Origin of the sequence: Streptomyces sp. NPDC002698 (assembly GCF_042888945.1) — a bacterium.
In the GTDB taxonomy this organism is placed as follows: Bacteria; Actinomycetota; Actinomycetes; order Streptomycetales; family Streptomycetaceae; genus Streptomyces.
Window position 1 is genome coordinate 1 of sequence record NZ_JBIAQM010000033.1, and the last position, 57671, is coordinate 57671.

Genomic DNA, 57671 nt, shown 5'->3' on the forward strand with positions numbered 1-57671 from the left:
CCGCCTGGGGGGGGGGGGGCGGCGGCCCCCCCCCCCCCCCCCCCCCCCCCCCCCCCCCCCCCCCCCAACACCCCCCCCCCCCCCCCCCCCCCCCCCCCCCCCACCTCTCAGCCCTGCTCGGCCCACCATTCCTTGAGCGCTGCCACCGCGGCGTCATGCTCCATCGGCCCGTTCTCCAGCCGCAGCTCCAGCAGGAACTTGTAGGCCTGGCCGATCGCGGGGCCGGGTCCGATTCCCAGGACCCCCATGATCTCGTTGCCGTCGAGGTCGGGCCGGATCGCGTCGAGCTCTTCCTGCTCCTTGAGCTGGGCGATGCGCTCCTCCAGCCCGTCGTAGGCACGGGAGAGAGCGGTCGCCTTGCGCTTGTTGCGCGTGGTGCAGTCGGAACGGGTCAGCTTGTGGAGGCGGTCGAGGAGCGGGCCCGCGTCACGCACATAGCGGCGGACGGCGGAGTCCGTCCACTCGCCGGTGCCGTACCCGTGGAAGCGCAGATGCAGTTCGACCAGGCGTGAGACGTCCTTGACGAGGTCGTTCGAGTATTTGAGCGCCGTCATCCGCTTCTTGGTCATCTTGGCGCCCACCATCTCGTGATGGTGGAAGGAGACCCGACCGTCCTGCTCGAAGCGGCGCGTCCGCGGCTTGCCGATGTCGTGGAGCAGGGCTGCGAGCCTGAGCGTCAGATCGGGCCCGCTCTCCTCCAGCGCCATCGCCTGTTCCAGAACGATCAGCGTGTGCTCGTAGACGTCCTTGTGCCGGTGATGCTCGTCCCTCTCCAGCCGCAGGGCGGGAAGCTCGGGAAGCACGTGCCCGGCGAGCCCGGTGTCCACGAGCAGCGTCAGGCCCTTGCGCGGGTGGGCGGACTGGATCAGCTTGTTCAGTTCCTCCCGTACCCGCTCCGCGGAGACGATCTCGATACGCCCGGCCATGTCCGTCATGGCGGCGACCACCTCGGGCGCCACCTCGAAGTCGAGCTGCGCGGCGAACCGCGCGGCGCGCATCATCCGCAGCGGGTCGTCGGAGAAGGACGCTTCCGGGGTGCCCGGGGTACGCAGAACACGAGCCGCGAGGTCGTCCAGACCGCCGTACGGGTCGATGAACTCCTTCTCCGGCAGCGCGACCGCCATCGCGTTCACCGTGAAGTCGCGACGCACGAGGTCTTCCTCGATGGAGTCGCCGTAGGAGACCTCCGGCTTGCGCGAGGTCCGGTCGTACGCCTCGGAGCGGTACGTCGTGATCTCGATCTGGAACGACTGCTCCGCATCGTCCACGCGGGCGTCCTTCTGCGCACCCACCGTGCCGAAGGCGATCCCGACCTCCCACAGGGCGTCCGCCCAGGGCCGGACGATCTTCAGTACGTCCTCGGGCCGGGCGTCCGTCGTGAAGTCCAGGTCATTGCCGAGCCGGCCGAGGAGCGCGTCCCGGACCGAGCCGCCGACCAGGGCGAGCGAGAACCCGGCCTCCTGGAAACGGCGGGCGAGCTCGTCGGCGACAGGGGACACCCGCAGCAGTTCACTCACCGCGCGGCGCTGCACCTGGCTCAGGGCACTGGAATTGTCTTCGTTGGCGTTCGGCACAACAGAAAAGGGTACGTGGCCGAGGCGCCGGGAAGCGCCTGGATAAATCCCACACCTGTGCCCCACATTTTTTCGCGGGCAGAATACGCGTACATACAGGGCAGTCGGCGCTCATCCCTGATCTTGTGGACCACTCCGCGGCACTTACGCTCAGCGCACCTCGTTACCATGCGTGGACGCACATTCCGACGACCACTGACGACGACGAGGGACGGGCGAGCGCGTGGCCGAGGCGGCAGACTTCCAAGGGACGAGTCCCTCACCTGCCCGCCGGTGGCTCCGGCGCAGCGGTGCACTGCTGGCCGGGGCGCCGCTGCTGGCCGGGCTGCTCCAGCTGCCCTTGAGCACGCCCTCCCAGGCCGCGGAGAAGGCTTCCGCCGCCGCTGCCACAGGGTCCGTGGCCACCGCCTCGGGATCGTCCGGCCCCGTGGACGTCAGCCTCGACTCGCTGGCCCCCAGTGCTCCCACCGAGGGTGACACGGTCACGGTCTCGGGCTCGGTCACCAACACGGGCAAGCAGACGGTCACCGACGCCCACGTGGGCATCCGGGTGGGACCGTCCCTGAACACCCGCTCCGCCATCGACACGGCCGCGAAGCGCACCAGCTTCCAGCCGGGCCTCGACACGCCGGAGGTCGGGGGCAAGTACGTCGCCAACGTCACCAAGCTCGCCGCGGGCAGCTCGCAGCACTTCAGCATCTCGGTCCCGGTCAAGGATCTCGATCTCGGCTCCGAGGGCGTCTACCAGCTCGGTGTGTCGCTCACGGGCCGGACCACCGCTCAGCCGTGGGACCAGGTCCTCGGTATCGAGCGGACGTTCCTGCCCTGGCAGCCCGAGGCGGCGGACACGAAGACGAGGACGACGTACCTCTGGCCGCTCGTCTCCACCGTCCACCTCACGGCGGAGACGGGTTCGGACGCCCAGCAGACGCCCGTCTTCAAGAACGACGACCTGGCCAAGGAGATCTCCCCGGGCGGCCGCCTGGACCAGCTCCTGTCGCTGGGCAGCGAGCTCGATGTCACCTGGGTCCTCGACCCGGACCTGCTGGCCTCCGTCGACGCGATGAGGGGCGGTTACCGGATCCAGCAGGAGAACGGCACGACCATCGCCGGGCGGAACCAGGCGGTGGCCAACGCCTGGCTCGACAAGCTGGAGAAGGCGGTCCAGGGCCGGAGCATCGTGGCCCTGCCCTTCGCCGACCCCGACCTCGCGTCGCTGGCCCACCGCGGCAAGGACGTCACCGGTTCCCTGAGCCACCTCAAGGACGCCACCGATGTGGCGGCCGACACGGTGGAGACGATCGTCCACGTGAAGCCGAGCACGGAGTTCGCCTGGCCGGCCGACGGTGCGGTGGACCCGTCGATCATCAAGGTGGCCACGTCGGCCGGCGCGGACAAGGTGATCGCCCGCAGCGACAGCCTGCGCGAGACCGGCGGCCTGTCCTACACGCCCAGCGCCGCCCGCCCCATCGGCGGCGGAACCACGGCGGTGGTCGCGGACGAGCGGCTGTCGACCGCGTTCCAGGGCGACATGCTGAAGGCGGACGCCTCGACGCTCGCCGTCCAGAAGTTCCTCGCGCAGAGCCTGATGATCAACCTTCAGGAGCCGAAGAACGAGCGCAGCATCGTCGTCGCTCCGCAGCGCATGCCCACGGCGAGCCAGGCGCAGTCCATGGCCGAGGCACTGCGGGCGCTCCAGCAGGGAAACTGGTCACAGTCCCAGGGGCTGACCGAGGCCGCCAAGGCCAAGCCGGACCCCGGCGCCACCACGAAGGTGCCCTCCGCGTCCTCGTACCCGTCGGCTCTGCGCAAGCGGGAGCTGCCGCGCTCGGCGTTCGAGAGGATCCAGGCGACCCAGGCCAAGCTCGACAAGTTCCGGATGATCCTGACCGACGAGTCCCGTGTGGTCACGCCGTTCGGACGGGCCATAGAGCGGGGGATGTCGGCGTCCTGGCGCGGTCGGACCACGGAGGCGGCGGCCTTCCGGCGGGGTGTGGAGACCTACCTCGACGGGCTCATGGGCCTGGTGCATCTCATCCAGAAGTCGGACGCGAAGCTGTCCGGGCGCAGCGCCACGATCCCCGTGACCGTCCAGAACAACCTCGTGCAGGGTGTCGGCCATCTGATGCTGCGTCTCACCTCGCAGCAGCCCACCCGCCTCGAGATCGGCGATGACCCGTACGACGAGCAGCCGATCCAGGTCGCGGGCGAGCACAGCCAGTCGGTCAAGTTCACGACGTCCACCAAGGCCAACGGCCCGGTGCAGGTCGTCGCCCAGCTCTACACGGAGGACGGGCAGCCGTACGGAGACCCGGTTCCCTTCGAGGTGAAGGTCACCGAGATCACCTCCACGGTGATGCTCGTCATCGGCGGCGGCGTCCTGCTTCTCGTGCTCGCCGGTTTCCGGATGTACACGCAGCGTAAGCGCGCGGCGGCCCGGAAGGCCGAGGAGGACACGGCGAACGGTCCTGAAGCGGGGGGCGACAGCGAGCTCGCCGAGGGCACCGTGGACACTGACTCCACCGAAGACTCCGAGGCCGGTCCCGAACGGGCTTCCGGCCCGGAGTCCGGGGCAGACGCCCCGGAGCAGCCGAGTGACCCGACACCGGACACCGCACCGGAAAGCGCCGACCCGTCCGGCACGGGTGAGAGAGTGGACCGTTGAGCGATGTCGTGGCCGGTGGGCCCGGGGACGATGAGGTGGGGTAACCATGAACGCGCCGTACGACGGTGACCGCGGCCAGGGCGCGGGATCCTCGGGCTACCCCGAGGACTACCCGGACCGGGCCGCGGACCGCTCCGGCCACCCCGAGGGCACGCCTGAGAACACTCAGATGCCCCAGGGTTCTCCCGCCGACATGTACCTCCAGGACGCCTACGACCAGGATCCGTACCGGGCTCAGGACCTCTCGGCCCAGGACCCGGTGTCGGAGGCGCTGTACGACCGTGCCGCGCACCCTCCGCCGGCGCCCGGAACGTACGCCCCCCAGCAGCCGCTGTACGCTCAGCCGCCCGCGTCGCAGTACGCGCCCGACCCGCGGCTGTGGGCCCAGACGCCTCCCCCGGAGCCGTCCGGGCCGACGCGTCACCTGCCCTACGGCGACGACGCCCGGACCACCCAGTACGTGGGCGTGGACGATCTGGTCACCCAGGCCGGCGAGGAACAGCCTGAGCCCGACGCCTTCGCTCATCTCTTCCGCGATCAGCAGCGGGGTGGCGTCCGTCCTGGCTACGCCCCCTCCGCTTCCCCCGCGGTCCCGGCACCGGCTCCCGAGCCGGCTCCGGCCGCCGCTCAGCCGCCCGCGGCCGCTCCGGCGAAGTCCGGCGGCCGTGCCTCCGGTCTGCTGAAGTCGAGCGCGGTGATGGCGGCGGGCACGCTGGTGTCCCGTCTCACCGGCTTCGTACGAACCATGATCATCACCGCCGCTCTGGGCGCGGCGACACTCGGTGACGCCTGGACGGTCGCCTACACCCTGCCGACGATGATCTACATCCTCACCGTCGGCGGCGGCCTCAACTCGGTCTTCGTACCCCAGCTGGTGCGCTCCATGAAGGAGGACGACGACGGGGGCGAGGCGTACGCCAACCGCCTGCTGACCCTCGTCATGGTCGCCCTCGGTGTGATCGTCACGGCCGCGGTCTTCATCGCGCCGCTGCTGGTCAAGCTGATGTCGTCGCCCATCGCGAGCGACCCCGCGGCCAACAACGTGGCCGTCACGTTCGCCCGCTACTGCCTGCCCACGATCTTCTTCATGGGTGTGCACGTGGTCATGGGCCAGATCCTCAACGCCCGCGGGAAGTTCGGCGCGATGATGTGGACCCCGGTCCTGAACAACATCGTCATGATCTTCACGTTCGGCATGTTCCTCTGGGTCTACGGCACCGCCCGGCACTCCGGGATGTCGGTGACCAACATCCCGCCGGACGGCATCCGCCTGCTGGGCATCGGCACCCTGCTCGGCCTGGTCGTCCAGGCCACGGCGATGGTTCCGTATCTGCGCGAGGCCGGCTTCCGGTTCCGTCCGCGCTTCGACTGGCGGGGCCACGGCCTCGGCAAGGCCATCAAGCTCGCCAAGTGGACCGTGCTCTTCGTTCTCGCCAACCAGGCCGGCGTCCTCGTCGTCACGCAGCTGGCCACGGCGGCGGGCAAGGCCTCGGGCAAGAGCGGCGCGGGCATCATGGCCTACGCGAACGCCCAGCTCATCTGGGGCATGCCGCAGGCGATCATCACGGTCTCCGTCATGGCGGCCATGCTTCCGCGGATCTCACGAGCGGCCCACGACGGAGACCCGGGAGCCGTCCGTGACGACATCTCGCAGGGTCTGCGGACCTCGGCCGTCGCGATCGTCCCGGTGGCCTTCATGTTCGTCGCCCTGGGCATCCCCATGTGCACCCTGCTCTTCGGCTCCAGCGGCCTGGAGTCCGCCCAGTCCCAGGGCTACGTCCTCATGGCCTTCGCCCTCGGCCTGATCCCGTTCTCGGTGCAGTACGTGATCCTGCGCGGCTTCTACGCCTACGAGGACACCCGCACGCCGTTCTACAACACGGTCATCGTGGCCGCCGTCAACGCGGCCGCCTCGGCCGTCTGTTACATGGTCCTGCCCGCGCAGTGGGCGGTCGTCGGCATGGCCGGCGCCTACGGACTGGCGTACGCGGTGGGCGTCGGTGTGGCCTGGCAGCGACTGCGCAGGCGGCTGGGCGGCGACCTGGACGGTGCCCGCGTGCTGCGCACGTACGCCCGTCTGTGCCTGGCCTCCGTCCCTGGCGCCGTGGTGGGCGGCACCGTAGGCTTCGCGATCACCCGAGTCCTCGGGTACGGCGTGTTCGGTTCGATCGCGGCGCTCGTCTTCGGATCGGTCGCCCTGCTCGGTGTCTTCTACGTCGCGGCGCGCAAGATGCGCATCGAAGAACTCAACTCAATGGTCGGAATGGTCCGCGGGCGCCTGGGGCGCTGAGGCGGGGGTACGCGCACAACCATCGTCCGTCGCCGTGTGTCGTGCATAGCGCCGGACTGTGGGCACAATTGGTTTCTGCGTCGGACAGCACGCAATGGATGGGGAGGCAGGGACGACGGTGGCGGAACGGAGCACGGCTGCCGTCGACGTGGCAGACAACAGCGGTGACGAACCGCTGACCGCCAAGGCGGACCAGACCACGTCCGACGGGGTGGCCTTCAACCGGGAGCGGGAAACGGACAGCGAAGAGGCACAGGGGAGCGGCGGGACCGAAGGTCCCGGAAAGGCCTCACCGCCCGAACTGCACAGTGGTCACAAACTCGCCAGGCGCTACCGCCTCGAAGAGTGCGTCACCCGACTGGACGGTTTCAGCAGTTGGCGCGCGATGGACGAGAAGCTCCGTCGCGCCGTCGGGGTGCACCTGCTGCCCGCCGATCATCCGCGTGCCCGCTCCGTACTGGCGGCGGCCCGTTCCTCCGCCCTGCTGGGCGATCCCCGGTTCGTCCAGGTCCTGGACGCGGTCGAGGAGAACGATCTCGTCTACGTGGTGCACGAGTGGCTGCCGGACGCCACGGAACTCACGGCTCTCCTCGCCTCGGGACCCCTCGAGGTGCACGAGGCCTACCAGATGGTCAGTCAGGTCTCGGGGGCCATGGCCGCCGCACACCGCGAGGGCCTCGCCCATCTCAAGCTGACCCCGGGCGCCGTGCTGCGCACGTCCACCGGCCAGTGGCGCATCCGCGGGCTCGCCGTGAACGCGGCACTGCGCGGCATCAGTTCGGACACCCCGCAGCGCACCGACACGGAAGCGATCGGCGCACTCCTGTACGCCGCCCTCACCCAGCGCTGGCCGTACGAGAGCGATGCCTACGGCCTGTCAGGGCTGCCCAAGGGTGTCGGTCTCATCGCACCCGACCAGGTGCGTGCCGGGGTCCACCGGGGCCTGTCGGAGCTCGCCATGCGCGCGCTCGCCAACGACGGTGCGACCGCCTCCCGCCACGAGTCCCCGTGCACCACGCCGGAGGAGCTCGTGAAGGCGATCGGCGAGATGCCCCGCATCCGCCCGCCGGAGCCCGCTTTCACCGCACCGCCCGAGTACCAGCGCACGACGTACCAGCAGGGCACGTACGGGCGTCAGTCGCCGCGTCCGGGCGCCACCCAGCCCTTGCCCACTCCGCCGCCCCCGCTGCAGAGCCGTACCGGAACGGCCCTGAAGTGGGCCGTGTCGGCCCTCCTCATCGCCGCACTGGGCCTGGGCAGTTGGCAGCTCGCGGACGCGCTGATGGACCACGGCAAGCCCGACGACACCAAGCAGACCCAGACGACGGACGGCAACGAGAAGGACGGCACCAAGCCCAAGCCGGCCAAGCCGATCGCGATCAGGAATGCGCAGGAGTACGTCGCGAAGGGCGACGCCCAGGCACCCGAGGACGTACGCAACACGTACGACGGCGACAGCACCACGTACTGGCGGAGCAGAAGCTTCCTGGACGGCCCGGAAATGAAGCCGTCCTTCAAGCCCGGCGTCGGCATCGTCTACGACCTCGGCTCGCAGAAGACCGTGTCCGCGGCCTCGATAGGGCTCCGCTACGCCGGTGATCACACCACGATCACCCTCTACGCGACGGACTCCACGGGTTCCTCGACGCCGGTGGAGTCGATGACGAAGATCGGGACCATCACGACGAGCGGCACCACGGCGAAGATCACGATCACCAAGAAGACACCGTCCCAGTACGTACTGCTCTGGATCACGGCGATGCCGTACGCGTCCGGTGACCAGTACAGCGGCGCCGGCTACAAGCAGGCCATTACGGACGTGAAGTTCACCGGCTGACGCTTGTCGACGGAGGGGAGGGGGGTCCGATGGCCGATGAAGCCGCACAGGGCGAAGCAAGCGATCAGGACCTCCTGGCCCGCCACGTCGAGGGTGATCCAGACGCCTTCGGTGAGCTTGTACGGCGCCACCGCGACCGCTTGTGGGCGGTGGCCCTCCGGACGCTGGGAGACCGCGAGGAGGCCGCTGACGCGGTCCAGGACGCGCTCGTCTCGGCCTATCGGGCCGCCCACACCTTCCGGGGCCAGTCGGCCGTCACGACCTGGCTGCACCGCATCACGGTGAACGCCTGCCTGGACCGAGCCCGCAAGGCCGCTTCCAGGAAGACGTCCCCCGTCGATGACACCCAGCGCCTGGAGCAGCTTCTCGAACCGCACGAGTCCGCCGCCGCTCCGGCCGAACGCAACGACCTCCACCGCGAGCTCATAGCCGCCCTGGGCACGCTCCCCGCCGACCAGCGCGCCGCTCTCGTCCTGGTGGACATGCAGGCCTACCCCGTGGCGGAGGCGGCCCGCATCCTCGATGTGCCGACCGGCACGGTGAAGAGCCGCTGTGCACGCGGCAGAGCCAGACTGCTTCCCCTTCTCGCCCATCTCCGCAAGGAGAACCCGGGAGACGAGGAGACGAAGAAGTCGGGCGGCGGACGGAACCGGACGCAGAGGACATCCGTCCCACCCGCAGCGGGACCTCACGCGTCGGGTCCCCACGACGCGGGGCCAAGCGATTCAGCTGCTGTGAAGGGCGGAGGTGGGCGGGCGTGACATCCACGACGGACAAGGCCGAGCACCCGGACGTCGCGGAAATCTCCGACCTCACCGAGGGTCTGCTCCCGCCTGCCCGTACCGAGGACGTGCGACAACACCTCGACGGGTGCGCGCTCTGCACGGACGTGTACGACTCCCTGGAGGAGATCCGCGGCCTTCTCGGCACCCTGCCGGGCCCCTCGCGCATGCCCGACGATGTCGCCGAACGCATCGATGCCGCCCTGGCCGCGGAAGCCCTGCTGAGCGCCACGGCTCCCGATGAGGCGCCCGACGCCGAAGCCACCCGTGCTCATGTTTCACGTGAAACGTCGACTGCCACCAGCCCTTCAGGACATCCCCGTGGGGTCACCGGCCCCGGTCGCTCCCACCGAGCACGTCGTGGCCGCCGCAGGACCGCCCTCCTCGGCACCGCTTTCGCGGCCGCGGCGCTGGGGCTCGGCGCGATCCTCATTCAGTCCCTGGACGGCGACGGCTCCGGCAAGACCTCCCAGACGGCAACCCAGCACGAGTCGGGGTCACGGACCGCCTTCTCCGAGCAGACCCTGAAGGGCGAGGTCTCGGACCTTCTCGCGAAGAACAAGAAGTCGGGTGACGGCTCGGCCAGTGCCAAGCCCTGGGGTGCCGAATCACAGGGCACCGGAACCGACTCGGGCGGCGTGCAGACCTTGATCACCCCCACACCCGCGGTTCCCCAGTGTGTCGAGCAGGGGACCGGAGACCCCGGGGTGCTCCTCGCCGCCGAGGAGGGCTCGTTCCAGGAGAAGAAGGTCTATCTCCTCGTGGTGTCCGATGCCTCCGACACCTCGAAGGTCACGGCCTACATCGTCGACGCCTCCTGTGAGAAACAGTCCTCTCCGTCGCCCGGCAAGCTCCTGCTGACCCGGTCGTACGCGCGTTCCTGACCCACTCGTTGCCGGCTCTCCGGGACATCGGCCACGACTGTCCCGAGCGTCCCATCAGCACGCCCTGCCGCGGTGAAGCACAGAGGTCTGTCGCCCCGACACCCCTTGGCATCTCCGTCCGACCCCCGGTCTCCGTGTGCCCTGACACAGCGGGAATTGAAGCCCCTTAGGATCCGTTGGGTGGGGTGAGAGTACTGACAGATGCTCCCACCGGTACGCAGCAGTCTCCAGAGACGAGGAATCAAGCCGTGAGCGACGTCCGTAACGTGATCATCATCGGGTCTGGGCCCGCCGGCTACACGGCGGCGCTCTACACCGCGCGCGCGTCGCTGAAGCCGCTGGTCTTCGAAGGCGCCGTCACCGCGGGCGGTGCGCTGATGAACACCACCGAGGTCGAGAACTTCCCCGGCTTCCAGGACGGCATCATGGGCCCCGAGCTCATGGACAACATGCGCGCCCAGGCCGAGCGCTTCGGCGCCGAGCTGGTCCCGGACGATGTCGTCGCCGTCGACCTGTCGGGCGAGATCAAGACGGTCACGGACACCGCCGGCACGGTGCACCGTGCCAAGGCCGTGATCGTCACGACGGGCTCGCAGCACCGCAAGCTCGGTCTCCCCAACGAGGACACCCTCTCCGGGCGTGGCGTCTCCTGGTGCGCGACCTGTGACGGCTTCTTCTTCAAGGACCACGACATCGCCGTCATCGGCGGTGGCGACACCGCGATGGAGGAGGCCACCTTCCTCTCGCGCTTCGCCAAGTCCGTCACCATCGTTCACCGCCGGGACAGCCTCCGTGCCTCCAAGGCGATGCAGGAGCGTGCCTTCGCGGACCCGAAGATCAAGTTCATCTGGGACAGCGAGGTCGCCGAGATCAAGGGCGACCCGAAGCTGGCCGGTCTGACGCTGCGCAACCTCAAGACCGGCGAGACCTCGGAGCTCCCGGTGACCGGTCTGTTCATCGCGATCGGTCACGACCCGCGCACCGAGCTCTTCAAGGGCCAGCTCGACCTGGACGGCGAGGGCTACCTGAAGGTCGCCGCGCCTTCGACCCGCACCAACCTGACCGGGGTCTTCGGCGCCGGTGACGTCGTCGACCACACCTACCGCCAGGCGATCACCGCAGCCGGTACCGGCTGCTCCGCCGCCCTCGACGCCGAGCGCTACCTCGCGGCCCTTGCGGACAGCGAGACCGCGGCCGCCACCGTCTGATCACCCCAGCTCTCCCCACCGCACCAACAAGTTAAGGAGCCCGCCGTGGCCGGCACCCTCAAGAACGTGACCGACGACTCCTTCGAACAGGATGTCCTCAAGAGCGACAAGCCCGTCCTGGTGGACTTCTGGGCCGCCTGGTGCGGTCCCTGCCGCCAGATCGCCCCGTCGCTCGAGGCCATCGCCGCCGAGCACGGCGACAAGATCGAGATCGTCAAGCTCAACATCGACGAGAACCCGGCGACGGCCGCCAAGTACGGCGTCATGTCGATCCCGACCCTGAACGTCTACCAGGGTGGCGAGGTCGCCAAGACCATCGTCGGAGCGAAGCCGAAGGCCGCGATCGTGCGCGACCTGGAGGACTTCATCTCCGAGTAATCGGCGACGGTGCCGTACACGCGCCGTGTGTTTCACGTGAAACACGAATGGGCCAGCCCACTCGGGCTGGCCCATTCGTGTTCCCGGGGGATGCCGGGTGCTGAGCCGAGGATGCCGGGCCGACGCAAGGACGCGTCGGTCCCGGAACACGAAGGGTGCAGGCGGCCGCCCATCACAAAGGACGGAGCGCAGGCTCCTTCTGCACGGCGCCGAGAAGCCGGTCCAGCGCCAGCTCCACGTCTTCCTTCCAGGAGAGCGTCGTACGCAGTTCCAGCCGCAGGCGGGGATGCCTGGGGTGAGGGCGCACGGTCTTGAAGCCCACCGCGACGAGATGGTCGGCGGGGAGCACACAGGCGGGTTCCTTCCACCGGGCATCCCCGAAGGCCTCGATCGCCTTGAATCCCCGACGGAGCAGATCCTTGGCGACCGTCTGGACCAGCACCCGGCCCAACCCTTGTCCCTGATAACCCGGCATGATGAACGAGGTCATGAGCTGAACCGCGTCCGGCGCCACGGGGCTTGTGGGAAACGCCGTGGAGCGGGGGACGTAAGCCGGCGGCGCGTAGAGCACATAGCCCACCGGCACATCGTCCACGTAGGCGACTCGACCGCAGGATCCCCAGTCCAGCAGAACCGAGGAGATCCACGCCTCCTTCTCCAGGGCGCTCGTACCCGCCTTTACCGCGGCTTCACCGCGGACAGGATCCAGTTCCCAGAAGACGCACGCCCGACAGCGCTGGGGAAGGTCCTGAAGGTTGTCCAGCGTGAGCGGTACGAGCCGACGCCCCATGAAGGCTGTTCCTCGCTTCCTTCGCCCGCGGCGTCACGGGCGGCTGTCAGATGGCTCCGCTCTCTGAGCAGGCTGCCGACGAACCCGCCGACCGCTCCCAGACCCAGACCTGCGGTCACCAGTCCGGTACGGCTCACGCTCTGCATGACCCCCGCCTCCCCGATGAAGGTGCTGCCAGGTGGATGCGCCATACCCATCGCATCGTATCCACGATGCGATTCCATCGATACCGCCAGAAAGCAAAGAGCGGGCCGTATTCCGGCACACGCCGGACACGGCCCGCTCTTCCGGTGAACCTGATCGGACATCGGGCCACCAGAAAGCCGTCTCAGCTTTCCGCGTCGTCGGAGTCGTCGTCCAGAAGGCTCTTCTGAAGCACCGGACCCTCTCCCGGGGCGAGCGAACCGAGGATGCGCTCAAGGTCTTCCATCGAAGCGAACTCGACAGTGATCTTGCCCTTCTTCTGCCCCAGGTCGACCTTCACCCGGGTCTCGAAGCGGTCCGAGAGACGGGTGGCCAGATCGCTCAGCGCCGGAGAGAGCCGACTGCCGGCTCGCGGCCCCTTGGAGCGCTGAGCCGTCTGCGGGCGGGACCCCATGAGGGTCACGATCTCCTCCACGGCCCGCACCGAGAGCCCCTCGGCGACGATGCGGTGAGCCAGGCGGTCCTGCTCCTCCGAGTCGTCGACGGCCAGGAGTGCCCGCGCGTGCCCCGCGGAGAGAACTCCGGCAGCCACACGACGCTGAACCGACGGGGAGAGCTTCAGCAGACGCAGGGTGTTGGAGACCTGAGGACGTGACCGTCCGATCCGGTCCGCCAACTGGTCGTGCGTGCAGTTGAAGTCCTTGAGCAGCTGGTCGTAGGCCGCCGCCTCTTCCAGCGGGTTCAGCTGAGCCCGGTGGAGGTTCTCCAGCAGCGCGTCCAGGAGAAGCTTCTCGTCCTCCGTGGCTCGCACGATCGCAGGAATGGCCTCGAGCCCCGCCTCACGGCAAGCCCGGAAACGGCGCTCTCCCATGATGAGCTCGTAGCGCCCGGAACCCACCTGGCGCACGACGACCGGCTGGAGGAGTCCGACCTCCTTGATGGAGGTGACCAGCTCGGCGAGAGCGTCCTCGTCGAAGATCTCACGCGGTTGGCGCGGATTCGGCGTGATGGTGTCGAGGGGCAGCTCGGCGAAGTGGGCGCCGACGGGAGCCTGAAGCGTCTCCAGTGATCCGTTCGACGACACCTCCTCCGTTTCATGTGAAACAGACGGCAGCGTGGTCACCTTCGCCGCAGCCACCCCGCGCTCCGCCGTGAGCACGGGACCGGCGGTCGGCGAGGAGGGTGCCCCACTCGCCGAAACACCGGGCCGCTCACCTGTCGGAGCCGCAGGGATCAGCGCACCCAGGCCCCGCCCCAGACCCCGTCGTCGGTCGCTCACTGGATCCCCTCCACCATGTTCTGATCGTTCTGTCCGCCCACATGGGCATGTTGCGCGTCGTACGCCACTCCGACTCCTCGCAGGGCGATTTCGCGCGCGGCCTCAAGATACGAGAGAGCACCGCTCGAACCCGGATCGTAGGTCAGAACCGTCTGCCCGTAACTCGGGGCCTCCGAAATACGCACCGAGCGCGGAATGCTCGTCCGCAGCACCTCCTTGCCGAAGTGACTGCGCACCTCCTCCGCGACCTGGGACGCGAGGCGGGTCCGGCCGTCGTACATGGTGAGCAGAATCGTCGAGACGTGCAGGTCGGGATTGAGGTGCCCGCGCACCAGGTCGACGTTGCGCAGGAGTTGCCCCAGGCCTTCGAGCGCGTAGTACTCGCACTGGATGGGGATGAGCACTTCCGCGCCGGCGACCAGGGCGTTGACCGTCAACAGGCCGAGCGACGGCGGGCAGTCGATGAGGATGTAGTCCAGCGGCTGCTCGTACGCCAGGATCGCTCGTTCCAGCCGGCTCTCACGGGCCACCAGCGACACCAGCTCGATCTCCGCACCGGCGAGATCGATGGTGGCGGGGGCGCAGAAGAGGCCCTCGACATCAGGGACCGGCTGAACGACCTCGGAGAGCGGCCTGCTGTCGATCAGCACGTCGTAGATCGATGGAACCTCTGCGTGGTGGTCGATCCCCAGCGCCGTGGAGGCATTGCCCTGAGGGTCGAGGTCGATCACCAGGACCCGGGCGCCGTGCAGGGCCAGTGAAGCGGCAAGGTTGACCGTGGTCGTGGTCTTACCCACCCCGCCCTTCTGGTTGGCGACCACCATGACTCGGGTCTGCTCGGGCCGTGGCAGGCCCTCACCGGCGCGACCTAGCGCCTCCACAGCCAGTTGGGCAGCACGACCGATGGGAGTGTCGTCCATCGGGGGCGGTGTTTCACGTGAAACATCCTCCCCCATCGACTCGGTACGGGGACCGGGGACCGGATCGGTCATCGGTCCCGCGATGTTGGCGTCGGACCGCAAGGATTCACTCTCCTCGACTTCAGGCTCGCAATGAACAGAGCCTCCCATGCCATTGGGGTCGTGAACCAGCGAGGCCCGTTGTTCTGTGGAGAAATCCACCTCTGTGGACAACTCCACACCCCCTCCCAGTGACCCGAGCGGCCTCCGATCGCGGGGTTCGGCCGCAGCCCGGCCGCGACTGATGATGCCGTGCAACAGTGAGCGACGTTTCACGTGAAACACGATGCCGAGCCGCTCGGGCCATCGCGGGACGACACTCCGATACATGCAGGTTTGTCAGCTTTTGCCGAACAGGCCTCTCCGTCGAGACCGATCTCATCGGAGTGAGAAACAACTCCTGACCCCGAACGGAAAACTCCCGGCCCTCTCGCGAGAGAGCCGGGAGTAGCGATGCTCACATCGACCAGGATCAGCGCCGGCGGCGCGTCCGGCCCGTCCTGGCGGCCTTGGCCCGCTTCGCCGCGAAGCGCACACCGCCGGGGCTCTCGCCGACCTCCACCCGCACCACGGTGGACATCGGATCCACGATGCCCTCACCGACATGAAGGATGGAGGTCTCCACGGCACCGAGCTTGCTCAGCGCCGTGGCAGAGGCTTTCAGCTCCTCCTCGGCCGTGTCGCCCTTGAGGGCCAGCATCTCGCCGTACGGGCGCAGCAGGGGAATACCCCACGTCGCCAGCCGGTCGAGCGGAGCGACCGCCCTGGCGGTCACCACGTGAACCGGCTGGAGCTTGCCCATGACTTCCTCGGCACGGCCGCGTACGACGGTCACGTGGTCGAGCCCGAGCAGTTCCACGACCTCGGTGAGGAAATTGGTCCGGCGCAGCAGGGGCTCAAGCAGCGTGATCTTGATGTCCTCACGGACGAGCGCCAAGGGGATGCCGGGCAGCCCCGCACCGGAGCCGACGTCGCATACGGTCACGCCCTCGGGCACGACCTCCGAGAGCACCGCACAGTTCAGCAGGTGCCGCTCCCACAGCCGGGGCACTTCCCGCGGGCCGATCAGCCCACGCTGCACTCCCGCCTCGGCCAGCAGTTCCGCGTACCGGACCGCGTCCGCGAAGCGATCACCGAATACCTCGCGCGCCTGCTCGGGCGCGGGGGGAAGCTCCGCTGCCTCCGTCACGGGGGACCGTCCTTCCGTACCGCTTGAGCGCACTGAGCGCTGATCACCAGAACTATCAGGCTGACAAAATTCGGCCCCGTCTGCGCAACAGACGGGGCCGAAGGAACGTACGTACCGATCAGACGGGGAGCACGACGACGAAGCGCTGCGGCTCCTCGCCCTCGGACTCGCTGCGCAGGCCGGCGGCCTTGACCGCGTCGTGCACGACCTTGCGCTCGAAGGGCGTCATCGGATCCATCCTGACCGGCTCACCGGAGCTCTTGACCTCGGCGGCGGCCTTGGCGCCCAGCTCGGAGAGCTCCTCGCGCTTCTTGGCCCGGAATCCCCCGATGTCCAGCATCAGCCGGCTGCGGTCCCCGGTCTCCCGGTGCACGGCCAGGCGCGTGAGCTCCTGGAGCGCTTCCAGCACCTCGCCGTCGCGGCCGACCAGCTTCTGCAGGTCGCGGCCGCCCGAGTCGCTGATGATCGAGACAGCGGCGCGGTCGGCCTCGACGTCCATGTCGATGTCGCCGTCGAGATCGGCGATGTCGAGCAGACCCTCGAGGTAGTCCGCCGCGATCTCGCCCTCCTGCTCCAGGCGGGTCAGGGTGTCGCCCTCAGCGGCGGCGGAGGTGGTGCCTTCCGTCACGGGATGGACTCCTTCTTACTTCTTGGACGGGGACTTGGGCCGCTGCGGGCCCTTGCGCTGTCCGGACTGGGCCTTGCTGCGGGTACCGGTGCCGGGCTTGCTACCGCTTCCAGAGGCCGGCTTGGCGGCGGAGGAGGGCTTGGCATCCTGTGGCTCGTCGGACTTGCTCAGCGACGTCTTCGGCTCCGCGTCGTCCGCAGGCGCGCTGCTGGACGCCGCACCCGACTGACGCTGTGCCTTGGTCTGGCGCTTCGGCTGCTGACGCTTGGGAACGGCGGCCGCGGTGGTCGTGGTGCCGTCCTCGGACTCGACGACCGCCGTGCTCTCGCCGGCCACCACGAGGCCGTCGGGCTGCGCCACGAGACCCGCCTTGGTCAGGCCGTTGATGAACTTGCGCTCGAACTCGTTGCGGTCGCGGCCCTTGGCGACGATGGCCTTGACGATCGCCTTCTCGCCGCGTCCGCGGGTCTTGCCGTGCTGCGTGACGTGCTTCTGCAGGCGCTCCAGGTACGCGGCCTGAGCCTTCGAGCCCGGGGTCGGGTTGTTGCGGATGACGTACATCTGCTGGCCCATGGTCCACACGTTGGTGGTCAGCCAGTAGACGAGGACACCGACCGGGAAGTTGATGCCGAAGACGGCGAACATGACCGGGAAGACGTACATCAGCATCTTCTGCTGCTGCATGAAGGGCGTCTTCACCGTGGTGTCGACGTTCTTCGTCATGAGCTGACGCTGGGTGTAGAACTGCGACGCCGACATCAGCACGATCATCACCGCGGTGACGACACGGACGTCGAGAAGCGTGGCCCCGAGCTGGGAGACCTTCTCGGCGCTGTCGGTGAACTTGGCCGCGAGCGGGGCACCGAAGATGTGCGCCTGACGAGCGCTGGCGAGCAGATCCTCGTTGATGACGCCGATCGTCTTGCCCGTGGCGATGGCGTTGAGCACGTGGTACAGCGCGAAGAAGAACGGCGACTGGGCCAGGATGGGAAGGCACGAGGAGAGCGGGTTGGTACCCGTCTCCTTGTACAGCTTCATCATCTCTTCGGACTGGCGCTGCTTGTCGTTCTTGTAGCGCTCCTGGATCTTCTTCATCTCGGGCTGCAGGGTCTGCATGGCCCGAGTGGCCTTGATCTGCTTCACAAAGAGCGGGATCAGGCAGATCCGGATCAGGATCACCAGGGAAACGATGGACAAGCCCCAGGCCCAGCCCGTGTCGGGACCGAAGATCTTCCCGTACACGGCGTGGAACTGGACGATGACCCAGGAAACGGGTGTCGTGATGAAGCTGAAAAGGCCGGCAATCGTGTCCACTAATCAAGCTCCTTGAGCATGGGACGGGGTCTCAGCGGCCGGGCTCGGGGCAGTGGTGTCCCCGGTGGCCGGTTCGGCGGAGGTCCCGCCCTTGCGTGCACGCCAGGCGTTACGCAGCAATTCGTGCCACCGCGGTCGCTTGCGTTGCGGAACATGGTCCACACCGCCCAGCGACCACGGATTGCACCGGAGGATGCGCCAGGCGGTGAGTGCCGTTCCCTTGATCGCACCGTGCCGGTCGATGGCTGTGTAGCCGTATCGGGAGCACGACGGGTAGTACTTGCAGACCGGCCCGAGCAACGGGCTGATCGTCCACTGGTACAGCTTGATGAGAGCAAGCAGTGGGTACTTCATCGCGCGCCCCCTCCCAGCAGCCGCCGCAGGGCGGCATCCAGGTCTCGGGCCAGCTGTTCATGGTCGGCGTCACCCGCACCGGGCAGCGCTCGTACGACTACCAGGCTACCGGGGGGCAACAGGGCGACTCGGTCGCGCATCAGATGGCGAAGTCTGCGCTTCACCTTGTTGCGTACGACGGCTCCGCCCACGGCTTTGCTCACGACGAAACCCGCACGCGTCGAGGGAGCGCTCTCCCCAGGCGCGTGCGGGTCCGTTGCACCGCTACGTAGATGGACGACGAGAAGCGGGCGTCCGGCCCGGCGTCCTCGGCGTACCGCGGTCGCGAAGTCTTCGCGCCGCCTCAGCCGATGCTCGGTAGGCAGCACGAGATCATGACCTGTAAGTAATCAGGCGGACAGGCTGGCGCGACCCTTGCCACGGCGGTTCGCGAGAATCGCGCGGCCGGCACGGGTGCGCATCCGCAGGCGGAAGCCGTGGGTCTTGGCGCGACGACGGTTGTTCGGCTGGAAGGTGCGCTTGCTCACTAGGGGGCTCCAGAAAGAATCGGTGGTGGCGGGGTGCCGCCCTGGCTGTCACCGTGCGCCCACGAGGAAACTCGCATTACGCCCGAGTGCACCGCTTCCCGATCACGCTTCGCGATCTGTGCCCATCGGAGGCAGGCGGCAGCAGCCATCGACAACTCGACCTGGTTACGGTACGCGCGGCTACGCCATCCGGTCAAACCAACCGCCGACGGGGGACACTATCCACAGGCTGGGGACAACAACTTGAACCGTACCCGCCGCCCTGACTACCGTGGCTGAACTCCGTTTCGTTCACTTCATCGCCGCCCCAGCGGTTTTGTTCCCCCCGCCCCAAGCGACCGACTTCCCAAAAACCTGTTCCCAGAACCACACGTTCGTGGGACCCGTGAGAGAGCGTGCCCCGTGGCTGACGTACCTGCCGATCTTGCCGCAGTGTGGCCACGCGTACTGGAACAACTTCTGGGCGAGGGCCGCGGACAGGGTGTCGAGGTGAAGGACGAGCACTGGATCAAGCGGTGCCAGCCCTTGGCCCTGGTGGCGGACACCGCTCTGCTCGCCGTCCCCAACGAGTTCGCCAAGAACGTACTGGAAGGCCGTCTCGCCCCGATCGTGAGCGAGACGCTGAGCCGTGAGTGCGGGCGCCCCATCCGCATCGCCATCACCGTCGACGACTCCGCGGGCGAACCCTCCGTACCCGCGCCGCCCCGCTACGAGGAGCCCGAGCTCCCCGCCGGACCGGTCCAGAGCCGTGACCCCTACGAGGGACAGGGCCGCGACGACCGCGGCGGCTACGACAGCGGCGCGTACGACGGCACACAGACCCGGGACGACCGCGGGGGGTACGAGGGCCAGGGACGGGAGGACCGCGGCGGCTACGACGCCGGCCAGGGCCGTGACGACCGCGGCACGTACGAGCCGCAGGGTCGCGACGACCGCGCTCCGTACAACTCCCGCCGCGACGGACGCGACGGGCGCGACGGATACGAGGGCTACGGCCGCCACCGCGCCGACGACCACCGCGGCGGCCGCGCCGAACAGCTGCCCGGTGCCCCGGGCGACCAGCTGCCGACCGCCCGTCCCGCGTACCCGGACTACCAGCGCCCGGAGCCGGGTGCCTGGCCGCGCCACTCCCAGGACGACTACGGCTGGCAGCAGCAGCGCCTCGGCTTCCCCGAGCGGGACCCCTACGCCTTGCCGCCGCAGGACTACCGGCCCCAGTCGGTGGAGCGCTCGCCCTACGAGCAGCAGCGCCAGGACTACGACCAGCGCTCCGACCGCCGCGATCTGCCGGACCCCTCCGACAGCGGTCAGGGACGCAGGGGCGGCCCCTCGCTGCCGTCCATGGGCGGTGCCCCCGGGTCGAAGTCCGCGCAGCCCGCGCCGACGCCCGGCCCGGGCGAACCCACCGCGCGGCTGAACCCGAAGTACCTCTTCGACACGTTCGTGATCGGCGCCTCGAACCGCTTCGCGCACGCCGCCGCCGTGGCCGTCGCCGAGGCACCGGCGAAGGCGTACAACCCCCTCTTCATCTACGGGGAGTCGGGGCTCGGCAAGACGCACCTGCTGCACGCGATCGGGCACTACGCGCGCAGCCTCTATCCGGGCACCCGGGTGCGGTACGTGAGCTCGGAGGAGTTCACCAACGAGTTCATCAACTCCATCCGCGACGGCAAGGGCGACAGCTTCCGCAAGCGGTACCGGGAGATGGACATCCTGCTCGTCGACGACATCCAGTTCCTCGCGGACAAGGAGTCGACGCAGGAGGAGTTCTTCCACACCTTCAACACGCTCCACAACGCGAACAAGCAGATCGTGCTCTCCAGCGACCGGCCGCCCAAGCAGCTGGTCACCCTGGAGGACCGGCTGCGCAACCGCTTCGAGTGGGGTCTGATCACCGACGTCCAGCCGCCCGAGCTGGAGACCCGTATCGCCATCCTTCGCAAGAAGGCGGTGCAGGAGCAGCTCAACGCCCCGCCGGAGGTGCTGGAGTTCATCGCGTCCCGGATCTCGCGCAACATCCGCGAGCTGGAGGGCGCGCTGATCCGGGTGACGGCGTTCGCGTCGCTCAACCGGCAGCCGGTGGACCTCGGTCTGACGGAGATCGTCCTCAAGGACCTGATCCCCGGTGGCGAGGACTCGGCCCCCGAGATCACCGCGACCGCGATCATGGCGGCCACGGCCGACTACTTCGGCCTCACGGTGGACGATCTGTGCGGGTCCTCGCGCAGCCGCGTCCTGGTGACGGCACGGCAGATCGCCATGTACCTGTGCCGTGAGCTCACCGATCTGTCACTGCCGAAGATCGGCGCGCAGTTCGGCGGCCGCGACCACACGACCGTGATGCACGCGGACCGCAAGATCCGCGCGCTGATGGCCGAGCGCCGCTCCATCTACAACCAGGTCACCGAACTCACGAACCGCATCAAGAACGGCTGACGGAGGCCGGCGCCGACCGGCGCGGGCCATGCCCGAAGGGCGCCCGGGGACATCGTCCCCGGGCGCCCTTCGCCGTTCCCGCCCACCTTTCGGGCCACCCGTTCCCGGACCGGGTTCGGGCACCGGGAGACCGGGGCCGGGCCGAGGACCACACGCCCGGCAACGTCCGAAGGCGCTCCCCGAGGACTCCGAGGGTGCTCCCCGAGGGCTCCGGAGACGCTTCTCGAGGGCTCCGGAGTCGTGTTCCGAGGCCTTCGGAGCCCTGTTCCGAGGGTTCAGGCATCGGTGTCGGCGCTACCGATCCGACACCTGCTGTTCGAATCCGAGCCGGGTTACGGCCACTCTCCACAGATGTGGTGACTTTTTCCCGTCCACATCCTGGGGACTGGGAAGTTGTCCAGATAGTTTCCACAGATAGCGCTGTTGAAGGGTCATCAGGCCAGTTCAGCAGCCTGTGGATTCGTGGACGAAGACTCTCCACAGCCTGTGGACAAAGAAAGGATCCACAGGCTGCGCGCAAGGTTGTCCACCGGTGATCCACAGGCTGGAGTCAGTTGTCCCCAGCGATCTCCAGCTTCTCCACATCACTGTCCACTGTTCGGCAACGCGCCGCGCCATCTCACCGCGTCGAGTGAAAGGCGTCACACCGAGGTGCCGGATTGGGCTGTGGGGAACGTGGGTAAAGCTGGGGACGACGTTGGGGAGAAGTCGCCCCCGGCTGTGGACCGAGTGTGCAGAACTTTTCGTCGTCCACAGATACCCCCGGTTGTCCACCGCCTCCACCCACAGGGTCGGTGGACAAAAAATCGCCTCTGAGCTGCGAAAACGGGGTTATCCACGGTTTCCACAGGCCCTACTACTAAGACCAACTAGAGAGAGCCTGGGAATCGTTTCGAAGTGGGGGCTGTGCACAACTTGCTCTCGGCGGCTCGACTGCCGCTCGGCACGACTTGACCCCGAGGGGCAACGACTGTCAGCGCCGTGCGTCAGACTGGTCCCCGGTGTCCGTCCCCTCAGCGGTCGGAACGGCACCGAGTCAGACGACGAAGGCCAGCAGGGCGAGAGCGCCGGCAACAGACGGAGGCGGCAACGGTGAAGATCCGGGTGGAACGCGACGTACTCGCGGAGGCAGTGGCCTGGGCGGCACGCAGCCTCCCGGCCCGTCCGCCGGCTCCTGTCCTCGCCGGCCTCCTTCTGAAGGCCGAAGAGGGCGCACTGAGCCTCTCCAGCTTCGACTACGAGGTCTCGGCGCGGGTCTCCGTGGACGCGGAGATCGACGAGGAGGGCACGGTCCTCGTGTCCGGCCGCCTCCTCGCGGACATCTGCCGCGCGCTGCCCAACCGGCCGGTGGAGATTTCCACAGACGGTGTACGGGCGACCGTGGTCTGCGGCTCCTCGCGGTTCACACTCCACACCCTGCCTGTGGAGGAGTACCCGGCACTGCCCCAGATGCCGTCGGCGACCGGCACCGTCCCCGGTGAGGTCTTCGCCTCCGCCGCCGCCCAGGTGGCCATCGCCGCCGGGCGCGACGACACGCTCCCCGTGCTCACCGGTGTGCGCATCGAGATCGAGGGCGACAAGGTCACCCTGGCGTCCACCGACCGGTACCGCTTCGCGGTCCGCGAGTTCCTGTGGAAGCCGGAGAACCCGGAGGCGTCCGCGGTCGCCCTGGTGCCCGCCAAGACGCTCCTGGACACCGCCAAGGCCCTCACGGGCGGCGACAGCGTGATCCTGGCGCTGTCCGGTTCCGGCGCGGGCGAGGGCCTGATCGGCTTCGAGGGCGCCGGGCGGCGTACGACCACCCGTCTGCTCGAAGGCGACCTCCCGAAGTACCGCTCCCTGTTCCCGACGGAGTTCAACTCCATCGCCGTCATCGAGACCGCCCCCTTCGTGGAGGCCGTCAAGCGCGTGGCCCTGGTCGCCGAGCGCAACACCCCGGTGCGGCTGAGCTTCGAGCAGGGCGTGCTGATCCTGGAGGCCGGCTCCAGCGACGACGCACAGGCTGTGGAAAGGGTCGACGCCCAGCTGGAGGGCGACGACGTCTCGATCGCCTTCAACCCGACGTTCCTGCTCGACGGCCTGAGCGCCATCGATTCGCCGGTGGCCCAGCTCTCCTTCACGACGTCCACGAAGCCGGCGCTGCTCAGCGGCAAGCCCGCCGTGGACGCCGAGGCGGACGAGGCCTACAAGTACCTGATCATGCCGGTGCGCCTGTCCGGCTGATCCCGGAGCCCGCCGGTCCCGGGGACCGGCGGGCGCACCGCGGGCGGGGCATACGTATGAGCGCGTATGCCCACAGATGTGCGTGAGTTCCACCGATGCCCGAAAGGCGTGGGTGGTACCCCCCGGTCTAGGCTCGGACCCGGGTACGAGAGTGCCCTCACGCCACGTCGCAACCCCTAAGGAACAACTGATGGAGCTCGGTCTCGTCGGCCTCGGCAAGATGGGCGGCAACATGCGCGAGCGGATCCGCCGCGCAGGTCACACCGTCATCGGATACGACCGCAACCCGGACCTCGCCGATGTCCACAGCCTGGAAGAACTTGTGGGCAAGCTCAAGGGCCCGCGCGTGGTGTGGGTCATGGTCCCCGCGGGCGCCGCGACCCAGTCCACCGTCGACGAGCTGGCCGCCCTGCTGGAGCCGGGCGACGTCGTCGTGGACGGCGGCAACTCGCGCTGGACGGACGACGAGAAGCACGCCGTCGAGCTGGGCATCAAGGGCATCGGCTTCGTCGACTGCGGCGTCTCGGGCGGCGTCTGGGGCCTGGAGAACGGCTACGCGCTGATGTACGGCGGCCACGCCGAGCACGTCGCCCTGGTCCAGCCCGTCTTCGACGCGCTCAAGCCCGAGGGCGACTTCGGAGCGGTGCACGCCGGCAAGGTCGGCGCGGGTCACTTCGCGAAGATGGTCCACAACGGCATCGAGTACGCCATGATGCAGGCTTACGCCGAGGGCTGGGAGCTCCTGGAGAAGGTCGACTCCGTCACGGACGTGCGCGAGGTCTTCCGTTCCTGGCAGGAAGGCACGGTCATCCGCTCCTGGCTGCTCGACCTCGCCGTCAACGCGCTGGACGAGGACGAGCACCTGGAGAAGCTCAAGGGCTTCGCGCAGGACTCCGGCGAGGGCCGGTGGACGGTGGAGGCCGCCATCGACCACGCGGTGCCGCTGCCCGCGATCACCGCGTCGCTCTTCGCCCGCTTCGCCTCGCGGCAGGACGACTCGCCGCAGATGAAGATGATCGCGGCGCTGCGCAACCAGTTCGGCGGCCACGCCGTCGAGAAGGCTTGATCGACGCCCCGGGTTCTCCGCACCCGGGGTGACCCGGTTGTCCACAGCCGGGGGAAGAACCTGAGGACCGGGGTCCGTGCGGACCCCGGTCGGAACCCGCAACACCCGAAACACCACGCTGGGGGAGGTCGGCGAACGACCATGCACGTCACGCATCTGTCGCTGGCCGACTACCGCTCGTACGCCCGGGTCGAGGTCCCGCTCGACCCGGGCGTCACCGCGTTCGTGGGGCCCAACGGACAGGGCAAGACGAATCTGGTCGAGGCCGTCGGCTATCTCGCGACCCTCGGCAGCCACCGCGTCTCCTCGGACGCGCCGCTCGTCCGCATGGGCGCCGACCGGGCGGTCATCCGGGCCAATGTCCGCCAGGGGGAGCGCCAGCAGCTCATCGAGCTGGAGCTGAACCCCGGCAAGGCCAACCGCGCCCGTATCAACAGGTCCTCCCAGGTCAGACCCCGTGACGTACTCGGCATCGTACGAACCGTCCTGTTCGCGCCCGAGGATCTCGCCCTGATCAAGGGCGACCCCGGGGAGCGGCGCCGGTTCCTCGACGAACTGATCACCGCCCGCTCCCCGCGCATGGCGGGCGTCCGATCCGACTACGACCGGGTCCTCAAGCAGCGCAACACCCTCCTGAAGTCGGCCGCGATGGCCCGCCGGCACGGCGGCCGCACCATGGACCTGTCCACGCTCGACGTGTGGGACCAGCACCTCGCGCGCGTGGGAGCCGAGCTGACGGCCCAGCGGCTCGACCTGGTCGCGGCGATCCAGCCGCTGGCCGACAAGGCGTACGAGCAACTGGCGCCCGGCGGCGGGCCCCTCGCCCTGGAGTACAAGGCGTCCTCGCCCGGCGTCGTCGGCCACGCCCGCGAGGAGCTCTACGCCCAGCTCATGACCGCCATGGAGGAGGCCCGCAAGCCGGAGATCGAGCGCGGTGTGACCCTCGTGGGGCCCCACCGGGACGATCTGGTCCTCAAACTCGGCCGGCTGCCCGCCAAGGGATACGCCTCGCACGGAGAGTCCTGGTCGTACGCGCTGGCTCTGCGCCTGGCCTCGTACGACCTGCTCAGGGCCGAGGGCAACGAGCCGGTGCTGGTCCTCGACGACGTCTTCGCGGAGCTGGACAGCCGCAGACGCGAGCGCCTAGCGGAGCTCGTCGCCCCCGGTGAGCAGGTCCTCGTGACCGCCGCCGTGGACGACGACGTACCGGATGTTCTGACCGGGGCGCGGTACGCCGTGTCCGAAGGCACGGTGGAGCGCCTATGACGGAGAACACATCGGGAACCGGTGCCGAGGGCGCCGAGCCCCGCAAGAAGACCCCGGAGCCGTCCGGCGTCGACCTCGCGCGCGTGGCGCTGCGGGCCGCGAAGGAACAGGCACGCGCGCGTGGGGACGCGGCCCAGCAGAAGAAGCAGGCGCGTCGCGGCGGCGGTCTGCGCTCCGGTTCGGGTGCCGACGGGCGCGACCCCATGGCGCTCGGTTCCGCGATCAACCGGCTGCTCACCGAGCGCGGCTGGGAGACCCCTGCCGCGGTGGGCGGCGTGATGGGCCGCTGGCCGCAGATCGTCGGCGACGACCTGGCCAACCACTGCGTTCCGCTGCGCTACGACGACGACCCGGCCGAGCGGGTGCTCACGGTGCAGTGCGACTCGACCGCCTGGGCGACCCAGCTGCGCCTGCTGGCGCCGCAACTGGTGGCGCGGCTGAACCAGGACCTCGGCCACGGCACCGTGCGTCTGCTCAAGGTCCAGGGGCCGATGGGCCCGCCACGCCGTTACGGGCCGCTGCGCGCTCCGGGCAGCACGGGTCCCGGCGACACCTACGGGTGACCGGCCGGCGCCGGTCACCGCCCGCCGGTCCTGCGGACGGCGTACCCGCGTGGACGCCCCTCACGGGGCGGTGACCGGCGTCGTCGCGCCCTCGGGCGGCCGCCGGACGATTCGGCCGCGCCGGTCCCGGGCGCGGGCGATCCTGACCCCCTCCGCGGACGGCTGCCGCGCCGGAGCGTCGACCGCGGTCGATCCAGGCGACGCCGGCCGTCCTCCGACCCGGCGATCTCGGCCGTTTCCGGGCCGGCCGTCCCGCTGACCCGGGAGATCGTGACCGGGCCGGGTCGATGGCCATGGGCGAATTCCGGCCGTCGTCCGGGGCGGTGCCGGGCCGTGCCGCGCCCGGGTCCGGGGCGTGTACCGCCGCCGCGGGGCACAGGAGCCGGCCGATCGCCGCACCCCCGGATCCCTCACCGATCCCGCCCGTGGACACCCCCCTGTCCTCCGTGGTCCTCGCAGGCTGTCGCCCAGGGGGCGCGCCGCTCTGGGCCACCCCCCGTCCGGCAATCCGGAGAACCATCGATATCCGCTGGTCAGACAGGTATCGAAGACGGCTCGAAGGCCATCTCGGACACCCTGCGGGACGCCGCTCGGCATGCTCCGGGCGACCTCCGCGGGCGACCGCGCGCGACAGTGGACGGCGACCTGACCCGTCAGTAGCCGGGGGTTGACACCCGGAAGGGCTGAGTGCCGCTGTAAGCCTCTTTGGGCCCGGGTCCGCATATGGGGAGTCGGGCGAGACCGGTTCAGGGCGGCACATGCGGACTCAGGTACCGGCAAACCCCCATCACTGTCAGCGCTACCGGTAGACTGGAAGCTAATCCCGCCCCACTAGTGGGACGCACCGAGCAACGCTGACTAAGGCTTACCACCGCAACACGCCGCAGCCGCTCCGGCCACCCGCCGGGAGTTCGGCTTGTGCTGTGCCAGAAAGGGCGCTTCGTGGCCGATTCCGGCAACCCCAACGAGAACATCCCGTCCACCGACGCCGGCGCGAACGGCGAGGTCACATCCTCGTACGACGCCAGTGCCATCACCGTCCTCGAGGGTTTGGACGCGGTCCGCAAGCGACCTGGCATGTACATCGGTTCGACCGGTGAGCGTGGACTCCACCACCTCGTGTACGAGGTGGTGGACAACTCGGTCGACGAGGCGCTGGCCGGCCACGCGGACACGATCGAGATCACGATCCTCCCGGACGGCGGCGTGCGCGTCGTCGACAACGGCCGCGGCATCCCGGTGGGCATCGTCGCCTCCGAGGGCAAGCCGGCCCTCGAGGTCGTGCTGACCGTGCTGCACGCGGGCGGCAAGTTCGGCGGAGGCGGATACGCGGTCTCCGGCGGTCTGCACGGCGTCGGCGTCTCCGTCGTGAACGCCCTGTCGAGCAAGATCTCCGTCGAGGTCAAGACCGACGGTCACCGCTGGACGCAGGACTACAAGCTGGGCGTCCCGACGGCCCCTCTCTCCCAGCACGAGGCCACGGACGAGACCGGAACGTCGGTCACCTTCTGGGCCGACGCGGACATCTTCGAGACCACGGAGTACTCCTTCGAGACGCTCTCGCGGCGCTTCCAGGAGATGGCGTTCCTCAACAAGGGTTTGACGATCAAACTCACCGATGAGCGTGATTCGGCGAAGGCCGTCGCCGGGGCGGACGAGGCGGGTGCTGACGAGAAGGACGAGGTCAAGACCGTCACGTACCACTACGAGGGCGGCATCGTCGACTTCGTGAAGTACCTCAACTCCCGCAAGGGAGAGGCGGTGCACCCCACCGTCATCGACCTCGAAGCCGAGGACAAGGACAAGAGCCTGTCCCTCGAGGTCGCGATGCAGTGGAACAGCGGCTACAGCGAGGGCGTGTACTCCTTCGCCAACATCATCCACACCCACGAGGGCGGCACGCACGAGGAGGGCTTCCGCGCGGCGCTGACCTCGCTCATCAACAAGTACGCGCGCGACAAGAAGCTGCTTCGCGAGAAGGACGACAACCTCACGGGTGACGACATCCGCGAGGGTCTGACCGCGATCATCTCGGTCAAGCTGAGCGAGCCTCAGTTCGAGGGCCAGACCAAGACCAAGCTGGGCAACACGGAGGCGAAGACCTTCGTCCAGAAGGCGGTCTACGAGCACCTCAACGACTGGCTGGACCGCAACCCGGTCGAGGCCGCGGACATCATCCGCAAGTCCATCCAGGCGGCCACCGCGCGCGTGGCGGCCCGCAAGGCGCGTGACCTGACGCGTCGCAAGGGCCTCCTGGAGTCGGCGTCCCTGCCGGGCAAGCTCTCCGACTGCCAGTCGAACGACCCCACCAAGTGCGAGATCTTCATCGTCGAGGGTGACTCCGCCGGCGGCTCGGCCAAGTCCGGCCGGAACCCGCAGTACCAGGCCATCCTCCCGATCCGGGGAAAGATCCTCAACGTCGAGAAGGCGCGGATCGACAAGATCCTGCAGAACCAGGAGATCCAGGCACTGATCTCCGCCTTCGGCACCGGAGTCCACGAGGACTTCGACATCGCGAAGCTCCGCTATCACAAGATCATTCTGATGGCGGACGCCGACGTCGACGGCCAGCACATCAACACCCTGCTGCTGACCTTCCTGTTCCGCTTCATGCGCCCGCTGGTCGAGGCAGGGCACGTCTTCCTGTCCCGCCCGCCGCTGTACAAGCTCAAGTGGGGCCGGGACGACTTCGAGTACGCGTACTCGGACCGCGAGCGCGACGCGCTGATCGAGCTCGGCCGCCAGGCCGGCAAGCGCGTGCGCGAGGACTCGATCCAGCGCTTCAAGGGTCTCGGTGAGATGAACGCCGAGGAGCTGCGCATCACGACCATGGACCAGGAGCACCGCGTCCTCGGCCAGGTCACCCTCGACGACGCCGCCCAGGCCGACGATCTCTTCTCCGTCCTCATGGGCGAGGACGTCGAGGCCCGCCGCGCGTTCATCCAGCGCAACGCCAAGGACGTCCGCTTCCTCGACATCTGAGTCGGTCTCAGCTGACCGCGTCAGAAAGGATCTTCACCAGCAATGACCGACGAGAACGCACCGAGCAATCCTGAAGCGGGCGACATCGCCATGCGCATCGAGCCCGTCGGGCTCGAGACCGAGATGCAGCGCTCGTACCTCGACTACGCGATGTCCGTCATCGTGTCGCGCGCGCTGCCCGACGTGCGGGACGGTCTCAAGCCCGTCCACCGCCGCGTCCTGTACGCGATGTACGACGGCGGCTACCGGCCCGAGAAGGGCTTCTACAAGTGCGCCCGCGTCGTCGGCGACGTCATGGGCAACTACCACCCGCACGGCGACTCCTCGATCTACGACGCGCTGGTCCGCCTCGCGCAGCCGTGGTCGATGCGCATGCCGCTGGTGGACTCCAACGGCAACTTCGGATCTCCCGGCAACGACCCGGCGGCCGCGATGCGGTACACCGAGTGCAAGATGATGCCGCTGTCCATGGAGATGGTCCGCGACATCGACGAGGAGACCGTCGACTTCACGGACAACTACGACGGCCGCTCCCAGGAGCCGACCGTCCTGCCGGCCCGCTTCCCGAACCTGCTGATCAACGGCTCCGCCGGTATCGCGGTCGGCATGGCGACCAACATCCCGCCGCACAACCTGCGCGAGGTCGCGGCCGGCGCCCAGTGGTACCTGGAGAACCCGGAGTCCTCCCACGAGGAGCTCCTGGACGCGCTGATCGAGCGCATCAAGGGCCCCGACTTCCCGAGCGGCGCTCTCGTCGTGGGCCGCAAGGGCATCGAGGAGGCGTACCGCACGGGCCGTGGCTCCATCACGATGCGCGCGGTCGTCGAGGTCGAGGAGATCCAGAACCGCCAGTGCCTGGTGGTCACCGAACTCCCCTACCAGGTCAACCCCGACAACCTCGCCCAGAAGATCGCCGACCTGGTCAAGGACGGCAAGGTCGGCGGCATCGCGGACGTGCGGGACGAGACCAGTTCCCGTACCGGCCAGCGGCTCGTGATCGTCCTCAAGCGGGACGCCGTCGCCAAGGTCGTCCTGAACAACCTCTACAAGCACACCGACCTCCAGACGAACTTCGGCGCGAACATGCTGGCGCTCGTCGACGGTGTGCCGCGCACCCTCTCCCTGGACGCGTTCATCCGCCACTGGGTGGCGCACCAGATCGAGGTCATCGTCCGCCGGACGAAGTTCCGGCTGCGCAAGGCCGAGGAGCGCGCGCACATCCTGCGCGGCCTGCTGAAGGCCCTGGACGCCATCGACGAGGTCATCGCGCTCATCCGGCGCAGCGACACCGTGGAGATCGCGCGCGAGGGCCTGATGGGCCTCCTGGAGATCGACGAGATCCAGGCCAACGCGATCCTCGAGATGCAGCTGCGTCGACTGGCCGCCCTGGAGCGTCAGAAGATCATCCAGGAGCACGACGAGCTCCAGGCCAAGATCCGCGAGTACAACGAGATCCTCGCCTCGCCGGTGCGTCAGCGCGGCATCATCAGCGAGGAGCTCGCCGCGATCGTCGAGAAGTTCGGCGACGACCGCCGCTCCAAGCTGGTGCCCTTCGACGGTGACATGTCCATCGAGGACCTGATCGCCGAAGAGGACATCGTCGTCACCATCACGCGCGGCGGCTACATCAAGCGCACCAAGACCGAGGACTACCGCTCGCAGAAGCGGGGCGGCAAGGGCGTCCGCGGTACGAAGCTGAAGCAGGACGACATCGTCGACCACTTCTTCGTGTCGACGACGCACCACTGGCTGCTGTTCTTCACCAACAAGGGCCGGGTCTACCGCGCCAAGGCCTACGAGCTCCCGGACGCCGGCCGTGACGCGCGTGGCCAGCACGTCGCCAACCTGCTGGCCTTCCAGCCGGACGAGGCGATCGCCGAGATCCTCGCGATCCGCGACTACGAGGCGGCGCCCTACCTGGTGCTGGCCACCAAGGGCGGACTGGTCAAGAAGACGCCGCTCAAGGATTACGATTCGCCCCGTTCCGGGGGTGTCATCGCGATCAACCTGCGCGAGACCGAGGACGGATCCGACGACGAACTGATCGGAGCCGAGCTCGTCTCCGCAGAGGACGATCTGCTGCTGATCAGCAAGAAGGCCCAGTCGATCAGGTTCACCGCGACGGATGACGCTTTGCGACCGATGGGCCGTGCGACCTCGGGCGTCAAGGGCATGAGCTTCCGCGAGAGCGACGAGCTGCTCTCGATGAATGTTGTTCGACCCGGTACGTTCGTGTTCACTGCCACAGACGGTGGGTACGCGAAGCGGACCGCCGTCGACGAGTACCGCGTCCAGGGTCGCGGCGGCCTCGGTATCAAGGCCGCCAAGATCGTCGAGGACCGTGGTTCCCTGGTCGGCGCGCTGGTGGTCGAGGAGACCGACGAGATCCTCGCCATCACACTGTCCGGTGGTGTGATTCGTACGCGAGTCAACGAGGTCAGGGAGACGGGCCGTGACACCATGGGCGTCCAACTGATCAACCTGGGCAAGCGCGATGCCGTGGTCGGCATCGCTCGTAACGCCGAGGCCGGCCGTGAGGCGGAGGAGGTCGACGGCGATGAGCCCGTGGACGAGACCGCCGAGGGCGTCGAGGCCGTCGGTACGGAAGAGGGCGAGCCGTCCTCGGCCGAGTAGCGCGAGGAGTGAGTCGTCGTGAGTGGAGCCACGGGCGCCGGATCGACCGGTACGGAAACGGACGGCGGCCGTGGCACCGCCATGGACGGAACCGACTCCCATGACTCTCATGGATCCCAGGGGGGAACTGTGACCGACACCCGAGGCCAGCAGGCCCAGCAGCACGCGGGCGGGCAGGCGGCCCCGGTCGCTCCGGGCACGCCGCCGGTGGCGCCGTCCGCGGCGGCGTCGCCGCTGCCGGGCGAGCGGCACGGGCAGCAGCCCGCACAGCCGTATCACCCGCCGCAGGCGTACCCGGCGCAGGCTCCGGCCGGCGCGGTCCGCCGGCCGCGCACGGGCGCGCGGACGACACCGCGCGTGCGCAAGGCGCGGCTGCGGGTGGCCAAGGCCGACCCGTGGTCGGTGATGAAGGTCAGCTTCCTGCTCTCCATCGCGCTCGGCATCTGCACGATCGTGGCGGCGGCGGTGCTGTGGATGGTCATGGACGCGATGGGCGTCTTCTCGACCGTCGGCGGCACCATCTCCGAGGCGACCGGGTCGAACGAGTCCAACGGCTTCGACCTCCAGTCGTTCCTCTCGCTGCCGCACGTCCTGATGTTCACGTCGGTCATCGCGGTCATCGACGTGGTCCTCGCGACCGCTCTGGCGACCCTCGGAGCGTTCATCTACAACCTCTCCGCCGGCTTCGTCGGCGGCGTGGAGCTGACCCTCGCAGAGGATGAGTGAGGGCGCGTTCAAACGCCCTCCGACTATCGATTTTGGGACTGGCCGCGTCGTGCGCTAATCTTCAGAGGTCAGCGCGCGGGACACACACCGCAAAGCGCGGCGGGGCTATAGCTCAGTTGGTTAGAGCGCATCCCTGATAAGGATGAGGCCACAGGTTCAAATCCTGTTAGCCCCACCAGTTCGAAGACCCCCAGCCATCACGGTCGGGGGTCTTCGGCGTTTATGGCCGGCAGTTCGTGGATCGCGCGCGGGTGTCGCCGGGACCGGCCCGGGGGACCGTGTCGGCCGACGGGCGGACTCCCCGGAAGCGGTGGAGCTTCGGGAGCCCGCCGGGCTTGCCGACCGCCCGGAGGTGCCGCCGCGATGTCGAAGGCCCGGCGACTGGGAAGAGTCGCCGGGCCTTTGCCCTGGGTGCTTCGTACGCAAGTTCGCCGCTACTTCAGGGTGTCTGTGAGGGGGTACGGGCCGCGCTCCACGGAGTGGGGCCCGAGGGGATGCTGAGGAACGGTGGTCCGAGGAGCGGCCGGGAACCGTGAGGCTGGGGAAGTGGCCGGGGGCGGTGTCCGTGCTTTCCGCCTCGTACCGCGTTCTCGTACGGCGCTTCCCGCCTGCTGCGGTGTTCGTCCGGCGTCGTTCGTCCGGCGCCTGTGCGACGCCCGTCCTGTGCCGGCCGTGGTGCCTGTTCGCGCCTGCCGAGGTGCCCGTCCCGGGGCCTGCCTCGACGTCCGTCCCGTGCCTGCCGCGGTGCCTGGATCGGCGCCTGTCCCGGCGCCCGGATCGAGATCGGCTAGCGCTGGAGCCGTGTCACCGGCGTGAAGGCCCCCAGAGGCTCCGTGCCGGGCGTTGCGAGCGTCTCGGGCCCGGAACAGGCGTAGGGTTCCGCGAGGCCCTCCGTGCTGCCGGGAGCGGCGGCCTCCGCCGTGCCCTCGTCCGCCGGTGCGCGGTGCCGGCAGCTCGGCGAGGAGCCGTGCGCCTCGGCGCGGATGCGTTGCTTCATCGTGGGGGGCAGGGCCCGGTTGTGGGACCAGGTCCAGGCTGCCGGGACCTGGGCGGTCGCGGGGGCCGCCACCGAGGACTCCGTGTTGCGGGCCGGGCCGGCCTGCGGTACCGCGGCGGCCGCGGTGGTGGTGACGAGTCCGAGCGTCGCGCACAGCGCCAGGAAGGCGGTGACGATCGCGCTCCACAGCTTCATGACCTTGTTCTGGGTCACGGCCCCTCACTTTCGGGTCGGGCGATTTGCGTACTTTCCTCATGATGTGTAGGTGGGCCGTGAAGTGGTGGACCTGCGCCCGTGGCGCGTTGATGTTCAGATGAACACCACCCGGATGGTCGCAAGTGATCAGAAAAGCTCGTAGATGCCCATAAAAGTCACAGTCTGTGACGCGTGATCACCGTGAGATCGGAGCGGTGTCATCCCGCTCTCCCGCTGTACGCGGGGCCGCAGTTGGGGGCCGATCCAGGTCACCGATCGATATCGGTCGGTGTGTATAGTCGGGCGCCAGAAGTCCCCTACGTCAACGAAGGACGAGGTCGCGCGGTGAAGAAGCTTCTCCTGGTCGCACTGGCCGCCATCGGCGGGCTCCTCGTGTACCGCCAGATCCAGGCGGATCGCGCCGAGCAGGATCTGTGGACGGAGGCGACCGACTCCGTGCCCACGGGTTCGTGAGGATCGACAACAGTCTCGGAGCAGACCCCGGCCGCCTCGCGGTCGGGGTTTTGTGTTTCCCGGAAGCCCGTCGGTTCACGAACGCAAGCGAATCGGTTGCGGGGGCAAAACCCGAGGGCGTTCGGCCGCTTCCTTTCGGCCGCTCCCTCCGATAGCCCGGGTGTCGCGGTGGCTGACGGGGCAGGATGGTCCGCGCCAGGGGGCTTCGACGAGGGGTGGCGCGTGATGGGGCGGCGCACGAAGGGCCGGTGTGCCGGAGGCCGGCGTGCGAGGTCGTGGCACGGCCGGATGCTCGCGGCCACGGCGCTGGCCGCCGCGCTGTGCGTGAGCCTCGCACCCGCGGGCAGGGCCGCCGCCACCCCCCAGACCGCCGATGCGCGGACCACCGCGAAGGGCGCGGGCACGGCCGCCGACGGCACGTCCGGGCCGTACGCCTTCGCCGAGGACGCCATCGCCGTCAAGGGCGCGGTCGGCACGACCGACTCCGTACTCCTTCGGCCCGGCCGGACGTACAAGAGCTCCGTCGGACTCGCGGGGAGGGACGGCAGGATGTATTACCGCCTCGAACTCGGTGCCGACTCCGACGCTTACGTATCCGCCACCGCCGTCCCCCGGCCCGGCGCGACGGTCTCCTACTCGGACGGCCTCAAGGTCTCCCTTCAGGACGCCAACGGCCGCAACTGCTCCTTCACCGGCACCGTCCACTTCGGCGCCACCCAGAGCCCGCACCCCATCGCCGCCTGGGCCTCCCGCGAGACGAGCGGTGAGCACTACGCCTGCCAGACGGCGGGAACGTACTACGTGGTCGTCGAACGCACCGGGGCGGCGGGCGCGACGAGCGGTACGGAGGCTCCGTCCGGCACGGAGTCCTCCGCGTCCCGCCCCTGGGACCTGGAACTCGGCTATGCGTCGGAGCCCGCTCCGAAGACGGCTTCCGGACCGACGAGCGCTCCGGAAGCCTGGAACTCGGCGTCGCCCGAGCCGCTCGTGGGGGACGCGAAGCACCGCGGCGGCGGCGCGGGATTCAGCGGGGCCGTCCCGCTCGGACAGGGAGTCTGGAAGGACGGCATCAGCCCGGGGCAGACCCGCTTCTACAAGGTGCCGGTCGACTGGGGACAGCAGGTCTACGCGACCGCGGACCTGGGCAGCGCGAGCCGGGGGGAGGGCTCTGTCGGCACCGCCCTGGTCATGTCCCTCTACAACCCGGTACGAGGCCTCGTCGACGACGTCGGCTCCGGGTACGACGGCGGCCAGCGTTCCGCCGCGCTCGCCCCGCTGCCTCCCGTCGCCTACGAGAACCGCTACGCCCTCAACGACCGTGTGAGCGGGATGCGGTTCGCCGGCTCCTACTACCTCGTGGTCCATCTCGCCGCGCAGGTCGCCGACCGCTTCGGCGAGGGGCCGTTCGGGCTGACGCTGCGGGTGCGCGTGGCCGGAGCGGCGGGGACGGGCCCTGCCTACGCGGGGAAACCGGTACCCGGGGACGTGTTCGCCGTTCCGGCGGGCGGTTTCGACGACGCGGCCGGCGACGGAACGGCGGACGGCGCGGCGGGCACCGGGGAGAGCGGCGGCGGCACCGGCCGCGGCGGCGTCATGAAACTGGTCGCCGCGGGCGGCATCGGTACCGGAACCATGCTGATGCTGACGCTCGGGATGTGGACCGTGATCGCGCGCCGCCGGGCGGCGCGGACCGTCCGGCCCGCGCCCGAGGACGCCGACACGGCCTCGGCCTCGCTGCCGGCACCGGCCCCTTGGGAGCACGGGGCGGCACGGGACCGGTAGCGCCCGGCGCCGCCTCTCGTTCTTCCCGGACTCAGACCTGGATCCGTCCCGGACTCAGACCTGGATCCGTCCCGGACTCAGACCTGGGTCAGTGCCCAGAATCCGACCGCGAAACAGGCCAGGGCGAGCAGCAGCATCGGCACGGCGACCGCGGCGGGCGGCCCCGGACGCGGACGTGCGCGCCTTCTGCGGTGTCCCGGACGGGCCGCGGTTCCCGGCGGAACCTGAACGGAACGGGCGGTGTACGAAACAGTGGAGGCGTACGTGTGCTGCGGCATCGCGGCGGACGGGACCGGGGACCGGTGCGGGGCGGACGCGTACACGGGAAGCGGCGCGGTCGGGGGAGTCGGCGTCGGGGTCGGGGTCGGGTCGTAGGGCGGAGGGGAGAACGGGGCGGACGCCGGCGGGGGGAGCGGGACCGAGGTGGGGGGAGTGGGCGCCCGCAGGTCCGGGCGGGGCTCCTGAGGGTGCGGTGTCAGTGAGTGGGGGGACCGGTCGCCGGGAGGCTCGGCCGGCGGCTGTCGACGGGGGTCGGCGGTGGCGGGCTGGGGCGGAGGCAGATGGAAACTACCGGTGTCCGACATCGAGGACGGCTGGGGGGAGGTCCCGGGAGCGGAGGCGGAGGCGGGGTCCTGGGGTGTGCCGTCCGGCGTGGCGGGGGACCGGTCGTCCTCGGACGCGGGCCGGGCCGGTACGCCGTCGGGGGCGGCCGGGGGCTGCACGTGCTCGGGGCCGGGCTCGACTCCCGCCCTCGCGCGGCTGGGTCGAGCCGGTATGCCGTCCCCGGCGGGCCACTGCCCCGAGCCCTGCCCGGCGCCGGCGGGACGGGGTTCCGGTACGTTCCCGGTCCCGAGGCCGCGCGACCCGCCCCCGGAGCCGGGGACGGACCGGAAGCCTCCGTGAGCGCCCTTTCGCGGCTCCCGCAACTCTTCCGACTCGTCCGGGGCGTTCTGATGGTTCTGCTCGTTCGGTCCCGGGACGGGCGCGGAGCCGGATTCCTCCTCCGGGCCGGGCGCGGGCGTCGAGGCTGGAAGAACGCCGGAGCCGTTCGAGCCGTGTCTCGTACCGGAGTCGGGACCGAAGTCCGAACCGGGGATCGCTCCGAACCCTGATCCGACGCCTGATCCGAAATCCGATCCGACATGCGAACCGGAGCTCGGGCCGGAGTCGATTCCCGGGGCCGCGGCTGTGGTGTCCGGAAATCCACGGGAGGACAGCGTTCGTGAGCTCCCTGCCGGAGCCGCCCCCTGTTCCAGGGGACCTCTGGGTCCGAACCCCTCCGGCAGCGGCCCGAGTTGGTCGAAGACCTCGATCAGTTCGTCGTCGGGTCCGGGCTCGGGCAGCAGCTCGACCGCCGCGGCGAGGGCCTTGCGCGCCCCTGTGGCGGTCCGGAAGCGGGCCTGCGGATCGGGCTGGAGGAGCATCGCCACGACCTGCCACAGGGGCTCGGGTATGCCCCGCGGCGCGGACGGCGTGCCGTGCTCGGCGAAGTACTCGATCAGCGCCTTGGCGTCGGGCTTGCCGCCTTCCAGGAGGTACAGGGCGACCAGGCCGACGGCGAACAGGTCGGCGGGGAAATCGGGCTCGCAGCCCAGCATCTGCTCGGGCGCGAAGTAACCCGGCGTTCCCACCACGTAGTTGGTCTCGGTCAGGCGTGGTTCGCCCAGCCGCATGGCGATGCCGAAGTCGGACAGACGCAACCTCGGCCGGCCCGTGCCGGTCGCTTCGAGAAGTATGTTGGCGGGCTTGATGTCGCGGTGCACCACTCCCTCCGCGTGCACGGCGCCGAGACCCGCCAGGAGCTGGTCGGTCAGGGTGCAGACGAAGGCGGGAGGCAGGGGGCCGTAGTCGTTGACCAGATGGACCAGGGAGCCCCCGGCCACCAGGTCCATGGTGAACAGGACCTTGTCGTCGTCGGCGGCCCAGCTGGCGGGAGCCAGTACATGTGGATGATCGATCCGCAGCGCCTGTTCCCGCACGAATCGCAGGAGGGCGTGCGCGTCGCTCTGCTGGAGCACCTTGGCGGCCACGTACCGGCGCCGCCTGTGGTCCCAGGCGCGCCACACCGCACCGACTCCCCCGCGCCCGATCGGGTCGACCAGTTCGTACCGGCCTGCGAAGACCTCACCCATGGTCGTACGTCGCTCCCCTTCGGCGGTCGGTCCGGAGACCTCTTCCGAGGTGCCCGGCTGCATGACGTGCGGCGGCTGGAAGGTGTCACTGCTTCCAGCGCCCGCGGTCGGCGGCCGGGCTCGGCTCAGTTCTGGTGGGACTGGTAGTGCGCGACCGCGTCGGACGTACGGCCGGCACCGTAGACCCGGAGGAACTCTGCCAGTTCCGGGTGGGTCGGGGCGAGGGTGTCCGCCGCGTCGATGATGTCTCCGGCGGCGGCCACCGAACGCAGCAGTGACTGGATCTCGCGGACCACCCGCTTGACCGTCGGGGCTCCCGAACTGGTCGTGGACTGCGTGGTGTTGCTGAGCACCGATCCCCCCTGGGACTTCTTGATCTCGTCCATCCGCTCGGTCGCCTCGGCTGCGCTGACGCTCCCGTCGGCGACCTGCCCCGCCAGGTCCTGCAGAAGCTGGACGCGCTGGACCACCGCCGGATTGCCGATCTTGGCCCGCTGACCGCTCATCAGCTGCGACAACATGGGCGCGGACAGCCCCAGTACCCCGGCAAGACGCGCCTGATTCAGACCCAGGTCCTCTATGAGCCTACGGAAGAGCGCCCCCAACGGCTCCCCGTACCAGTTCCGCTGCAGCTCCCGGGCTCTCGCGGTTGCTTCCTGCTGTGCGGCGTCCATTGCGTCTCCCCATCGCTTCCCCAAGTACCGCGGTTCGCGACAGCGAACCACGTCGAGCATCTTACGGAGAGTGGTCGTCCACGGGGACCCCCAATATTTTGCGAGATCCCCTGGGTGACCCGGTACTCTGGTCTGCGGCGCCCGTCGACAGATGGTTCCTGTGGTCGGACGCTCCTCATTACGGGGCCTTAGCTCAGTTGGTAGAGCGCTGTCTTTGCATGGCAGATGTCAGGGGTTCGACTCCCCTAGGCTCCACACACCGGACCGGCCAGACGCCCATAGGGCGGCTGGCCGGTTTTCGTATGCCCCCGCGTCCGTGCGCACCCCTGGTGGGACGTTCTCGGACCGGGCGGGACCAGGAGTGAGTCACTTCAGTGACGTGAGTCACAGGACAGCCTTTGCAGGCGTTGCATTTCTTTGCGCAAACAGAATGGGTGGCGCACGTCCTGTGGGTCGGCTGTGCGTACGGCGGGCGCGGTGTCGAGGGGTGGTAGGGCTGCCAGGACCCTTGTGTGAGCTGCCGAACGGGCTGCCGAGTGACCGGTTCGACGCATTCCGTCAACAACATCTCCATGGATACTGCACACGAAGACCGTTGCAAACGTCATCGCGAGCGGTGCGGGTAAATCCTCCGCGGAGCGCTCGCGGCCGCTCGTGCGGTTGTTCCACGTGAAACATCGCCGCGGGGGGGGGGGGGGGGGGGGGGGGGGGGGGCGCGCCCGGGGGGGGGGGGGGGGGGGGGGGGGGGGGGGGGGGGGCGGGGCGCGGGGGGGCGCGGGGGGGGGCGCGTTGCCCCCCCCCCCCCCCCCCCCCCCGCGCCGGCCCCCCCCCCCCCCCCCCCCCCCCCCCCCCGCGGCGATGTTGGGTGGTTCAGTGGCGGTCGTCGCGCTCCGCCGCCTTCTCCTCGGCTTCCTTGGCCTGTACCTCGGGGTCCAGGTCGGACTGGCCGCTGCCGTCGACCGCCGACAGGTGTCCCGTCTCGGGCACCTCGGTCGCGGCCGGAGGCTCGACGAGCCAGTCGGGGTTGGCCTGCTTGTCCCACCACTTCCAGGCGGCGAAAGCTCCGCCCGTCAAAATCCCCAGCACGGCCAGCGCCTTCACGAGACGGCCGGTCCGTGCTCGGCGCTCGTGCTTGCGGAGCAGTTTCTGGATCTCCTGCGGCGTGACCTGGCCGCGCAGGGCGGCGATGGCCGCCACGCCGCGCGCCGCCGCCTCGTCCCGGACCGGCTGGGTCGCGGCCACCGCCTGTTCGATCCTCGGCTTGGAATAGTCGGCGGCCTGGCGGGCGGCCTGGCGGGTGCGGATGGCCGCTTCCTGGGCGACCTGGTCGACCTTCGGCGGCACATGGGTACGGGCCTGCTCAAGGCGCGGCGCGAGATAGGCGTCGTACTGGACGCGGGCCTGCTCGGCGGCCTGCGACACCTTCGGCGCGAGCCGTACACGTGCTTCGCTCGCGTAGTACGAGGCCCTGTCCTTGGCTGTGTCGGCGTAAGGCGCCACCACTTCCGCGGCGTGCAGCACGCTGTCCTTCGCCGAGCCGGTCGCGGCGCGCACGCTGTCGATGCGGGTCACGGGTTTCCTCCTCCTCGGTGGCGTACGTCGGGGGTACCTGGTACCCCCAAAGACACACAGTTCACCTTTCCACCCCTAGGGGGATCATGCGCGTCCACGGGGTCCGGGGCATGTGAGGGCGGGCATCCGTGTCACGGGTGCCGACTCCCGGAGACTCCAGGGACGGGGCCGGTCAGGTGTCGATCAAGTGAGATAGCGGATCAATACGGGCAACAGGAGCTTGTCGTCGACAATGCCACGGATCGCCGCTGCCCGCTCCCGTCCGGCGCGACTCGACGGGATTTCCGTACGCACGACTTTCTGTACGTACGACCTTCTGTGCGCAGGACTTTCCGTGCGCACGACGTTCTTCCGCGCTTCCGCGTCCGCACGTGCGTCCGGGGGTGGCGGTCAGGGGCCGAGCGGTCCTGTCCGTGCGAGGATCGGGCCGTCAAGAGAAGGCAACGGAAGGCGGATCGTGGCCGAGCAGCTTTACGCCACCCTGAAGACCAGCCAGGGCGACATCGACATCCGGCTCCTGCCGAACCACGCGCCGAGGACGGTCCGGAACTTCGTCGAACTCGCCACGGGTGAGCGCGAGTGGGTCAACCCGCAGACGGGTGTGACCTCCATGGACAAGCTGTACGACGGCACGGTCTTCCACCGGGTGATCAGCGGCTTCATGATCCAGGGCGGCGACCCGCTGGGTAACGGTACCGGGGGCCCCGGCTACCAGTTCGAGGACGAGTTCCACCCGGACCTCCGGTTCGACAGGCCCTACCTGCTGGCCATGGCCAACGCGGGCCCGGCCACCAACGGATCCCAGTTCTTCATCACCGTCTCCCCGACGGCCTGGCTGACACGCAAGCACACCATCTTCGGTGAGATCACGGACGCTGCCAGCCAGAAGGTCGTGGACGCCATCGCCGGCGCCCCGACCAGCCCGCGCACGGAACGCCCGGTCGACGACATCGTGATCGAGTCGGTCGTTGTCGAGACCCGCGAACGCTGAGCCCGCGCCGGGCTCTTCGCCCTTGAGCCCGAAGCGTCCCGCGGGGAACCAAACGCCCCGTTCATCCGTAAGGATGGACGGGGCGGTGCGTTGCCCCGGACCCGCTGTGACCCTGTGCGAGCCGCCGTACGGAGATTGAGGGGACCCCATGGACCAGCAGCCGCCCGGCAGCCCGCAGGGACCGCGGGACCAGGGACCGCAGGACGCCGGGAGCCTGCCCGGCTGCTACCGGCACCCGGACCGCGAGGCCGGCGTGCGCTGTACCCGCTGCGAGCGCCCGATCTGCCCCGAGTGCATGGTCAGCGCCTCCGTCGGCTTCCAGTGCCCCGACTGCGTCCGCGGCGGCTCCGGCACCGGCCACGCCCCGGCGGCCAACCAGCCCCGCACCCTCGCGGGCGGCACCGTCGCGGCGGACCCCCGGCTCGTCACCAAGGTCCTGATCGGCCTCAACCTGGCCCTCTACCTCGTCCAGGTCTCGGTGGGCGACTCCTTCACCGACCGCTTCGACCTCTTCGGCCGCGCCCTGCTCTCCGGCGAGGTCCAGGGCGTGGCCGAGGGCCAGTGGTACCGGATGCTGACGTCGATGTTCCTGCACGCGCCCGACAACCCCACGCACATCATCTTCAACATGCTCAGCCTGTGGTGGGTCGGCGGTCCGCTGGAGGCGGCCCTCGGCCGCGCCCGCTACATCACCCTCTACTTCGTCTCGGGCCTCGCGGGCAGCGCGCTCACCTATCTGCTCGCCGGTCCCAACCAGCCGTCGCTCGGCGCCTCCGGCGCGATCTTCGGTCTGTTCGGCGCCACCGCGGTCCTGATGCGCCGGCTCAACTACGACATGCGCCCGGTCATCGGCCTGCTGGTGGTCAACCTGATCATCAGTTTCTCGCCCGGTTTCAACATCGCCTGGCAGGCGCACGTAGGCGGTCTGATCGGCGGTGTGGTGGTCGGCTACGCGATGGTCCACGCCCCGCGCGAGCGGAGGAACCTCGTCCAGTACGGCGTGTCCGCGCTGATGCTGGTCGCCGTGGTCGTCACCACGCTGCTCAGAACGGCTCAGCTCACCTGAGAGGGCGGGCCCGGCTCACCTGAGACAGTGCACGGCTCACCTGAGAAGTGATGTTGTCCACAGATCCTGGCCGATCTTGTGCACGCTGCGCGGGAACAACTGTGCCCCCTGTCACTGACCCGAGTTTTCCCAGGTCGGACAGGGGGCGAACAGGTTTGCGGGGGCTGGTGGACCAGTCATACCGGCGTCAACCGACCGCGAGTTATCCACAGATCGTCTTTCTTTTCCACCTGTGGACAACTCTTGTGGATAACTCAGTGGAGAGCTGTGGGCAGAGTTCGTTCCCGTGCCGCCGCCGAGTGGGCGAAGGCGGTCACTTCCACTGCGTGGAGACGCCGAACCCGGCCGCGATGAAGCCGAAGCCGACCACGATGTTCCAGTTGTCGAGCGCGTCGATCGGCAGGGTGCCGTCCGTCACGTAGAAGACGACGATCCAGGCGAGGCCGATGAGGAACATGGCCAGCATGGCTGGTGCGACCCACGTGTTGCTGGTCAGCTTGATGTTGGTCGCCTGCTTCGCCGGGGGCGGCGTGTAGTCGGCCTTCTTGCGGATACGTGACTTCGGCACGAGGGTCTCTCCTGTCGATGCGCTGCGTGGCCGCGCAGGGAACTGGGGGCGGGCTCCGGGGCAGCGTACAAGGGGACACTGAGCGCTCCCCCGGGCGTCCGTTAGCGTAGTGCTTCCGCGGCGCCGAAGGAGATAAGGGTACGTTGAGCAATTCTGCCGACTCCCCCGGGACGAATTCCAGTCCTGGCGGTACGCGACGTTTCCGGCCGGTACGTGTCCTCACGGTGGCCGTCTTCGCCCTCGCGGGCCTCATCTTCTTCACGAGTTTCGATACGGCCAAGGGTACGAACATCCGTACGGATTCGTCTCTGCTGAAGCTCTCCGACCTGATTCAGGAGCGCAGCCACAAGAACGCGACGCTGGACGAGTCCAACGGCGCCCTGCGCCGCGATGTGGACGGCCTCGCCGGCAGCGTCCCCGGCAGCAGCGCGGCCGGGGACGCGCGGCTCGCGGCGCTGGAGAAGAACGCGGGCACCCAGAAGGTCAAGGGCGAGGCCGTCACGGTCACGCTCGATGACGCCCCGCCCAACGCGACGGCGAAGCTTCCCGGCTACCCCGAGCCGCAGCCCGACTACCTCGTCATCCACCAGCAGGACCTCCAGGCGGTGGTGAACGCCCTGTGGCAGGGCGGCGCCAAGGGCATCAAGGTGATGGACCAGCGGCTGATCTCCACCAGCGCCGTGCGCTGTGTCGGCAACACCCTGATCCTGCAGGGCCGCGTCTATTCGCCCCCGTACAAGATCACCGCCATCGGGGACCCGGCGAAGCTCCAGAAGTCGCTCGCGTCCTCCCCCGCGATCCAGAACTACATGGTGTACGTCAACGTCTACGGGCTCGGCTGGAAAGTCGAGGAGAACGGGACGGTGACTCTTCCCGGCTACTCGGGCACAGTGGATCTCCACTACGCGAAGCCCGTGGAGTAGGCGCCGGACCTCGCGGAGCAGTGGGCGAAACCTGAGAGCGAGCTGCCGCCGGGGGGCCTTGTGTCGGTGCGAGTGGTCGTCAGGGCGATCAGTGAGCTGTGTCTGACCATCGGCACCCTGATCGTGCTCTTCGTCGTCTACGTGTTGTTCTGGACGGGGGTCAAGGCCGACAGCGCGATGGACCACCAGATCGAGGTGCTCCAGAAGCAGTGGGCGAAGGGCGCGGTGGCCCGGTCGCCGGAGCCAGGACCGGACTCTTCGGGAGGTACGGGCAGTGCCGGCGGGACGGCCACCGAGAGCCCGAAGGAGCCCGGCCCCTACGAGTACGGCGGCCCCTTCGCGGTCATGTACATCCCGCGTCTTGGTTCCACGTGGAACAAGCCCGTGCTCGAGGGCACGGCCACGCAGGTGCTGAAGAAGGGGCTCGGCCACTACCGGGGGACCGCCCAGCTCGGCCAGGAGGGCAACTTCTCGGTCGCGGGTCACCGGCGCACGTACGGCGATCCGTTCAAGGACTTTCCCGAGCTCCGGCGGGGTGATGCGGTGGTGCTGACGGACGGGACGACCTGGTTCACGTATCGGATCGACAAAGGCCCCTACAAAACGGTGCCCTCCGCCATTGAGGTGATCGACCCTGTGCCACGTAAGTCCGGGTATACGCGCCCGGGGCGCTATCTCACGCTGACCACGTGCGATCCGGAGTGGGGGCACAGCCATCGGTTGATCGTCTGGGCACATCTTGACTCCACACAGCCTGTGGAGGCAGGGAAACCGGCGGCTCTGCGCCGTTAGTCTGTTGGCGTACGGCGACGGAAGGGACGGCATGTACGGCTGGATCTGGCGGCATCTGCCGGGGAGCGCGTGGGTGAGGGCGCTGATCTCACTCGTGCTCGTCCTGGCGGTGGTCTACGTGCTCTTCCAGTACGTCTTCCCGTGGGCCGAACCGCTGCTGCCCTTCAACGATGTGACGGTGGACAACCAGTGAGCACGCGCATCCTCGTTGTGGACAACTACGACAGCTTCGTCTTCAACCTGGTCCAGTACCTGTACCAGTTGGGCGCGGAGTGCGAGGTGCTGCGCAACGACGAGGTGTCGACCGCGCACGCCCAGGACGGCTTCGACGGTGTACTCCTGTCCCCGGGGCCCGGCGCTCCCGAACAGGCCGGTGTCTGCATCGACATGGTCCGGCACTGCGCCGCGACCGGGGTCCCCGTCTTCGGTGTCTGCCTCGGGATGCAGTCGATGCAGGTGGCGTACGGGGGTGTGGTCGACCGGGCACCCGAGCTGCTGCACGGGAAGACCTCCCTCGTGGAGCACCAGGGCAAGGGCGTCTTCGCCGGGCTGCCGTCGCCCTTCACGGCGACCCGCTACCACTCGCTGGCGGCCGAGCCGGAGACGGTCCCGGCCGAGCTGGAGGTCACGGCCCGTACCCACGACGGGATCGTCATGGGTCTCAGGCACCGTGAACTGCCGGTCGAGGGTGTGCAGTTCCACCCGGAGTCGGTGCTGACCGAGCACGGCCACCGGATGCTCGCCAACTGGCTGCTCGAGTGCGGTGACAAGGTGGCCGTGGCGAGATCGGCGGGGCTCGCCCCGGTGGTGGGCAGGGCCACGGCGTGACCGCGCTGCGCCCCGAGCGCGACAGCTCCCCCTACGGCGGCGAGGCCGCGTACGGGGGCGCTGGCGCGTTCGAGGCGGCGGTCGGAGGGCTCGCGGACCCGCTGACGGATCCGCTGCCCGGCCAGGGCCCGGGACAGGGCCAGGTCGCGCCGCAGCAGGGCTACGGCCACGGCGGGTACGGACCCGACTGGTACGCCGCACAGCAGCAGGAGCAGGCCGCCCGGATGCAGGCCGCGCAGGTGCAGGCCGCCCAGGCGGCGCAGGCACAGGCGTATGCCGCTCAGGCACAAGCGCAAGCCCAGGCGCAGGCTCAAGCACAGGCCCAGGCCCAGGCGCAGGCGCAAGCTCAGGCGATGCCTTCCGGCCCGGCGTCGGCACCGTCGTACGCGGACGAGTACGAGCGGGCGTACGCCCCGTACTACCAGGAGCCCGCGGCCGCCCATTACCGCGGACCGGTGGCCGCTCCCGTGGCGGAGCCGATGCCCGAACCGGTGGTACCGAGGCCGCCGTTGGACGACGAGACGGTCGCGTTGCGTCTTTCCGACCCGCCCGTGAGGACGCAGCGCCGCGCGCGGCCGGCCGACAGCGAGGACGGTCCCGCCGCGGAGGGGCGTGCGGCCCGCCGTAAGGCCGCCAGGCGCCACGGACGGCACGGAGGGCCCCAGGACCCCCACGAGCTGCAGGAAGCGGCTCAGGGGGCCGTAGGGGCCCCTCGGAGCCGGATGGACGCCCGGCGCGCGGCGCGGGCGTCGAAACCGGGCGGGGCGGTCCTCGTGAGCCGGATGGTCGGCGAGGTGTTCATCACCTCCGGCGTGCTGATGCTGCTGTTCGTGACCTACCAGCTCTGGTGGTCGAACGTGCGGGCGCACCAGCAGGCGGGCAGCGAGGCGAGCAGCCTTCAGCAGGACTGGGCGAACGGCAAGCGCAATCCGGGGGCGTTCTCGCCCGGGCAGGGCTTCGCCATCCTGCACATCCCGAAGCTGGACGTGGTCGTGCCGATCGCGGAGGGCATCAGCAAGCCGAAGGTGCTCGACCGCGGCATGGTCGGTCACTACGGCGAGGCGCCCCTCAAGACGGCGATGCCCGACGCCAAGACCGGCAACTTCGCGCTCGCCGGGCACCGCAACACCCACGGCGAACCGTTCCGTTACGTCAACCGCCTCAAGCCGGGCGACGAGATCGTCGTCGAGACACAGGACGACTACTACGTCTACAAGATGGCGTCGATCCTGCCGGCGACGAGTCCGAGCAACACGAGCGTGCTCGACCCGATCCCCAAGGGTTCGGGTTTCACCGGTCCGGGCCGCTACATCACACTGACCACCTGCACACCGGAGTTCACCAGTAAGTACCGGATGATCGTCTGGGGCAAGATGGTCGAGGACCGGCCGCGCAGCAAGGGCAAGCCCGACGCGCTGCTCGGCTGAGGACGGACGCCGGCGCGCGTGGGGACAAGCGCGTGCGCGGGCGGGACGTGCACGAGAGACAACCTGAGACAGACCAGACGGGGCAGATGAACAGTGGCAGCGAGGACCGACCACGACGAACGCGCCGGATCGGCGGCCGGGTACGCGGCCTCCGGCGAGGTGCCCGGCGGGCGCCGGCCCATGGGATGGTTCGCGACGACGGTCAGCGTCTTCGGTGAACTCCTCATCACGGTGGGGCTGGTGCTCGGCCTGTTCGTCGTCTACTCGCTGTGGTGGACGAACGTCGTCGCCGACCGCGAGGCGCACAAGCAGGGGGACAAGGTCCGCGACCACTGGGCGCAGGCCCCGAGCGGTCCGGGCGCGCTGGACACCCAGGACGGCATCGGCTTCCTGCACGTCCCGGCGATGAAGAACGGCGAGGTCCTGGTCGAGAAGGGCACGGCGACGAAGATCCTCAACGACGGCGTCGCCGGCTACTACACGGAACCCGTCAAGTCGTCCCTGCCGATGACCGGCAAGAACGGCAACTTCACCCTCGCCGCCCACCGGGACGGCCACGGCGCCAAGTTCCACAACATCGACAAGATCGGCATGGGCGACGCGATCGTCTTCGAGACCCGGGACAAGTGGTACGTCTACAAGGTCTTCGACATCCTCCCGGAGACCTCGAAGTACAACGTCAAGGTTCTCCAGACGGTCCCGAAGGAATCCGGCAAGAAGAAGCCCGGCCACTACATCACCCTGACGACCTGCACCCCGGTGTACACCTCCCGCTACCGCTACGTGGTGTGGGGCGAACTGGAGCGCGTGGACAAGGTCGACAACGCCCGGACGCTTCCGAAGGAATTGCGTTAGCCCATCGGCTGTCGGCTGTCGGCTGTCGGCTGTCGGCTGTCGGGCAGTGCGGCAGTGACGCGTGACCACTCCCGGCATGAGCCGGCCCGAGTCGCGACGAGAACGCGCGCGACCGGATCACCATGACGTCCTCGCAGGACCGCGGTTCTCCGACGGGCCGACGGCCGGCGGTCGTCGGCCCGCGGTCTCGCGACCGAGGGAAAGGGCCCCGGCACTCAAGAGTGCCGGGGCCCTTTCCCTCGGTCGCCCGAGTGCGGTCCTTGGTGGGGCCTATCCGTCGTTGCCGCCGAAGAGGCCGCCACCGTTGTTGTTGCCGCCGTTGTTGCCGAACTTCACCGTGGTCAGCGTGACCGTCGTGTTGTCCGGGCTGCCGTTGACCGGGCCGTTCGCGACCGGGTCCTGGGCGATCACCCTGGCGTCGTCGCTTCCGTCGCTGCCCTGGGCGAACTGGATGTTGTTGAAGCCGGCACCCTGAAGGATCTGTCGCGCCTCGGCCACCGTCTTGCCGACGACGCCCGGCACCGTCGACTGCTGCTTGGCCTTGCCGATCTGGATCTGCACCTTGGAGCCGGGGTCCGCCTGGGTGTTGGCCGCCGGGGTCGTCTGGATGACCTTGCCGACCAGGTTCTGGTCGTCGGTCTCCGTGTCGACGCACTCGCCCACGAGGTTGTTGGCCGTCATCTGCGCCTTGGCCTGGTCACAGTTCTTGCCGGAGACGTCCGGGACAGTGGACTGCTTCTTCTCCTTGGAGACGGTCAGGGTGATGGTCGACCCCTTCTCCACCTCGTCACCGAGACTCGGGTTCTGCTCGAGGACCGTGTTCGGCTCCTCCTCGGACTCCTCGTACTTGGGATTCACCGTGAACCCGTACTTGTCGTCCTCGAGGATCGACTTGGCCTCGTCCAGGGTCTTGCCCGTGACGTTGGGCACCGCCACCTTCGGCGCTCCGGTGGACACGACCACGTTGATCGTGTCGCCCTTGTTCACCGTCGAGCCGAAGGGCGGGTCCTGCGAGCAGATGTTGCCCTTGGGTTCGCTCTCGCACGCCTTGCGGGTGGGGACGAGCGTCAGATCGCGGTTCTCCGCCTGTTTCTTGGCGTCCGCCAGCGTCTGGCTCACGAAGTTGGGCACCTTGAACGCGTCGCCGCCCGTTCCCTTGCCCGAGAACGCGTACTTCCCGATCAGGATCGCGCCGATGAGCACCAGGACACCCGCGACGACCAGGAGGATCGTCGAGGTGTTGTTCTTCTTCTGCCGACGCCGGTCCGGGCGGTCGTCGTAGCCGTAGCCACCGTCGTCCGGGTTCATCGGCGGCAGCATCGACGTGGCCTGGGCGTCCGAGGAGCGCAGGGCCGTCGTCGGCTGGTCGTCGCCGTAGCCGTAGCCGACCGAGCCCATGGCGGCGCTGGCCGCGACGGGCTGGCCGTCGAGGCAGGCCTCGATGTCGGCGCGCATCTCGTCGGCGGACTGGTAGCGGTAGTCCGGGTCCTTGACGAGGGCCCGCAGCACGATCGCGTCCATCTCGGGCGTGATCTCGGGGTCGAAGACCGACGGGGGCTGGGGCTCCTCGCGGACGTGCTGGTACGCGACGGCCACCGGGGAGTCGCCCACGAAGGGCGGGCGCACGGTCAGCAGCTCGTACAGCAGACAGCCGGTGGAGTAGAGGTCCGAGCGGGCGTCGACCTGCTCGCCCTTCGCCTGCTCGGGAGAGAGGTACTGGGCCGTGCCGATGACCGCGGCCGTCTGCGTCATCGTCATGCCGGCGTCGCCCATGGCACGGGCGATGCCGAAGTCCATGACCTTGACCTGGCCGTTGCGCGTCAGCATGACGTTGGCGGGCTTGATGTCGCGGTGGACGATGCCGGCGCGGTGCGAGTACTCCAGGGCCTGGAGGATGCCGATGGTCATCTCCATCGACCGCTCGGGCAGCAGTCTGCGGCCCGAGTGCAGCAGCTCGCGCAGCGTGGACCCGTCGACGTACTCCATCACGATGTACGGGATGGAGGTGTTGTCGATGTAGTCCTCACCCGTGTCGTAGACGGCGACGATCGCGGGATGGTTGAGCGAGGCGGCCGACTGGGCCTCCCGGCGGAACCGGGCCTGGAACGACGGGTCACGTGCGAGGTCGGCCCGCAGCGTCTTCACCGCCACCGTACGGCCGAGCCGGGTGTCATGCGCGAGGTAGACCTCCGCCATGCCACCACGGCCGAGCACGTGGCCCAGCTCGTACCGGCCGCCGAGGCGACGCGGCTCTTCCATAGCTACCTACCAGCCCTCTCCGTCGGTCCCGACCGCACCTTTGTGTGGTCCGGCGGTGTGCTGTCCGGGCATACCGTACCCGGATCGGCTTGTGTGACCTGGCCTAGAGCGTCACCCGTGACAGGACCGGTATCGCAACGTGCACCGATGTGATGGGGACGTGATCGGGGTCACTTCTTGCTGTCGATGACTGCCTTCATCACGTCCCTCGCGATGGGGGCGGCGAGACCACCACCCGAGATGTCGCCACGGTTGGCGCTGCCGTCCTCCACGACCACGGCCACGGCGACCGGGGAGCTGCCGTCGGGGAGCTTGGCGTAGGAGATGAACCACGCGTAAGGCTTCTCACTGTTGGCGACACCGTGCTGGGCGGTACCGGTCTTGCCACCGACGGTGATGCCGGAGATCTGCGCCTTCGTACCGGTGCCCTCCTTGACGACCGTCTCCATCATGGACTGAAGGATCTGGGCGTTGGACTCCGAGAGCGGCTGGCTCAGCTTCTCCGGCTCGGTCTGCGAGATGACGTCCAGGCTGGGCGCCTGCAGCTTGTCCACCATGTAGGGCTTCATGAGCGTGCCCTGGTTGGCCACGGCGGAGGCCACCATGGCCATCTGCAGCGGGGTCGCGGCGGTCTCGAACTGGCCGATGGAGCTGAGCGCGGTCTGCGCCGGGTCCATCGACTTGGGGAAGACGGAGGCGTTGGAGCGCACCGGGGTGAGCTGCTCGGAGCCGAAGCCGAACTTCTCGGCCTCCGCCAGCATCTTGTCCTTGCCGAGGTCGGTGCCGATCTTGCCGAAGACGGTGTTGCACGAGTAGCGGAGCGCGATCCGCATGGTCGCGTCCTTGCAGGGGATGTTCCCCTCGTTCTTCAGCTCGGTCCGGGTGCCCTTCAGGATGTACGGCAGCGGGGTGTCGGTGCGCTCGTCCGCCGTCGTGTACAGGCCGTTCTCCAGGGCCGCCGCCGCGGTGACCACCTTGAAGGTGGAGCCGGGCGGGTAGGTCTCGCGCAGCGCCCGGTTGAGCATCGGGTCGTCGGGGTTGTTCTTCTTCTGGAGCTTGTTCCAGGCCTTCGCGTCGCTGTTGGTGTTTCCGGCGAAGGAGGAGGGGTCGTACGACGGGGTGGAGGCCAGCGCCAGGATCGCGCCGGTCTGCGGGTTGATCGCGGCGACGGCGCCCTTGCCCCGGCTCAGCAGGCCCTTGTAGGCGGCCTTCTGCGCGGCGGCGTTGAGCGTGGTGACGACGTTGCCGCCCTGCTTGCCCTTGCCCGTGATCATGTCGAGGGTGTTGCGGAAGAAGAGCCGGTCGTCGTTGCCGGTGAGTATGCCGTCGTCCAGCTTCTCCAGCTGGGAGGCGTCGAAGGCCTGCGAGGCGTACCCGGTGACCGGCGCCCACATGGCGCCGTCCTTGTAGGTGCGCTTCCAGGCGAAGTCGTTGACGCCGTTCTTCTTCGTCTCGGTGGCCCCGGTGATCGGGTTGCCGTCGACGATGATGTCGCCGCGCGGGGTGGCGTACCGCTCGATGGCGACGCGGCGGTTCTGCGGGTCGGTCCGCAGGCTGTCCGCCTGGACGTACTGGATGTAGTTGTCGCGCAGCAGCAGGGCGAGGACGAGGAGCCCGCAGAAGATCGCGATCCGGCGCAGGGGCTTGTTCACGGGCGGACCACCTGGGTCATCTCGGCGTCGGGGCTGGGGGCGGGAGCGGGTGCCGGGCGTCGGGCGGTGTCGCTGATGCGGATCAGGATGGCGATCAGGGCCCAGTTGGCGATGACGGAAGAACCGCCGGAGGCGAGGAACGGCATGGTCATACCGGTCAGCGGGATCAGGCCCATGACGCCGCCGGCGACCACGAAGACCTGGAGGGCGAAGGCGCCGGACAGGCCGACGGCGAGGAGCTTGCCGAACGGGTCGCGGGCGGCGAGGGCGGTGCGGATGCCGCGCTCGACGATCAGGCCGTAGACCAGCAGGATCGCCATGACGCCCGCCAGACCCAGTTCCTCGCCGAACGTGGCGAGGATGAAGTCGGAGTTGGCGGCGAACCGGATGAGCTCGGAGTGGCCCTGGCCGAGGCCGGTGCCGAGCGTGCCGCCGGAGCCGAAGGCCCACAGGGCTTGCATGGCCTGCTCGGAGTGGAGGATGCCGTCGGTGGTCCCGGCCCGGCTGAGCGTGTACTCGCGCATCGGGTCGAGCCAGGCCTGCACACGGGTCTGGACGTGCGGTTCGAAGCTCGCCACACCGACGGCGCCGGCCGCGGACATCAGCAGACCGAAGACGATCCAGCTGGTCCGCTCGGTGGCGACGTACAGCATGATCACGAACATGCCGAAGAACAGCAGCGACGTACCGAGGTCGGTCTCGAAGACCAGGATCAGGATCGAGATGAACCAGACCACGAGGATCGGGCCGAGGTCGCGGCCGCGGGGCAGGTACAGGCCCATGAAGCGGCGGCTGGCCAGGGCCAGCGCGTCGCGCTTGACCATCAGGTAGCCGGCGAAGAAGACCGCCAGCACGATCTTCGCGAACTCACCGGGCTGGATGGAGAATCCGGCGACCGAGATCCAGATCTTGGCGCCGTAGGTGAGGTCGGCGCCGAGGCCCGGTACCAGCGGGAGCAGCAGCAGGACCAGGGCACCGACCATGGAGATGTAGGTGTAGCGCTGCAGGACGCGGTGGTCCTTCAGGAAGAACAGCACGGCGACGAACAGGGCGATGGCCAGCGCCGTGTACAGCAGCTGGCGTGGTGCCGCGTTGCCCGCCTGGTTGATCGACTGGAGCAGTTTGGACTGGTCGAGACGCCAGATCATCACCAGGCCGAGGCCGTTCAGCAGCGTGGCCAGCGGAAGCAGCAGCGGGTCCGCGTACGGAGCGAACTTGCGCACCGCGAGGTGGGCGACGCCGGCCAGCAGGCCGAGGCCCAGGCCGTAGCTCAGCAGGCCGGTGGGCACCTTGTCGTCGATGGCCAGGCCCACGTTGGCGTAGGCGAAGACCGGGATGACGACCGCGAACACCAGCAAGGCCAGTTCGGTGTTGCGTCGGCTGGGTGCGCCGATCGACCCGATCGTGGACGTGTGGTGTGTCGGCGTGTTCGTACTACTGCTCATCGTGTGACAGGGCCCCTCACGGCTTCTTACTGCTTACCGCACAGCGAGACCAGCTTCTGCTCCTCGGTGGAGAGGCTGGGGCCGGGTGTGGGAGTGGGTGCGGTCGTGGACTTGGAGGACGAGGGTGCCGAGCTCGACGGGGTCGGGCTCGGGCTGGACGTGGCCTTGGACGTCAGAGAGGTCTTTGTGGTTCCCGTGGTTCCGTCGGCCTTGCCCGAACTGGGCTTCGCGCTGTTCTGGCTCTCGGCGGCGCGGCGCTGCGCGTCCTTGCGGCAGGCGGAGGCCTGCACGGCGAGTTCGTCGATCTTCGCCTGCGCGTCCGCGAGGCCGCCTTCGGTGATGGTCGCCTTTACCTGCTTCTGCTGGTACGGCGGCAGGTACTTGAGTTCGATCTCGGGGTGGTTCTTCTCCACCTTCGAGAGCGAGACCCAGGCCAGGTCCTGGCTGATGCCGCGGTAGAGGGCGACGTGTTCGTCCTGGGCGCCGACGTAGTACTGCGTCTGCGTCCAGCGGTAGCCGCCGTACAGGCCGCCTCCGATGACGGCGAGCGTCAGGATGACGTAGAAGGATCGCTTCAGCCACCTGCGTCCGCCGCGCGGCTTGACGAAGTCGTCGTCCGAGTAGTCGCCGAAACTGCTGGTGGAGACGTAGCCGGTGGTGTCGCCGCTGCCGGGCGGGCCGAACTCGCCGCCGCCCTGTCCGGGCACGGGCCGGCCGAGGCCGGAGGCACGGCCGGCGGGCGTCTGCATGGCGCCGTTGTCGTGCGGCTGGAGCTGGTTCTCGGCGACGGCGCCGACCACCACAGGGGTGTCGGAGAGCTGTGCCGCGAGGGTGTCGCCGGAGTCGATGTCGAGGACATCGGCCACGATGACGGTGATGTTGTCGGGGCCGCCGCCGCGCAGCGCGAGCTGGATGAGCTCCTGCACGGTCTCCTGCGGGCCCTGGTAGCTGGCGAGGGTGTCTTCCATCGTCTGGTGGGAGACGACACCGCTGAGGCCGTCGGAGCAGATCAGGTACCGGTCGCCGGCGCGGACCTCGCGGATCGAGAGGTCGGGCTCGACGTGGTCGCCACTGCCCAGCGCGCGCATCAGCAGGGAGCGCTGCGGGTGGGTGGTGGCCTCCTCCTCGGTGATGCGGCCCTCGTCGACGAGGCGCTGCACCCAGGTGTGGTCCTGGGTGATCTGCGTGAGCACGCCGTCCCGCAGCAGGTACGCGCGGGAGTCGCCGACGTGGACGAGACCGAGCCGCTGGCCGGTCCACAGCAGGGCGGTGAGCGTGGTGCCCATGCCCTCGAGCTGCGGGTCCTCCTCGACCATCAGCCGGAGCTGGTCGTTGGCACGCTGAACGGCGGTGCCGAGGGAGGTGAGGATGTCGGATCCGGGTACGTCGTCGTCGAGCGCGACGATGGTGGAGATCACCTCGGAGCTGGCGACCTCACCGGCGGCCTGGCCGCCCATCCCGTCGGCGATCGCGAGCAGGCGGGGACCGGCGTAGCCCGAGTCCTCGTTGCCCTCGCGGATCATGCCTTTGTGCGATCCGGCGGCGAAGCGCAGTGACAGACTCATGCGCACCTCGCCCGTCGGCTCCGGGTACATCCGCACGGTGCCCACCCTCCGGTCGGGAGCGCGCCGGGGTCCCTTGTGTGGACCGCCGCTGCGTGCTCGCTCCGCTCGCTCATTGTCGTACTACTTCCGCAGCTCGATGACGGTCTTGCCGATGCGGATCGGCGCGCCCAGCGGAACGGGCGTCGGGGTCGTCAGCCGGTTCCGGTCGAGATACGTGCCATTGGTGGAGCCGAGGTCCTCGACGATCCACTGGCCGTCCCGGTCGGGGTAGATCCTGGCATGCCGGCTGGACGCGTAGTCGTCGTCCAGCACGATGGTGCTGTCGTGCGCCCGGCCCAGGGTGATGGTCTGCCCCTGAAGCGCGACGGTGGTGCCCGTGAGGGTGCCCTCCGAGACGACCAGCTTGGATGGTGCGCCGCGACGCTGCCGCCCGCCGCCGGCGGCGGGCGCCTGCTGCTGGCGCTGCTGCGGAGGCGCGGCTTGCCGCGCGGCCTGCTGAGGCCTCGCAGCCTCCCTGCGGGAGCCGCGCTGTGTGACGCGCGTTCCGAACAGGTCGCTGCGGATGACCTGCACGGCCACGATCACGAACAGCCACAGTACGGCCAGGAAACCCAGCCGCATGACCGTGAGGGTCAGCTCTGACATTGCCCCCGCTTCACCCTTCGGCTTGCCGGTAAATGATGGTGGTGCTGCCCACGACGATCCGCGAGCCGTCGCGGAGCGTAGCGCGGGTTGTGTGCTGCCCGTCCACCACGATGCCGTTGGTGGACCCGAGATCCTGGATCGTCGAGGGCGTTCCGGTCCGGATCTCACAGTGCCGGCGCGATACGCCGGGGTCGTCGATCCGCACGTCGGCTTCAGTGCTGCGGCCCAGCACCAGCGTCGGGCGGGAGATCTGATGGCGTGCGCCATTGATCTCGACCCAATGCCGCATACGGCCACCCGCCGCCGGGCCGGCCGGGGGCCGGGCACCCACGGGTGCCATGCCCGGACGGCCGCCGGGCGGCGGTGCGGACGGCATGGGGGGAGCGGCCGACGGCGGGTAGCCGTAGCCGCCCTGGGCTCCGCGGGGAGCCGCCGGGGAGGGGCTCGCGGGAGCGCGCTCGGGGGACTGCTGGTTGGTGGAGGAGGCGAGCGTACGACTGCGCACCCGGTACAGACCGGTGTCGAGGTCGTCGGCCTTCTCCAGGTGGACCTTGATGGGTCCCATGAAGGCGTAGCGCTGCTGCTTGGCGTAGTCGCGGACCATGCCCGCGAGCTCGTCGCCGAGTTGGCCGGAGTAAGGGCTGAGACGCTCGAAGTCCGGCGTGCTCAGCTCGACGATGAAGTCGTTCGGGACGACGGTCCGGTCGCGGTTCCAGATCGTGGCGTTGTTGTCGCACTCGCGCTGGAGCGCTCCGGCGATCTCCACGGGCTGGACCTCGGACTTGAACACCTTGGCGAAGGTGCCGTTGACCAGACCTTCGAGACGCTGCTCGAACTTCTTCAGGACTCCCATGGGGCACCTCCTCCGTCGTTGCCGTCCTGGTACAGCTTGCTGTCGTCTTTCCGGCCCTGCTGGACCAGCCGGCCTACCCGGCCTTGCTGGTACTGCTTACTGATCGTATCCACGCGTCGGGAAATCGGCTGGTTCCCCCTGTCGGCACGGTCGACGGGTTGTCGACACCTTCCGAAGTCCCCTCCCGAAGTTCCCTGAGAGGCCCCTCTTCGAACTCTTCCCGGCACTGCTTCTGCCATGGATCGTAGAGGCGCTCCCCGACCAGTGTCCCGCACCTGACTGTGCGGTCCGTCCGACTCCTGGAGAGATGCGCCGGACCGGTACGAGGTTGATACGTGAACCGGTTCTGTCTGAAACGTGTGACGCCTGCCGGGGCGCTGGTGAGGAGGCGGCCGGCGCGGGACGCGGAGCCGCTCGGGCCGGGAGGCCGGGCGGGGCAAGGGCACCGGGCCTGTGGGGTCATGGAGGGCCGGGCGCGTGGGGGCGGCGGTGCGCGGGCGCGGGGGCCTGGGGAAAGGGATGTGATTCCACCCCTGACAGCGTGCTAATCTTCTGCATGTCGGAAGGCGCCCGCGGAGCAAAGCGGGAGACGGAAGACACACCCAATGCGCGGGTGGCGGAATAGGCAGACGCGCTGGATTCAGGTTCCAGTGCCCGAAAGGGCGTGGGGGTTCAACTCCCCCCTCGCGCACCAGCTGAAAGCCCCTCAGGTCCTCGACCTGAGGGGCTTTCACGTTGTCCGGGGTGCCTCCCGCCGCGCTTCCCCGAATCGCGCGCGATGTCGCGCGACGGGTGGTGCCGCTCGTCACGGGTCGCGCGGGCGTCCGGAGGGCGCCGTGAAGTGTGACGATGCTCTCACGCGGGCGGCGGGGAGTCGGCGGGGCGGCGACCGGTGAACGGGCGTTCGCGGACCCGGAGGACCCGGAGGACCCGGAGGACCCGGAGGACCCGGAGGACCCGGAGGACCCGGAGGACCCGGAGGACCCGGAGGACCCGGAGGACCCGGAGGGGGGCCGGGTGCCCTGATCAGGCGGCGACGCCGGCCGCGACCTTCTTGGCCCGGGCGGCGGCCTCGTCGAGGGCCTTGCTCCGGGACGCCTCGAAGAGCGGGACCAGGTCGGACATCGCCGGGTTGTGCGGGGCCATGGTGAGCTCCGGGACGATGAATTCGACGTCGAGGGCGAGCATGTCGCCCAGCACGGCCTTCAGGTAGTTCTGCACGTACTCGAAGCCCTCGCGCGGAGTGCCCGGCGCGTACGAGCCGCCGCGGCTGGCGAC

49 protein-coding genes and 3 tRNA genes (1 of these 52 running past the window's edge) are annotated in these 57671 nt (G+C 69.1%); 29 read left to right on the forward strand and 23 right to left on the reverse strand.

From position 1 onward, the window contains the following. Positions 1-107: 107 nt before the first annotated feature. Positions 108-1574 (reverse strand): CCA tRNA nucleotidyltransferase, encoded by a 1467-nt coding sequence (locus ACFYW9_RS32205; RefSeq protein ID WP_389157862.1) that lies wholly within the window; start codon positions 1572-1574, stop codon positions 108-110. Between the two features lie 223 nt (positions 1575-1797). On the opposite strand from ACFYW9_RS32205, the gene ACFYW9_RS32210 reads away from it, so the two are divergent. The 7 genes from ACFYW9_RS32210 (at position 1798) to trxA (ending at position 11618) form a co-directional block, all read left to right on the forward strand. After that, on the forward strand, positions 1798-4239 hold the full coding sequence (locus ACFYW9_RS32210) for a DUF6049 family protein (protein WP_389157865.1): 2442 nt from the start codon (positions 1798-1800) through the stop codon (positions 4237-4239). Between the two features lie 46 nt (positions 4240-4285). Beyond that, a complete protein-coding gene (gene murJ, locus ACFYW9_RS32215) occupies positions 4286-6529 on the forward strand; it encodes a murein biosynthesis integral membrane protein MurJ (protein WP_389157868.1) in 2244 nt (747 codons plus the stop codon). Positions 6530-6647: 118 nt separating this feature from the next. Further along, on the forward strand, positions 6648-8366 hold the full coding sequence (locus ACFYW9_RS32220; protein ID WP_389157871.1) for a protein kinase family protein: 1719 nt from the start codon (positions 6648-6650) through the stop codon (positions 8364-8366). 29 nt (positions 8367-8395) lie between these two features. Continuing rightward, entirely contained in the window at positions 8396-9127 is a 732-nt protein-coding gene (gene sigM, locus ACFYW9_RS32225) for an RNA polymerase sigma factor SigM (RefSeq protein ID WP_389157874.1), read from the forward strand. Then, positions 9124-10032, forward strand: coding sequence for an anti-sigma factor family protein (locus ACFYW9_RS32230; RefSeq protein WP_389157877.1), 909 nt, complete (start codon positions 9124-9126; stop codon positions 10030-10032). Before sigM ends, ACFYW9_RS32230 begins: the two co-directional genes overlap by 4 nt. Before the next feature lie 248 nt (positions 10033-10280). Then, complete coding sequence (gene trxB, locus ACFYW9_RS32235) at positions 10281-11240, forward strand: thioredoxin-disulfide reductase (RefSeq protein WP_389157880.1); 960 nt, start codon at positions 10281-10283, stop codon at positions 11238-11240. Between the two features lie 45 nt (positions 11241-11285). After that, positions 11286-11618 carry a thioredoxin gene (trxA, locus tag ACFYW9_RS32240; RefSeq protein WP_351869333.1) on the forward strand — a complete coding sequence of 111 codons (333 nt, stop codon included), beginning with the start codon at positions 11286-11288 and terminating at the stop codon, positions 11616-11618. Positions 11619-11790: 172 nt separating this feature from the next. Here trxA and ACFYW9_RS32245 read toward each other — a convergent pair whose 3' ends face one another. The 9 genes from ACFYW9_RS32245 to rpmH form a co-directional block, all read right to left on the reverse strand. After that, entirely contained in the window at positions 11791-12408 is a 618-nt protein-coding gene (locus tag ACFYW9_RS32245) for a GNAT family N-acetyltransferase (RefSeq protein ID WP_328450488.1), read from the reverse strand. 328 nt (positions 12409-12736) lie between these two features. Beyond that, positions 12737-13831: a ParB/RepB/Spo0J family partition protein gene (locus ACFYW9_RS32250; RefSeq protein ID WP_389157884.1), complete on the reverse strand. Its 1095-nt coding sequence runs from the start codon at positions 13829-13831 to the stop codon at positions 12737-12739. Then, positions 13828-14901: a ParA family protein gene (locus tag ACFYW9_RS32255; protein ID WP_328674590.1), complete on the reverse strand. Its 1074-nt coding sequence runs from the start codon at positions 14899-14901 to the stop codon at positions 13828-13830. The genes ACFYW9_RS32250 and ACFYW9_RS32255 overlap by 4 nt, the downstream gene beginning before the upstream one ends. A gap of 361 nt (positions 14902-15262) precedes the next feature. Next, positions 15263-15979, reverse strand: coding sequence for a 16S rRNA (guanine(527)-N(7))-methyltransferase RsmG (rsmG, locus tag ACFYW9_RS32260; RefSeq protein WP_351869328.1), 717 nt, complete (start codon positions 15977-15979; stop codon positions 15263-15265). Between the two features lie 118 nt (positions 15980-16097). Continuing rightward, positions 16098-16607, reverse strand: coding sequence for a protein jag (locus ACFYW9_RS32265; RefSeq protein WP_389157888.1), 510 nt, complete (start codon positions 16605-16607; stop codon positions 16098-16100). Positions 16608-16622: 15 nt separating this feature from the next. After that, positions 16623-17921 carry a membrane protein insertase YidC gene (yidC, locus tag ACFYW9_RS32270; RefSeq protein ID WP_389157891.1) on the reverse strand — a complete coding sequence of 433 codons (1299 nt, stop codon included), beginning with the start codon at positions 17919-17921 and terminating at the stop codon, positions 16623-16625. A gap of 3 nt (positions 17922-17924) precedes the next feature. After that, positions 17925-18275, reverse strand: coding sequence for a membrane protein insertion efficiency factor YidD (gene yidD, locus ACFYW9_RS32275; protein WP_326786749.1), 351 nt, complete (start codon positions 18273-18275; stop codon positions 17925-17927). Further along, positions 18272-18643, reverse strand: a complete 372-nt coding sequence (gene rnpA, locus ACFYW9_RS32280) for a ribonuclease P protein component (RefSeq protein WP_389157895.1) — start codon at positions 18641-18643, stop codon at positions 18272-18274. Before rnpA ends, yidD begins: the two co-directional genes overlap by 4 nt. 21 nt (positions 18644-18664) lie before the next feature. Continuing rightward, positions 18665-18802 carry a 50S ribosomal protein L34 gene (gene rpmH / locus ACFYW9_RS32285; protein ID WP_006381191.1) on the reverse strand — a complete coding sequence of 46 codons (138 nt, stop codon included), beginning with the start codon at positions 18800-18802 and terminating at the stop codon, positions 18665-18667. 402 nt (positions 18803-19204) lie between these two features. Between rpmH and dnaA the strand changes: the two genes are divergently transcribed. The 9 genes from dnaA (at position 19205) to ACFYW9_RS32330 (ending at position 32876) form a co-directional block, all read left to right on the forward strand. Then, the gene (gene dnaA / locus ACFYW9_RS32290; protein WP_389157898.1) at positions 19205-21238 is read left to right on the forward strand and encodes a chromosomal replication initiator protein DnaA; all 2034 of its coding nucleotides are present in this window, start codon (positions 19205-19207) and stop codon (positions 21236-21238) included. A gap of 1092 nt (positions 21239-22330) precedes the next feature. Then, entirely contained in the window at positions 22331-23461 is a 1131-nt protein-coding gene (gene dnaN, locus ACFYW9_RS32295) for a DNA polymerase III subunit beta (protein WP_326786746.1), read from the forward strand. Between the two features lie 190 nt (positions 23462-23651). Then, complete coding sequence (gnd, locus tag ACFYW9_RS32300) at positions 23652-24527, forward strand: phosphogluconate dehydrogenase (NAD(+)-dependent, decarboxylating) (RefSeq protein ID WP_328670360.1); 876 nt, start codon at positions 23652-23654, stop codon at positions 24525-24527. Positions 24528-24668: 141 nt separating this feature from the next. After that, complete coding sequence (gene recF / locus ACFYW9_RS32305; protein WP_351869314.1) at positions 24669-25793, forward strand: DNA replication/repair protein RecF; 1125 nt, start codon at positions 24669-24671, stop codon at positions 25791-25793. Next, a complete protein-coding gene (locus ACFYW9_RS32310; protein ID WP_389157905.1) occupies positions 25790-26356 on the forward strand; it encodes a DUF721 domain-containing protein in 567 nt (188 codons plus the stop codon). Before recF ends, ACFYW9_RS32310 begins: the two co-directional genes overlap by 4 nt. Before the next feature lie 918 nt (positions 26357-27274). Beyond that, positions 27275-29338: a DNA topoisomerase (ATP-hydrolyzing) subunit B gene (gene gyrB / locus ACFYW9_RS32315; protein ID WP_351869309.1), complete on the forward strand. Its 2064-nt coding sequence runs from the start codon at positions 27275-27277 to the stop codon at positions 29336-29338. A gap of 42 nt (positions 29339-29380) precedes the next feature. Next, entirely contained in the window at positions 29381-31972 is a 2592-nt protein-coding gene (gyrA, locus tag ACFYW9_RS32320) for a DNA gyrase subunit A (RefSeq protein ID WP_351869306.1), read from the forward strand. A gap of 18 nt (positions 31973-31990) precedes the next feature. After that, positions 31991-32698, forward strand: coding sequence for a DUF3566 domain-containing protein (locus tag ACFYW9_RS32325; RefSeq protein ID WP_351869303.1), 708 nt, complete (start codon positions 31991-31993; stop codon positions 32696-32698). A 101-nt stretch (positions 32699-32799) separates the two neighbouring features. Next, positions 32800-32876 (forward strand) — tRNA-Ile (locus ACFYW9_RS32330). A gap of 609 nt (positions 32877-33485) precedes the next feature. On the opposite strand, the gene ACFYW9_RS32335 is transcribed toward ACFYW9_RS32330, so the two are convergent. Further along, entirely contained in the window at positions 33486-33908 is a 423-nt protein-coding gene (locus ACFYW9_RS32335; protein ID WP_389157912.1) for a DUF6344 domain-containing protein, read from the reverse strand. Between the two features lie 327 nt (positions 33909-34235). Between ACFYW9_RS32335 and ACFYW9_RS32340 the strand changes: the two genes are divergently transcribed. Then, positions 34236-34364, forward strand: coding sequence for a DLW-39 family protein (locus ACFYW9_RS32340; protein WP_003999697.1), 129 nt, complete (start codon positions 34236-34238; stop codon positions 34362-34364). A 288-nt stretch (positions 34365-34652) separates the two neighbouring features. Then, on the forward strand, positions 34653-36146 hold the full coding sequence (locus tag ACFYW9_RS32345) for a hypothetical protein (protein ID WP_389157915.1): 1494 nt from the start codon (positions 34653-34655) through the stop codon (positions 36144-36146). Positions 36147-36223: 77 nt separating this feature from the next. On the opposite strand, the gene ACFYW9_RS32350 is transcribed toward ACFYW9_RS32345, so the two are convergent. Further along, the gene (locus ACFYW9_RS32350; RefSeq protein WP_389157918.1) at positions 36224-38278 is read right to left on the reverse strand and encodes a protein kinase; all 2055 of its coding nucleotides are present in this window, start codon (positions 38276-38278) and stop codon (positions 36224-36226) included. Positions 38279-38403: 125 nt separating this feature from the next. Further along, positions 38404-38952 carry a transcriptional regulator gene (locus ACFYW9_RS32355; protein ID WP_037689714.1) on the reverse strand — a complete coding sequence of 183 codons (549 nt, stop codon included), beginning with the start codon at positions 38950-38952 and terminating at the stop codon, positions 38404-38406. 182 nt (positions 38953-39134) lie between these two features. On the opposite strand from ACFYW9_RS32355, the gene ACFYW9_RS32360 reads away from it, so the two are divergent. Continuing rightward, positions 39135-39207 (forward strand) — tRNA-Ala (locus ACFYW9_RS32360). 615 nt (positions 39208-39822) lie between these two features. Here ACFYW9_RS32360 and ACFYW9_RS32365 read toward each other — a convergent pair. After that, positions 39823-40524 (reverse strand): DUF5324 family protein, encoded by a 702-nt coding sequence (locus ACFYW9_RS32365; RefSeq protein WP_389157923.1) that lies wholly within the window; start codon positions 40522-40524, stop codon positions 39823-39825. Between the two features lie 457 nt (positions 40525-40981). Between ACFYW9_RS32365 and ACFYW9_RS32370 the strand changes: the two genes are divergently transcribed. Continuing rightward, the gene (locus tag ACFYW9_RS32370) at positions 40982-41515 is read left to right on the forward strand and encodes a peptidylprolyl isomerase (RefSeq protein WP_389157926.1); all 534 of its coding nucleotides are present in this window, start codon (positions 40982-40984) and stop codon (positions 41513-41515) included. A 148-nt stretch (positions 41516-41663) separates the two neighbouring features. Continuing rightward, a complete protein-coding gene (locus tag ACFYW9_RS32375; RefSeq protein WP_389157929.1) occupies positions 41664-42581 on the forward strand; it encodes a rhomboid family intramembrane serine protease in 918 nt (305 codons plus the stop codon). Positions 42582-42894: 313 nt separating this feature from the next. Here ACFYW9_RS32375 and crgA read toward each other — a convergent pair whose 3' ends face one another. After that, the gene (crgA, locus tag ACFYW9_RS32380) at positions 42895-43149 is read right to left on the reverse strand and encodes a cell division protein CrgA (protein ID WP_326786732.1); all 255 of its coding nucleotides are present in this window, start codon (positions 43147-43149) and stop codon (positions 42895-42897) included. A 143-nt stretch (positions 43150-43292) separates the two neighbouring features. Here crgA and ACFYW9_RS32385 point away from each other — a divergent pair, with 143 nt between their 5' ends. From ACFYW9_RS32385 to ACFYW9_RS32410, 6 genes are all read left to right on the forward strand, one after another. After that, positions 43293-44072 carry a DUF881 domain-containing protein gene (locus ACFYW9_RS32385; protein ID WP_351869283.1) on the forward strand — a complete coding sequence of 260 codons (780 nt, stop codon included), beginning with the start codon at positions 43293-43295 and terminating at the stop codon, positions 44070-44072. A 66-nt stretch (positions 44073-44138) separates the two neighbouring features. Beyond that, positions 44139-44864: a class E sortase gene (locus tag ACFYW9_RS32390; protein ID WP_389158019.1), complete on the forward strand. Its 726-nt coding sequence runs from the start codon at positions 44139-44141 to the stop codon at positions 44862-44864. A gap of 31 nt (positions 44865-44895) precedes the next feature. Then, positions 44896-45057 (forward strand): hypothetical protein, encoded by a 162-nt coding sequence (locus ACFYW9_RS32395; protein WP_351869280.1) that lies wholly within the window; start codon positions 44896-44898, stop codon positions 45055-45057. After that, entirely contained in the window at positions 45054-45692 is a 639-nt protein-coding gene (locus ACFYW9_RS32400) for an aminodeoxychorismate/anthranilate synthase component II (RefSeq protein WP_266760638.1), read from the forward strand. The genes ACFYW9_RS32395 and ACFYW9_RS32400 overlap by 4 nt, the downstream gene beginning before the upstream one ends. Further along, on the forward strand, positions 45689-47119 hold the full coding sequence (locus tag ACFYW9_RS32405; RefSeq protein ID WP_389157935.1) for a class E sortase: 1431 nt from the start codon (positions 45689-45691) through the stop codon (positions 47117-47119). The genes ACFYW9_RS32400 and ACFYW9_RS32405 overlap by 4 nt, the downstream gene beginning before the upstream one ends. Before the next feature lie 93 nt (positions 47120-47212). Next, positions 47213-47974, forward strand: coding sequence for a class E sortase (locus ACFYW9_RS32410; protein ID WP_389157938.1), 762 nt, complete (start codon positions 47213-47215; stop codon positions 47972-47974). Positions 47975-48244: 270 nt separating this feature from the next. Here the strand turns inward: ACFYW9_RS32410 and pknB are convergent, their stop codons facing one another. The 7 genes from pknB to ACFYW9_RS32445 form a co-directional block, all read right to left on the reverse strand. Beyond that, positions 48245-50233, reverse strand: a complete 1989-nt coding sequence (pknB, locus tag ACFYW9_RS32415) for a Stk1 family PASTA domain-containing Ser/Thr kinase (RefSeq protein ID WP_389157941.1) — start codon at positions 50231-50233, stop codon at positions 48245-48247. Positions 50234-50403: 170 nt separating this feature from the next. Further along, the gene (locus tag ACFYW9_RS32420) at positions 50404-51885 is read right to left on the reverse strand and encodes a peptidoglycan D,D-transpeptidase FtsI family protein (RefSeq protein WP_389157944.1); all 1482 of its coding nucleotides are present in this window, start codon (positions 51883-51885) and stop codon (positions 50404-50406) included. Next, entirely contained in the window at positions 51882-53330 is a 1449-nt protein-coding gene (locus ACFYW9_RS32425; protein WP_389157947.1) for an FtsW/RodA/SpoVE family cell cycle protein, read from the reverse strand. The genes ACFYW9_RS32420 and ACFYW9_RS32425 overlap by 4 nt, the downstream gene beginning before the upstream one ends. 26 nt (positions 53331-53356) lie before the next feature. Further along, positions 53357-54895, reverse strand: a complete 1539-nt coding sequence (locus ACFYW9_RS32430; protein WP_387299192.1) for a Stp1/IreP family PP2C-type Ser/Thr phosphatase — start codon at positions 54893-54895, stop codon at positions 53357-53359. Positions 54896-55015: 120 nt separating this feature from the next. After that, positions 55016-55540 (reverse strand): FHA domain-containing protein, encoded by a 525-nt coding sequence (locus tag ACFYW9_RS32435; protein WP_328450436.1) that lies wholly within the window; start codon positions 55538-55540, stop codon positions 55016-55018. A 10-nt stretch (positions 55541-55550) separates the two neighbouring features. Further along, complete coding sequence (locus tag ACFYW9_RS32440) at positions 55551-56393, reverse strand: DUF3662 and FHA domain-containing protein (protein ID WP_351874394.1); 843 nt, start codon at positions 56391-56393, stop codon at positions 55551-55553. Further along, on the reverse strand, positions 56381-56506 hold the full coding sequence (locus ACFYW9_RS32445) for a hypothetical protein (protein WP_362393720.1): 126 nt from the start codon (positions 56504-56506) through the stop codon (positions 56381-56383). Before ACFYW9_RS32445 ends, ACFYW9_RS32440 begins: the two co-directional genes overlap by 13 nt. Positions 56507-57000: 494 nt before the next feature. On the opposite strand from ACFYW9_RS32445, the gene ACFYW9_RS32450 reads away from it, so the two are divergent. Both ACFYW9_RS32450 and ACFYW9_RS32455 read left to right on the forward strand, forming a co-directional pair. Beyond that, a tRNA-Leu gene (locus ACFYW9_RS32450) sits at positions 57001-57087 on the forward strand. Positions 57088-57242: 155 nt separating this feature from the next. Beyond that, positions 57243-57419, forward strand: coding sequence for a hypothetical protein (locus tag ACFYW9_RS32455; RefSeq protein WP_389157953.1), 177 nt, complete (start codon positions 57243-57245; stop codon positions 57417-57419). Here ACFYW9_RS32455 and ACFYW9_RS32460 read toward each other — a convergent pair whose 3' ends face one another. Continuing rightward, a protein-coding gene (locus ACFYW9_RS32460; RefSeq protein ID WP_351874392.1) for an NAD(P)H-dependent oxidoreductase crosses the window boundary here: on the reverse strand, positions 57420-57671 show its end. Its footprint extends 402 nt past the window's final position; the window shows 252 of its 654 coding nt (coding positions 403-654); the start codon falls outside the window, past its right edge; it ends in the stop codon at positions 57420-57422.

Bases quoted from the DNA above. Each gene is read 5' to 3' on its own strand.
- gnd (WP_328670360.1), top strand. From the start codon at position 23,652: ATGGAGCTCGGTCTCGTCGGCCTCGGCAAGATGGGCGGCAACATGCGC.
- ACFYW9_RS32310 (WP_389157905.1), top strand. From the start codon at position 25,790: ATGACGGAGAACACATCGGGAACCGGTGCCGAGGGCGCCGAGCCCCGC.
- ACFYW9_RS32255 (WP_328674590.1), bottom strand. From the start codon at position 14,901: ATGGGAGGCTCTGTTCATTGCGAGCCTGAAGTCGAGGAGAGTGAATCC.
- ACFYW9_RS32425 (WP_389157947.1), bottom strand. From the start codon at position 53,330: ATGAGCAGTAGTACGAACACGCCGACACACCACACGTCCACGATCGGG.
- sigM (WP_389157874.1), top strand. From the start codon at position 8,396: ATGGCCGATGAAGCCGCACAGGGCGAAGCAAGCGATCAGGACCTCCTG.
- ACFYW9_RS32440 (WP_351874394.1), bottom strand. From the start codon at position 56,393: ATGGGAGTCCTGAAGAAGTTCGAGCAGCGTCTCGAAGGTCTGGTCAAC.
- ACFYW9_RS32430 (WP_387299192.1), bottom strand. From the start codon at position 54,895: ATGAGTCTGTCACTGCGCTTCGCCGCCGGATCGCACAAAGGCATGATC.
- ACFYW9_RS32435 (WP_328450436.1), bottom strand. From the start codon at position 55,540: ATGTCAGAGCTGACCCTCACGGTCATGCGGCTGGGTTTCCTGGCCGTA.
- ACFYW9_RS32375 (WP_389157929.1), top strand. From the start codon at position 41,664: ATGGACCAGCAGCCGCCCGGCAGCCCGCAGGGACCGCGGGACCAGGGA.
- murJ (WP_389157868.1), top strand. From the start codon at position 4,286: ATGAACGCGCCGTACGACGGTGACCGCGGCCAGGGCGCGGGATCCTCG.
- ACFYW9_RS32395 (WP_351869280.1), top strand. From the start codon at position 44,896: ATGTACGGCTGGATCTGGCGGCATCTGCCGGGGAGCGCGTGGGTGAGG.
- pknB (WP_389157941.1), bottom strand. From the start codon at position 50,233: ATGGAAGAGCCGCGTCGCCTCGGCGGCCGGTACGAGCTGGGCCACGTG.
- yidD (WP_326786749.1), bottom strand. From the start codon at position 18,275: ATGAAGTACCCACTGCTTGCTCTCATCAAGCTGTACCAGTGGACGATC.
- ACFYW9_RS32455 (WP_389157953.1), top strand. From the start codon at position 57,243: ATGCTCTCACGCGGGCGGCGGGGAGTCGGCGGGGCGGCGACCGGTGAA.
- recF (WP_351869314.1), top strand. From the start codon at position 24,669: ATGCACGTCACGCATCTGTCGCTGGCCGACTACCGCTCGTACGCCCGG.
- ACFYW9_RS32345 (WP_389157915.1), top strand. From the start codon at position 34,653: ATGCTCGCGGCCACGGCGCTGGCCGCCGCGCTGTGCGTGAGCCTCGCA.
- ACFYW9_RS32245 (WP_328450488.1), bottom strand. From the start codon at position 12,408: ATGGGGCGTCGGCTCGTACCGCTCACGCTGGACAACCTTCAGGACCTT.
- ACFYW9_RS32350 (WP_389157918.1), bottom strand. From the start codon at position 38,278: ATGGGTGAGGTCTTCGCAGGCCGGTACGAACTGGTCGACCCGATCGGG.
- gyrA (WP_351869306.1), top strand. From the start codon at position 29,381: ATGACCGACGAGAACGCACCGAGCAATCCTGAAGCGGGCGACATCGCC.
- ACFYW9_RS32355 (WP_037689714.1), bottom strand. From the start codon at position 38,952: ATGGACGCCGCACAGCAGGAAGCAACCGCGAGAGCCCGGGAGCTGCAG.